This window comes from Demequina silvatica (assembly GCF_000971215.1).
Lineage (GTDB): Bacteria > Actinomycetota > Actinomycetes > Actinomycetales > Demequinaceae > Demequina > Demequina silvatica.
This window is the reverse complement of the sequence record NZ_BBMA01000006.1, coordinates 113,347-171,017: the sequence shown is the minus strand read 5'-3', so window position 1 is coordinate 171,017 and position 57,671 is coordinate 113,347. Positions and strand designations below refer to the sequence as shown.

47 protein-coding genes and 1 pseudogene are annotated in these 57,671 nt (G+C 68.8%); 35 read left to right on the top strand and 13 right to left on the bottom strand.

Going from position 1 to position 57,671, the window contains the following annotated elements; genetic code table 11:
* The first annotated feature begins 74 nt into the window (after positions 1-74).
* From AOM05_RS09960 to AOM05_RS09940, 5 genes are all read left to right on the top strand, one after another.
* Positions 75-2,204: a beta-galactosidase gene (locus tag AOM05_RS09960; RefSeq protein WP_062521783.1), complete on the top strand. Its 2,130-nt coding sequence runs from the start codon at positions 75-77 to the stop codon at positions 2,202-2,204.
* 15 nt (positions 2,205-2,219) lie between these two features.
* Complete coding sequence (locus AOM05_RS09955) at positions 2,220-3,581, top strand: ABC transporter substrate-binding protein (protein ID WP_228373259.1); 1,362 nt, start codon at positions 2,220-2,222, stop codon at positions 3,579-3,581.
* Positions 3,582-3,652: 71 nt separating this feature from the next.
* Entirely contained in the window at positions 3,653-4,594 is a 942-nt protein-coding gene (locus AOM05_RS09950; RefSeq protein ID WP_062521779.1) for a carbohydrate ABC transporter permease, read from the top strand.
* Positions 4,591-5,514 carry a carbohydrate ABC transporter permease gene (locus tag AOM05_RS09945; protein ID WP_062521778.1) on the top strand — a complete coding sequence of 308 codons (924 nt, stop codon included), beginning with the start codon at positions 4,591-4,593 and terminating at the stop codon, positions 5,512-5,514. Before AOM05_RS09950 ends, AOM05_RS09945 begins: the two co-directional genes overlap by 4 nt.
* Positions 5,515-5,566: 52 nt before the next feature.
* Positions 5,567-7,534, top strand: a complete 1,968-nt coding sequence (locus tag AOM05_RS09940) for a beta-galactosidase (RefSeq protein ID WP_062521776.1) — start codon at positions 5,567-5,569, stop codon at positions 7,532-7,534.
* A 195-nt stretch (positions 7,535-7,729) separates the two neighbouring features.
* Here the strand turns inward: AOM05_RS09940 and AOM05_RS09935 are convergent, their stop codons facing one another.
* The gene (locus tag AOM05_RS09935; RefSeq protein ID WP_062521774.1) at positions 7,730-8,398 is read right to left on the bottom strand and encodes an AMIN-like domain-containing (lipo)protein; all 669 of its coding nucleotides are present in this window, start codon (positions 8,396-8,398) and stop codon (positions 7,730-7,732) included.
* Positions 8,399-8,504: 106 nt separating this feature from the next.
* Here AOM05_RS09935 and AOM05_RS09930 point away from each other — a divergent pair, with 106 nt between their 5' ends.
* Complete coding sequence (locus tag AOM05_RS09930) at positions 8,505-9,533, top strand: glycoside hydrolase family 43 protein (protein WP_082097436.1); 1,029 nt, start codon at positions 8,505-8,507, stop codon at positions 9,531-9,533.
* Positions 9,534-9,687: 154 nt separating this feature from the next.
* Here AOM05_RS09930 and AOM05_RS09925 read toward each other — a convergent pair whose 3' ends face one another.
* Both AOM05_RS09925 and AOM05_RS09920 read right to left on the bottom strand, forming a co-directional pair.
* The gene (locus AOM05_RS09925) at positions 9,688-11,109 is read right to left on the bottom strand and encodes a plasmid pRiA4b ORF-3 family protein (protein WP_062521772.1); all 1,422 of its coding nucleotides are present in this window, start codon (positions 11,107-11,109) and stop codon (positions 9,688-9,690) included.
* A 107-nt stretch (positions 11,110-11,216) separates the two neighbouring features.
* Positions 11,217-11,909: pseudogene (locus AOM05_RS09920) on the bottom strand (GntR family transcriptional regulator); the annotation flags it as partial.
* 245 nt (positions 11,910-12,154) lie between these two features.
* Here AOM05_RS09920 and AOM05_RS09915 point away from each other — a divergent pair.
* The 3 genes from AOM05_RS09915 to AOM05_RS09905 all read left to right on the top strand — a co-directional run bounded on the left by AOM05_RS09915 (position 12,155) and on the right by AOM05_RS09905 (position 15,378).
* Positions 12,155-13,174: a glycoside hydrolase family 43 protein gene (locus AOM05_RS09915; RefSeq protein WP_062521769.1), complete on the top strand. Its 1,020-nt coding sequence runs from the start codon at positions 12,155-12,157 to the stop codon at positions 13,172-13,174.
* Positions 13,171-14,487, top strand: coding sequence for an oligosaccharide MFS transporter (locus AOM05_RS09910; protein WP_062521766.1), 1,317 nt, complete (start codon positions 13,171-13,173; stop codon positions 14,485-14,487). The genes AOM05_RS09915 and AOM05_RS09910 overlap by 4 nt, the downstream gene beginning before the upstream one ends.
* A 105-nt stretch (positions 14,488-14,592) precedes the next feature.
* Positions 14,593-15,378: a L,D-transpeptidase gene (locus AOM05_RS09905; RefSeq protein WP_062521765.1), complete on the top strand. Its 786-nt coding sequence runs from the start codon at positions 14,593-14,595 to the stop codon at positions 15,376-15,378.
* Positions 15,379-15,883: 505 nt separating this feature from the next.
* Here the strand turns inward: AOM05_RS09905 and AOM05_RS09900 are convergent.
* Positions 15,884-17,905 carry a hypothetical protein gene (locus AOM05_RS09900; protein WP_156165145.1) on the bottom strand — a complete coding sequence of 674 codons (2,022 nt, stop codon included), beginning with the start codon at positions 17,903-17,905 and terminating at the stop codon, positions 15,884-15,886.
* Between the two features lie 300 nt (positions 17,906-18,205).
* Between AOM05_RS09900 and AOM05_RS09895 the strand changes: the two genes are divergently transcribed.
* Together AOM05_RS09895 and AOM05_RS09890 are read left to right on the top strand one after the other, a co-directional pair.
* Complete coding sequence (locus AOM05_RS09895; RefSeq protein ID WP_228373258.1) at positions 18,206-18,865, top strand: arsenate reductase/protein-tyrosine-phosphatase family protein; 660 nt, start codon at positions 18,206-18,208, stop codon at positions 18,863-18,865.
* A 10-nt stretch (positions 18,866-18,875) separates the two neighbouring features.
* Positions 18,876-19,286, top strand: coding sequence for an arsenate reductase/protein-tyrosine-phosphatase family protein (locus AOM05_RS09890; protein ID WP_062521759.1), 411 nt, complete (start codon positions 18,876-18,878; stop codon positions 19,284-19,286).
* Here AOM05_RS09890 and AOM05_RS14265 read toward each other — a convergent pair.
* Positions 19,283-19,912, bottom strand: a complete 630-nt coding sequence (locus tag AOM05_RS14265; protein WP_062521757.1) for a hypothetical protein — start codon at positions 19,910-19,912, stop codon at positions 19,283-19,285. The genes AOM05_RS09890 and AOM05_RS14265 overlap by 4 nt on opposite strands.
* A 102-nt stretch (positions 19,913-20,014) precedes the next feature.
* Entirely contained in the window at positions 20,015-20,695 is a 681-nt protein-coding gene (locus tag AOM05_RS14260) for a hypothetical protein (RefSeq protein WP_062521755.1), read from the bottom strand.
* 364 nt (positions 20,696-21,059) lie between these two features.
* Between AOM05_RS14260 and AOM05_RS09875 the strand changes: the two genes are divergently transcribed.
* The 10 genes from AOM05_RS09875 (at position 21,060) to AOM05_RS09830 (ending at position 31,752) form a co-directional block, all read left to right on the top strand.
* Positions 21,060-23,927, top strand: coding sequence for an FAD-binding and (Fe-S)-binding domain-containing protein (locus tag AOM05_RS09875; protein WP_082097432.1), 2,868 nt, complete (start codon positions 21,060-21,062; stop codon positions 23,925-23,927).
* Entirely contained in the window at positions 23,924-25,069 is a 1,146-nt protein-coding gene (locus tag AOM05_RS09870) for a Gfo/Idh/MocA family protein (protein WP_062521752.1), read from the top strand. The genes AOM05_RS09875 and AOM05_RS09870 overlap by 4 nt, the downstream gene beginning before the upstream one ends.
* Before the next feature lie 39 nt (positions 25,070-25,108).
* On the top strand, positions 25,109-25,657 hold the full coding sequence (locus AOM05_RS14430) for a YdcF family protein (protein WP_169746748.1): 549 nt from the start codon (positions 25,109-25,111) through the stop codon (positions 25,655-25,657).
* Between the two features lie 65 nt (positions 25,658-25,722).
* Positions 25,723-26,262 (top strand): ElyC/SanA/YdcF family protein, encoded by a 540-nt coding sequence (locus AOM05_RS14425; RefSeq protein WP_062521748.1) that lies wholly within the window; start codon positions 25,723-25,725, stop codon positions 26,260-26,262.
* A 2-nt stretch (positions 26,263-26,264) separates the two neighbouring features.
* A complete protein-coding gene (locus AOM05_RS09855; RefSeq protein ID WP_062521745.1) occupies positions 26,265-26,741 on the top strand; it encodes a CAP domain-containing protein in 477 nt (158 codons plus the stop codon).
* Between the two features lie 174 nt (positions 26,742-26,915).
* Positions 26,916-27,908, top strand: a complete 993-nt coding sequence (locus tag AOM05_RS09850) for a putative endonuclease domain-containing protein (RefSeq protein WP_228373257.1) — start codon at positions 26,916-26,918, stop codon at positions 27,906-27,908.
* Between the two features lie 313 nt (positions 27,909-28,221).
* Positions 28,222-28,644: a hypothetical protein gene (locus tag AOM05_RS09845; RefSeq protein WP_062521741.1), complete on the top strand. Its 423-nt coding sequence runs from the start codon at positions 28,222-28,224 to the stop codon at positions 28,642-28,644.
* Positions 28,645-28,682: 38 nt separating this feature from the next.
* Complete coding sequence (locus tag AOM05_RS09840) at positions 28,683-30,167, top strand: sugar transferase (RefSeq protein ID WP_082097430.1); 1,485 nt, start codon at positions 28,683-28,685, stop codon at positions 30,165-30,167.
* A gap of 61 nt (positions 30,168-30,228) precedes the next feature.
* The gene (locus AOM05_RS09835; RefSeq protein WP_062521737.1) at positions 30,229-31,356 is read left to right on the top strand and encodes a glycosyltransferase; all 1,128 of its coding nucleotides are present in this window, start codon (positions 30,229-30,231) and stop codon (positions 31,354-31,356) included.
* Between the two features lie 129 nt (positions 31,357-31,485).
* On the top strand, positions 31,486-31,752 hold the full coding sequence (locus AOM05_RS09830) for a hypothetical protein (RefSeq protein ID WP_062521735.1): 267 nt from the start codon (positions 31,486-31,488) through the stop codon (positions 31,750-31,752).
* Between the two features lie 130 nt (positions 31,753-31,882).
* Here AOM05_RS09830 and AOM05_RS09825 read toward each other — a convergent pair whose 3' ends face one another.
* Positions 31,883-32,329 (bottom strand): hypothetical protein, encoded by a 447-nt coding sequence (locus tag AOM05_RS09825; RefSeq protein WP_062521733.1) that lies wholly within the window; start codon positions 32,327-32,329, stop codon positions 31,883-31,885.
* Positions 32,330-32,373: 44 nt separating this feature from the next.
* Positions 32,374-32,916 (bottom strand): arsenate reductase/protein-tyrosine-phosphatase family protein, encoded by a 543-nt coding sequence (locus AOM05_RS14420; protein ID WP_062521732.1) that lies wholly within the window; start codon positions 32,914-32,916, stop codon positions 32,374-32,376.
* 356 nt (positions 32,917-33,272) lie between these two features.
* Here AOM05_RS14420 and AOM05_RS09815 point away from each other — a divergent pair, with 356 nt between their 5' ends.
* The gene (locus tag AOM05_RS09815; protein WP_062521729.1) at positions 33,273-34,376 is read left to right on the top strand and encodes a hypothetical protein; all 1,104 of its coding nucleotides are present in this window, start codon (positions 33,273-33,275) and stop codon (positions 34,374-34,376) included.
* 190 nt (positions 34,377-34,566) lie between these two features.
* Here the strand turns inward: AOM05_RS09815 and AOM05_RS09810 are convergent, their stop codons facing one another.
* Positions 34,567-35,766: a lipopolysaccharide biosynthesis protein gene (locus AOM05_RS09810; RefSeq protein ID WP_062521725.1), complete on the bottom strand. Its 1,200-nt coding sequence runs from the start codon at positions 35,764-35,766 to the stop codon at positions 34,567-34,569.
* A 179-nt stretch (positions 35,767-35,945) separates the two neighbouring features.
* Here AOM05_RS09810 and AOM05_RS09805 point away from each other — a divergent pair, with 179 nt between their 5' ends.
* The 6 genes from AOM05_RS09805 (at position 35,946) to AOM05_RS09780 (ending at position 45,451) form a co-directional block, all read left to right on the top strand.
* A complete protein-coding gene (locus tag AOM05_RS09805) occupies positions 35,946-37,589 on the top strand; it encodes a hypothetical protein (protein WP_062521723.1) in 1,644 nt (547 codons plus the stop codon).
* Complete coding sequence (locus AOM05_RS09800) at positions 37,586-39,655, top strand: polysaccharide biosynthesis tyrosine autokinase (RefSeq protein WP_062521720.1); 2,070 nt, start codon at positions 37,586-37,588, stop codon at positions 39,653-39,655. Before AOM05_RS09805 ends, AOM05_RS09800 begins: the two co-directional genes overlap by 4 nt.
* 100 nt (positions 39,656-39,755) lie before the next feature.
* Entirely contained in the window at positions 39,756-41,060 is a 1,305-nt protein-coding gene (locus tag AOM05_RS09795; RefSeq protein WP_228373256.1) for a glycosyltransferase family 4 protein, read from the top strand.
* A 111-nt stretch (positions 41,061-41,171) separates the two neighbouring features.
* On the top strand, positions 41,172-42,932 hold the full coding sequence (locus tag AOM05_RS09790) for a DUF4012 domain-containing protein (protein ID WP_156165144.1): 1,761 nt from the start codon (positions 41,172-41,174) through the stop codon (positions 42,930-42,932).
* A 139-nt stretch (positions 42,933-43,071) separates the two neighbouring features.
* Complete coding sequence (locus AOM05_RS09785; RefSeq protein WP_062521713.1) at positions 43,072-43,557, top strand: hypothetical protein; 486 nt, start codon at positions 43,072-43,074, stop codon at positions 43,555-43,557.
* Between the two features lie 103 nt (positions 43,558-43,660).
* Positions 43,661-45,451 (top strand): DUF4012 domain-containing protein, encoded by a 1,791-nt coding sequence (locus AOM05_RS09780; protein ID WP_062521711.1) that lies wholly within the window; start codon positions 43,661-43,663, stop codon positions 45,449-45,451.
* A gap of 3 nt (positions 45,452-45,454) precedes the next feature.
* Here the strand turns inward: AOM05_RS09780 and AOM05_RS09775 are convergent, their stop codons facing one another.
* The 3 genes from AOM05_RS09775 to AOM05_RS09765 form a co-directional block, all read right to left on the bottom strand.
* Entirely contained in the window at positions 45,455-46,459 is a 1,005-nt protein-coding gene (locus AOM05_RS09775; protein WP_062521709.1) for a GDP-L-fucose synthase family protein, read from the bottom strand.
* Positions 46,444-47,475 (bottom strand): GDP-mannose 4,6-dehydratase, encoded by a 1,032-nt coding sequence (gene gmd / locus AOM05_RS09770; protein WP_062521708.1) that lies wholly within the window; start codon positions 47,473-47,475, stop codon positions 46,444-46,446. The genes AOM05_RS09775 and gmd overlap by 16 nt, the downstream gene beginning before the upstream one ends.
* A 94-nt stretch (positions 47,476-47,569) precedes the next feature.
* Positions 47,570-48,943 (bottom strand): tyrosine-protein kinase domain-containing protein, encoded by a 1,374-nt coding sequence (locus AOM05_RS09765; RefSeq protein ID WP_062521707.1) that lies wholly within the window; start codon positions 48,941-48,943, stop codon positions 47,570-47,572.
* A 126-nt stretch (positions 48,944-49,069) separates the two neighbouring features.
* Here AOM05_RS09765 and AOM05_RS09760 point away from each other — a divergent pair, with 126 nt between their 5' ends.
* The 6 genes from AOM05_RS09760 (at position 49,070) to AOM05_RS13970 (ending at position 56,816) form a co-directional block, all read left to right on the top strand.
* Entirely contained in the window at positions 49,070-50,554 is a 1,485-nt protein-coding gene (locus tag AOM05_RS09760) for a sugar transferase (protein WP_062521705.1), read from the top strand.
* Between the two features lie 813 nt (positions 50,555-51,367).
* On the top strand, positions 51,368-52,492 hold the full coding sequence (locus tag AOM05_RS14255; protein WP_169746747.1) for an O-antigen ligase family protein: 1,125 nt from the start codon (positions 51,368-51,370) through the stop codon (positions 52,490-52,492).
* 184 nt (positions 52,493-52,676) lie between these two features.
* Positions 52,677-53,399 carry a WecB/TagA/CpsF family glycosyltransferase gene (locus tag AOM05_RS14735; protein WP_500778343.1) on the top strand — a complete coding sequence of 241 codons (723 nt, stop codon included), beginning with the start codon at positions 52,677-52,679 and terminating at the stop codon, positions 53,397-53,399.
* Positions 53,360-54,283, top strand: a complete 924-nt coding sequence (locus tag AOM05_RS13975) for a glycosyltransferase family 2 protein (protein ID WP_082097426.1) — start codon at positions 53,360-53,362, stop codon at positions 54,281-54,283. Before AOM05_RS14735 ends, AOM05_RS13975 begins: the two co-directional genes overlap by 40 nt.
* On the top strand, positions 54,280-55,611 hold the full coding sequence (locus tag AOM05_RS14250; protein ID WP_156165142.1) for a polysaccharide biosynthesis protein: 1,332 nt from the start codon (positions 54,280-54,282) through the stop codon (positions 55,609-55,611). Before AOM05_RS13975 ends, AOM05_RS14250 begins: the two co-directional genes overlap by 4 nt.
* Before the next feature lie 368 nt (positions 55,612-55,979).
* Complete coding sequence (locus AOM05_RS13970; protein ID WP_169746744.1) at positions 55,980-56,816, top strand: glycosyltransferase; 837 nt, start codon at positions 55,980-55,982, stop codon at positions 56,814-56,816.
* 22 nt (positions 56,817-56,838) lie between these two features.
* Here the strand turns inward: AOM05_RS13970 and AOM05_RS14615 are convergent, their stop codons facing one another.
* Positions 56,839-57,285, bottom strand: coding sequence for a hypothetical protein (locus tag AOM05_RS14615; protein WP_228373273.1), 447 nt, complete (start codon positions 57,283-57,285; stop codon positions 56,839-56,841).
* Between AOM05_RS14615 and AOM05_RS14610 the strand changes: the two genes are divergently transcribed.
* Positions 57,256-57,501 carry an acyltransferase gene (locus AOM05_RS14610; RefSeq protein ID WP_228373270.1) on the top strand — a complete coding sequence of 82 codons (246 nt, stop codon included), beginning with the start codon at positions 57,256-57,258 and terminating at the stop codon, positions 57,499-57,501. The genes AOM05_RS14615 and AOM05_RS14610 overlap by 30 nt on opposite strands.
* Positions 57,502-57,671 lie beyond the last annotated feature (170 nt).

Below are 57,671 nucleotides of genomic sequence, written 5' to 3'. Positions count from 1 at the left end.
GCCGTTGTCGCCCAATGTGGCCGGTAACACCGGACTTCTCGGGCAGGTGCAGGGATCAACAACGGAGTGGATCTATGAATCTCAGCAGCGACGGCGCTGCCGCCAGGCGCGTCGGACTCGGGGTCGCGTACTACCCGGAGTACCAGCGTCACGACCGCCTTGCGGTGGACCTCGACCTCATGGTTGCGGCCGGCATCACCACCATCCGCGTCGGCGAGTCGGTGTGGTCGACGTGGGAGCCTGTCGACGGCGAGTTCGACCTCGAGTGGCTGCTGCCCGCTCTCGACGAGGCTCACGCGCGTGGCATGTCTGTGATCCTCGGTACCCCGACGTACGCCGCCCCGCCGTGGCTGCAGGTCGCCCACCCCGAGATCGCGGCGGACCGCGCGACGGGAGAGCCCATCCCATGGGGTGCCCGCCAGGAGATGGACTTCACGCACCCCCAGTTCCGCCGTCGCGCCGAGCGCGTCATCCGCGCGATCCTTGGACGGTACGCGCGCCACCCCGCCGTGGTGGGATTCCAGGTCGACAACGAGCCGGGCATCGAGATCCTGCACAACGACGGGGTCTTCGTGAAGTTCGTCGCGCATCTCGAGCGCACCTATGGCGACGTCGACGCCCTCAACCGCGAGTGGGGCCTCACATACTGGTCCCACCGCCTGCTGCACTGGACGGAGCTGTGGCGCCCCGACGGCAACTCGTTCCCCCAGTACGACCTCGCGTGGCGCACCTTCCAAGCCGACCTCGTCGCGGACTTCATCGCGTGGCAGACGCGCATCGTCGACGAGTACCGGTCTGAGGATCAGTTCGTCACCACGTGCTTCCAGTACCCGCGCGCGGCCCTCGACGACCAGCGCACGGCGGAACCTCTCACGGTCACGGCCGGCAACCCCTACTACGGGATGCAGGACCGCCTGGACATGCGGGACCGCAGGCCGAGCCCGCACTACTGGACCACGAGCGGTGTGCCCTCGCTGTTCCGCCAGGGGGACCGCATGTTCTCCTCGAAGCAGGCGCGCTACCTGGTCACGGAGACCAACGCTCAGGCGATCGGCGACAGCGCAACCAACTACCCGCCGTACCCTGGGCAGCTCGCCCAGGCCGCGTTCGCGCTCATCTCCCGCGGCGCGGAGCTCATCGAGTACTGGCAGTGGAACACGCTGCCCTACGGTGCCGAGACCTACTGGGGTGGCGTGCTGCCCCACAGCCTCGAGCCCGGGCGGGTGTACAGGGAGATCGCGGGGATCGGCGAATCGCTCGACGCGATCGGCGGCCTGCTCGACGGCTACGAGCCCGACGCCGACGTGGCCGTGCTCTGGTCGATCCCGAGCAAGCACGCGCTGCAGTTCCAGCCCCCCTTCCGCCTGCCGGACGGCGATCCGGGCGACCCCTACGAGCGGATCGTCGACGCGTTCTACGACGGCGCTTTCGCGGCGCGGGCGCAGGCGCGCATCCTCCACGTGGGGCAGGCGCACGACCTGGGAGCCGTGGAGCTTGCGCGGCGCTTCCCGGTGCTCATCGCGGCCGGCCTCTACATCGCCTCGGACGAGGACATCGCCCTCCTCGACACCTATGTCGCGGCGGGTGGACACCTTGTCCTGGGTCCGCGCACGGCCTACGCCGACAGCGAGGCGCGTGCTCGTCATCAGGTCGCGCCCCCCGGGCTCGCTGGCGCCGCGGGCGTGACATACGACGAGTTCTCGAATCTCGATGCGCCGGTCCCCGTGACGGGCGAGGCGCTGAGCCTGCCTGAGGGTGCGACCGCGGAGCTGTGGATCGACGGCCTGACGCCGATGGACGCGCAGGTGCTCGCCACCTATGACCACCCGCGATTCTCAGACTTCGCCGCGGTCACGCGTGCCGACCGTGGAGCGGGTGCGGTCACCACCGTCGGCTGCGTCCCGTCGCGGCAGCTCGCCGCCGCGGTCGTGAGGAGTGCGTGGGGCGAGGCGCGTGGCGCCCTGCTCGTCGATCCCCCCGAAGCTGTCACCGCATCGTCCGGCACCCTGCCCGACGGCCGCCGTGTGTGGTTCGTCTTCAACTGGGGCTGGAACCCCGCGACCGTCGCGCTGGCGCGACCGGTCGCGGACCCCATCGCCTGCGTCGCATACGCCGCCGGTGATCACCTCGACCTCGCGGCGTGGGCCTCCCTGGTCCTCGTGGCAGAGGCGGACCACCCGGAGACCCCGACCCCGGGTCACTAGAGAGAAGGAACAGGAATGAACAAGGCACGTAGGACAGCAATGGCGCTGGCAGGCACTGCCGCCGCCTTCTCGTTCATCGCCACTGGCTGCAGCGCAGGCGACGACGGCGGCACCGGCGAGGAGAGCGCCGCCCCCGAGGTCTCGACCGACGCGTTCGATGAGGCGATGTCGACCCCCACCAAGCTCACCTTCTGGACGTGGGTGCCTGACATCGAGAACCAGGTCGCGCTGTTCGAGCAGGCGTACCCCGAGATCGACGTCACAGTCGAGAACGTCGGTCAGGGCCTGGAGCACTACCAGAAGCTGCGCTCCGCCATCGAGTCGGGCGAGGGCGCCCCGGACGTGGCCCAGATCGAGTACCAGTACATCCCGAGCTTCACGCTGACGGACTCCCTGCTCGACCTTACGCCCTACGGCGCCGCCGACCTCGGCGGGGACTACGTCGAGTGGGTGTGGAACCAGGTTGCGGTCAATGATGGCGTGTGGGCGATCCCGCAGGACACCGGTCCGATGGGCAACCTCTACCGCACCGACATCCTCAAGGAGGCCGGCTACGACGAGGCTCCCGCCACGTACGACGAGTACGCGGAGGCCGCGAAGCAGGTCAAGGAGAAGACCGGCGCGTACATCTCGAACCTCGCCGCGAACGAGCCCACCCAGCTGGTCGCGCTCCTGTGGCAGGCGGGTCTTGAGCCGTTCGGCTACGACGGTGCCGAGACGGTCACCATCGACGTGAACTCTGATGGCGCGAAGGATGTGGTCCAGTACTGGCAGGACCTCGCCCAGGCGGACCTGGTCTCCACCGACGCCGGTTGGACCGACAACTGGTTCCAGAACATCGCCAACGGCAACTATGCGGGTTGGCTGGTTCCGGCCTGGGGGCCGATCTTCCTTCAGGGAACTGCGGAGTCCACGTCGGGTCTGTGGGCCGCCGCGCCGCTCCCGCAGTGGGACGCCGCGAACCCCGTCTCCGGCAACTGGGGCGGTTCGTCCGACGCGGTGCTTGCGAGCACGGAGAACCCGATCGCGGCGTACGAGCTCGCGCGGTGGATCAACGCCGAGCCGGAGCCGACGATGATGTTCGCACAGGAGCAGTTCCTGTTCCCGGCCGCGCTGTCGGTGCTCGAGGACCCAGCGTTCACCGACGCCGAGGTCGAGTTCTTCGGCGGTCAGCAGGTGAACAAGATCTTCGCCGAGATCTCCGCGACGGTGAACCCCGAGTTCCAGTGGCTGCCGTTCATGGAGTTCGCCTACTCCTCGTACAACGAGACCGTGGGCGTGGCGCTCGAGAAGAAGGGTGACGCCGTGGGCGCGCTGGACGACTGGCAGCAGCAGCTGGTCGACTACGCGACCGAGCAGGGCTTCACGGTCCAGTAGGCCCCCTCGGTGCGGGGGCGCAGCCAGCGCCCCCGCACCGGACTCACAACGAAGTGAAGGAGGCCGCTCCCATGGCCGACACGACCGTCGACGCACCCGTTTCCCAGACGGCGCGCGCGAAGCCCGCGCGGGGCAAGGCAAGGCACTCCGCCGTCGGGTACCTCTTCGTCCTGCCATTCATGATCCTGTTCGTCGCGATGGTGCTGGTGCCGCTCGGCTACTCGGCGTATCTCAGCCTCTTCGAGGAGAAGCTGATCGGTGGCGAGGCGTTCGTAGGTCTCAAGAACTTCACGGAGGCCCTGACCGACCAGGCGTTCCTCGGTGGCGTCGGCCGCATGGCGCTGTTCCTGGTGATCCAGGTGCCGATCATGCTCGGTCTCGCGCTGTTCCTCGCGCTCGCGATCGACAGCGGCCGCGCGCGGGCGTCCCGTTCCGCACGCCTCCTCGCCTTCATGCCGTACGCGGTGCCCGGCGTGGTCGCGACGCTGATGTGGGGGTACCTGTACGGGCCCGACTTCGGTCCGATCGCGCAGGCCTTCGAGGCGCTGGGCCTCACGCCTCCGGACATGCTGGGCGAGTCGGGGATCCTCGGCTCGATGATGAACATCGTCACGTGGGAGTACGTCGGCTACAACATGATCATCATGTACGCGGCTCTGCGGTCGATCCCGACCGAGCTCTACGAGGCGGCGTCCATCGACGGGGCGAGCCAGATCCGCATCGCCTTGAGCATCAAGATCCCTGCGATCCGCCCGGCGATCATTCTGACCGTCATCTTCTCGGTGATCGGCACCTTCCAGCTTTTCAACGAGCCCGCGCTCCTCGATGCGATCGCTCCGGTGGTCATCACCAACGGGTTCACGCCGAACTTCTACGCCTACAACGTCGCGTTCGTGAACCAGGACGTCAACTACGCCGCGGCCATCGCCTTCCTCCTGGGGCTGGTCATCGCGGTCATCTCGTACGTGGTGCAGCTCAGCTCGCAGCGCGCGGAAAGGAAGGTGCGGCGATGACCGCCTCCATCAGCACGGCCGGCCCGACCGGCTCGACCGGCTCGACCGGCTCGACCGCTCGCCGTCCCCGGCGGCGTCGCCAGCGCAGCACCGTGCTCTCGGTGCTGGTGTGGGCGTTGGCGCTGTACTTCCTGCTGCCCCTGGTCTGGCTGGCGATCGCCAGCACCAAGGACACCGGCGACCTGTTCTCGACGTTCGGCCTGTGGTTCGGCGACAGCTTTGCGCTGTGGGACAACATCCAGGGCGTGTTCACCTACAAGGACGGCATCTTCGGACGCTGGGCGCTCAACACGCTCCTCTACGCGGGCGTGAGCGCGGTGGGCGCCTCGTTCCTCGCCACCATGGCGGGCTACGGTTTCGCGAAGTACGGCTTCCGTGGCTCCAACCTGATGTTCAGCATCGTCCTGGGCGCGATCATGATCCCGCTCACGGCGCTTGCGCTCCCCACGTACCTGCTGTTCAGCTCCGCGGGCCTGACCAACACCGTGTGGGCGATCATCGTCCCCTCGCTCGTCAGCCCGTTCGGCGTCTTCCTCATGCGGGTGTACTCGGCCGACGCGGTCCCCGACTCGCTCCTCGAGGCGGCACGGGTCGACGGCGCGGGGGAGTTCCGCACCTTCTTCCAGGTCTCGCTCCGGCTCCTGGTGCCCGGATTCATCACGGTGCTGCTGTTCGCCCTGGTCGCGACCTGGAACAACTACTTCCTGCCGCTCATCATGCTCAACAGCTCCGACCTCTACCCGCTTACCGTGGGCCTGGCGCAGATGCAGTCCGCAAGCACCAGCGGCGGTGGTGGCGAGGTGCTGTTCTCGACTGTGATCACCGGCTCGTTCATCAGCATCGTGCCGCTGATCGTCGCGTTCCTCTTCCTTCAGCGTTACTGGCAGAGTGGTCTCTCGGCGGGCAGCGTCAAGGGCTGACGCCACCAGGGAACCCGGGCCCCTCACACTCGACTGCAAAGGAGCAACCTCGATGTTCGACACCCTCTGGTACGGCGGCGACTACAACCCCGAGCAGTGGGCCCCCGACGTGTGGGACGACGACGTGCGCCTCATGCAGCGCGCCGGCGTCACCGTCGCGACCGTGGGCGTGTTCTCCTGGGCCAAGCTGGAGCCGGCCGACGGCGAGTTCGACTTCGCCTGGCTCGACGACGTGATCGACCGCCTCCACGCCGGAGGCGTCGCCGTGGACCTCGCGACCGCGACCGCGGCCCCGCCGCCGTGGCTGGTGCGCGAGCACCCCGACGTGCTGCCCGTCATGGCCGACGGCACCGTTCTCGGCGTCGGCTCGCGCCAGCACTACAGCCCCAGCTCCGCGACCTACCGCCGCTATGCCGCGCGACTGGCCGAGCGCATCGTCCACCGGTACGCCGACCACCCCGCCGTCATCGCGTGGCACGTCAACAACGAGTACGGCTGCCACGTGCCGCGCTGCTACTCGGACGAGTCCGCGGTCGCCTTCCGCGCCTGGCTCGCCGAGCGCTACGGCGACATCGAGACGCTGAACGATGCCTGGGGTACCGCCTTCTGGTCGCAGCACTACGCGTCGTTCGAAGAGGTCATGCCGCCCCGCGCCGCGCCCGCGTCGATCAACCCGACGCAGCAGCTGGACTTCGACCGGTTCAGCTCGGACGCACTGCTCGCGCTGCACGTGATGGAGTCGGAGATCATCCGCGCGCGCTCGGACAAGCCGATCACCACCAACTTCATGGGCTTCTTCAAGGCCGCCGACTACTGGGCGTGGGCGCAGCACGTCGACTTCGTGACCGACGACGCGTACCCGGACCCCGCGGACCCGCGCGCCATCCCGTACGCCGCGGCGGTGCGCGACATCATGCGCTCGCTCGCCGGCGACAAGCCGTGGATCCTCATGGAGCAGGCGACCTCAGCGGTGAACTGGCGGCCGCGCAACGCCCCCAAGCCCGTGGGCGGCTTCCGGCGCCTGTCGCTGCAGTCGATCGCGCGCGGCGCGGACGGCATCATGCAGTTCCAGTGGCGGCAGTCGGTGCGCGGAAGCGAGAAGTTCCACTCCGCGATGGTGCCCCACGCGGGCGAGGACACCCGGATCTTCCGGGAGGTGTGCGCCCTCGGCGAGGAGCTGGCGCGGCTCACCGACGTCATCGGGACGCGCGTGCCGTCGCGCGTGGCCGTGATGTTCGACTGGGACTCGTGGTGGGCGCTCGAGCAGACCGACACCCCCGCGCGCGTGTCCTACGTGCACGCTGTGCTCGCCTGGCACCACGCGCTGTGGCGCGCGGGCGTGACGGTGGACTTCGCGTCGCGTTCCTCCTCGCTTGACTCGTACGACCTGGTGATCGTGCCGTCGATGCAGGTCGTGACCCCCGAGGTGCAGGAGCGGGTCGCCGCGGCGCGCGAGCGCGGCGCGACCGTGCTGGTGACCTACCAGTCCGCGATCCTGGACCTCGGGCTGGGCGTGCTGCCCGGCGGGTACCTCGGGTCCTGGGCCTCCATGCTGGGCGTGCGCGTAGAGGAGTTCGCGCCGTTCGCGCACCCCGACCAGTACTTCGACGCGCCCTCGACCGTGCCGGGCTCCGCGGTCGAAGGCGCACTCGCCGGCGACATCGAGGGCTGGTCCGAGGTGGTCCACGCCGACGCCGCCGAGGTCCTCGCGACCTTCACCGAGGGCCTCGCGGCGGGTGGTCCCGCCATCACGCGCCGCGCGCCGTCCGAGGGTGCGGGTGCCGCCTGGTACGTCGCGACCCAGCCGTCGGACGCGCTCGCGGACGCGGTGGTCGCGCGCCTGCTCGCCGACTCCGGCGTGACGCCGGTGGCGACCTCCGCCTCGCCTGAGGTGGAGGCCGTGCGCCGCGGCGAGAAGCTGTTCCTCATCAACCACGGCGCGACCGCGGCCGAGGTCGAGTGGGACGGCGGCGCCGCGACGCTCGAGCCGGGCGAGGTGCGGGTGGTCGCTTCCGCGTAGGTGCATCGCGCGCGGGGCCGCGCGGGTCTATCCGCGGTGCTCTCGCTTTTTATGCGCGAACCGACAGGTGTGCGGCTTCGTGCATGAAAAGCGGGAGCACTCCGCATCCCGCCCCGACACGCCCACCTCGCGAGCCTGCGCGTCGCCATGGCACAGGGACGGATGGAAGCCGGCTGTGGACCGCGGCCGCGGCGCTCAGCCGGTGTAGACATCCACCACCAGCCGCGGCGGGTCCTCGAGCCACGTCACCCGGTAGGGCCTCGCCTGATCCAGCCCGAGGCCCACCTGGGTGATGCCCTCGAACGCCCCGACCATCCGCGCTTCGCGGATCGCGCCGCTTCCGGTGAGCGTCCGCGGGCCGTCATAGCCCGGCCGGTCGATCGCCGTGCCGTCCACCCACGCGCCGACCAGGATCTCGAGCGACGCGCTCCCCGCGAGCGGCGGCGCGAGGTCCTCGCCGGACGCGTCCTGCGGGAACGTGCGCGCCTCGCGCGGAGTCACCTGCCACCCCGGCTCTCCTTCGCCCGCGAACTCGAGCACCCACCGGTCGTAGCACTCGTGCACGCCCAGGCGCTGGGTCACGCCCCACAGGCCGCTCGCGAGGTCGGACGCCCAGTCGGGGGACGATGCGCCGGCCACCTCGGTCCCGAACGTCGCGCAGTCCGAGGCGGGGGAGCCGGTGGCGCTCGCGGACGCGCTCGGGGTCGCGGTAGGCGAGGGCGGGGCCGACGGCGTGGCCGTCACGGTGACGGTCGGCGCGGGCGTCACGCTCGGCGTCACCGCAGGTTCGGGGCTGGACGTGCACCCGGCGAGCATCGCCGCGGCCAGGAGGACCGCGTACGGCGACCGCCGCATCGTGCCCATACCTTCACGGTACGCCGGCGCCCGTTCCCATGTGCGCCCGCCGTGCCCTACACTCGTTTACAACGTTGCAAATCAGTCCCTGTCTCAACGACGAGGAGGCCCATCCGTGCCCACGGACATCCCGAACCCGATCGTGCTCCAGCGCGCGGACCCCTGCGTGCTGCGCCACGACGGCCAGTACTACTTCACAGGTTCGTACCCTCTGTACGACCGCATCGTCCTCCGTCGCGCCGAGCGCCTCGAGGACCTCCAGGCCGCCGCCGAGGTCACCATCTGGACCAAGCACGCGGAGGGCCCGCAGTCGAGCCTCATCTGGGCCCCCGAGATCCACCGCGTGAACAACGCCTGGTACATCTACTACGCGGCGGCGCCCGACGGCGCGCCCTCGCCCGACGAGCCCGACGCCGCGGCCACCTTCAACCACCGCGTCTACTGCCTCGAGTGCCTCGACGAGGACCCGCTGACCGGCACCTGGACGGAGAAGGGCCAGGTCGACACGGGCTGGGAGTCCTTCGCGCTCGACGCCACGTCGTTCGTGCTCGGCGGCGAGCAGTACCTGGTGTGGGCGCAGCAGGACCTCGCGATCCGCGGTAACTCCAACCTGTACATCGCGCGCATGGAGAACCCGTGGACGCTCGCGACCCCGGCGGTGATGCTGACCAAGCCGGAGCTCGACTGGGAGATCGTGCGGTTCTGGGTCAACGAGGGCGCGTCCGTGCTCCAGAAGGACGGGCGGCTCTACCTCACGTACTCGGCGTCCGGCACGGGCATCGAGTACGCGATGGGGCTGCTGGTGGCGGACGCGTCCGCGGACCTGCTCGACCCCGCGTCCTGGACCAAGGCGCAGGAGCCGGTCTTCACCTCGGACCCGTCCGTGGGCATCTACGGCCCGGGCCACAACTCGTTCACGGAGACCCCCGACGGCGAGACCGTGCTGGTCTACCACGCCCGCACGTACACGGAGATCGTGGGCGACCCGCTGTGGGAGCCCAACCGGCAGGCGTGCGCGCAGGTGCTGCCGTTCTCTCCGGAGGGCGAGCCCGTCTGGGGCACGCCCGTGCCGTTGTCGCGCCCCGCGCCCACGTCGACGGACGTGCTGCCGCCAGAGGGTCTCGCGCAGGTCGCCCCGGCCTGACACTCCCGCACCGACCGCTCTCACACGGGATCTGGAACTCGCGTCGCGTTCCTCGAGGAACACGACGCGAGTTGCAGCGGTGAAGCGCTTCATCCGCATTCCGCGTGTGGAGCGTGGTCTCTGGGCAGGCTCCTGCGCCGGGACGATGCGCGGGTCACCCCAGCGCGGACCTCGCCAGGGCCTGGGCGACGGGTGAGAGCGGGTGCGGGCCCAGGCCGCGCTTGGCTTCGCGCGGTTCGAGGTTGAGGAGGACCTCCCACCCGCGGACGTACGCAGGGATCTCGTATCCCTCGATCGCCTGACCGTCCGGGTGTCGCCAACCCCACGCCGAGAGGAGCGCGGCGATGTTGTCCCACGGCACCCGTGGCTCGGGGTTGGTCGCGAGGTAGAGCACGACGAGCGTCGAGGCCTGCGCCTCGAACGTGCGCTCGGCCTTGGGCCGGAGTCGCGACGCAAGGTAGCGCCAGAGCTGAACCGGATCGTCACGGCCCTGCGTGCCAGCGGCGGTCGCGCGGATCTGGTCCTTGTACTTGCGCAGCAGCCCGAGGTCACGCAGGGCGAGACGGAAGTGCAGGACGTCGTGCGCATCGACCTCACGCGTGACTGCCCAGGGCCGGTCCCGCTGTGCGGGCAGCATCGCGGCCGCCTCCTTGAGCACGGCGGGCTTGAGGTAGCCGGCAGCGGTGAGCGGGAGGCCATCGCCCGCGCGGCGCAGGAACCACAGGATCGGAGCGAGAGCCGTCTCGGCCTGCTCGCGCGTCGGCTCGGCCGCCGGCAGCGCGCTCTGCCACGCGCGCGAGACAAGGTCGCTGCCCAGCGCAGTGCCCTTGTACGCGAGGACGAGCTCCGCCACGGCGTCGTTCACGCCGGCCATCTTCATCTGTGCGGGCTGAGCGTCGATCATGGAGTTGACCTCGTCGACGTCGAACGCCTCCGGGTTCTCGACCAGCTCCGCGATGTGGTCGAGGGCGGGGACGCCGCCGCAGTCCTCCGGCGGGGCCGCGCGTTCGCCGGCGATGCACGTAGCGACGGGGTCGCCGTCGGCCGCGAGCCTCATCGCGTCCACGCGGATGGTCATCTCCCACGAGTCACCGTAGTCGTAGATGTAGCGGAGCACCTCGCCGGGCTGCCGCAGGACCTCGTCGAGCCGGGTGTCTCCGGCGGGAGTCCCCTCGGTGTCGCCGTCGGCGATGTCGAACGGGCACAGGAACAACTGCGAATGGTGGTCCCACACGCCGCCGCCCAGCGCGAAGCGCCAGAGGTGACCGCCCGCCCACGAGAACAGGTCCATGAGCACCTCGTGCAGGACGGCGAGGGGCGTGTCGGACAGGATCTCGACCTGGCGCCAGATGCGCGGGTGCGCGGCGTCGATGTCGACCGTCAGCGTGAGGATGTGGAGCTCCTCGAGCGGCACGCGACGGAGCTCGGGGCGCTCCTCGTCGAGCGGAACGCCCCGCGGCCCGAAGCTCACGGGGATCTGCGCAAGGAGGTCGTTGAGGTCGCCTCCGGTCTGACCCGCCACGATGGCGTCGAAGCGGCGGCGGAACTCGGCAGCGTCGGGAGTGTCAGGGCTCACGGAGCCACGGTAGCCGGGCGCGCGGCCTCGAACGCTTCGATGGTGCGTTCGAGGTGCTCGCGCGCGACGGCCTCGATGCGCACCGGTAACGCGTCACCCACGATGAGGTCCAGCAGCTCCGTGTGCTCGTCGAAGCTGGCCGCCACCCGCCCGGGCGCGTGGGCGGGTGCGATGCGATCCGCGAGCTCCAGGCGCAGCGCCTCCTCGTCGACCATCTCGGCCAGGCGGGCGTCGGGACAGTGGGACCGCAGCAGCGCACGCAACTCGCGCACGAGCGCCGCGTGACGCGGCGCATCGAAGTCCGCGAGGGCGCGGCGGGCGTCCGCGTTGAGCTCTCGCGCCTGTACGAGGTCGGTCGGCGTGAGGCGGTCTGCTGCGAGCGCGATCGCCAGCGGCTCCAGCCGCGCGAGGATCCGCATGGTGCTGCGGCGCTCGTCCTCGCCCACGGGGCGAACCACCGCGCCCGCGTTCGGGATGACCTCGACCCAGCGCTCCGCCTCGAGGCGTCTGATGGCCTCGCGCCAGGGCACCGAGCTGATGTCGTGCGCGCGGACCAGCTGATCAATCACCAGGCGGTGGCCCGGGAGGAAGTCGCCACGGGAGAGGCCCTCGCGCAGGATGCGATACGCCTGGTCAGCCTTGCTTTCGGCGGGCAACGCTGCCTCCTCAAGTGTCCGAAACCACGTGGCACGGATCGTATCCCGGATCGCATGAGATGTGGAGCAGCAGGCGGTTCTGCATGCGCCGCCCCCATCACCCCTCTCTGTCGCGGGACGCTCACCATGCTTTTCTCGGGGCATCTGCGTCGGGCGGGACCGCAAGGATGCGGCCGGCTGTCCCGCCCGAGACACACGCTCGCCAAAAAGCACGGTGAGTGTCCCGCCCGGCGCGGCCGCCCTGCGGCGCAGGCGCACCCCCACCCCAACACCCCCACCTGTCCGATTTGGGCACCAAGTCCCATAATTGTTGCACAGGGCCAACTATTCTGAATTGGTCACAGAGTGCGACAAAAAGGTACCCTGTTACCGTTCACAGAGGAGTCCCCATGTCGAGTGCGCCTATCCCGAACCCGATCGTCCTGCAGCGCGCGGACCCGTGCGTCCTGCGCCATGACGGCCAGTACTACTTCACGGGTTCGTACCCGCTGTACGACCGCATCGTCCTCCGTCGCGCCGCCTCCCTCGAGGACCTGCAGGCCGCCCGCGAGGTCACCATCTGGACCAAGCATCACGAGGGCCCGCAGTCGCACCTCATCTGGGCGCCCGAGCTTCACCGCGTGAACAACGCCTGGTACCTCTACTACGCGGCCGCCCCCAACGCCGACATCACGTTCGACACCCCCGACTCCGACGACACCTTCAACCACCGCATCTACGTGCTCGAGTGCCTCGACGCCGACCCGATGACGGGGGAGTGGCATGAGAAGGGCCAGGTCGACACCGGCTGGGAGTCCTTCGCCCTCGACGCCACCAGCTTCGAGCACGGCGGCAGCCAGTACCTGGTGTGGGCGCAGCAGGACGTCGAGGTCAAGGGCCACTCGAACCTCTACATCGCGCGCATGGAGAACCCCTGGACGCTGGCGACGGCCGCCACCCTGCTCACCAAGCCCGAGTTCGACTGGGAGACCGTCACCTTCTGGGTTAATGAGGGCCCCTCCGTCCTCCAGCGCGACGGCCGGATCTACCTCACCTACTCGGCCTCCGGCACGGGCGTCGAGTACGCGATGGGCCTCCTCACCGCGGCCGCGGACAGCGACCTCCTCGACCCCGCCAGCTGGACCAAGGAGACCGAGCCGGTCCTCACGTCCGCCCCCGAGCACGGGATCTACGGTCCCGGCCACAACAGCTTCACGGAGACCGAGGGCGGCGACACCGTCCTGGTCTACCACGCCCGCACCTACACCGAGCTGGTGGGCAACCCCCTGTGGGAGCCCAACCGTCAGGCCCGCGCGCAGGTGCTGCCGTTCGACGCCGACGGCAGGCCCGTCTGGGGTACCCCCCAGCCGGACTCACGACCCACCCCCACCTCGATCGAGGTGCTTCCCCCCGAAGGAATGACCGCATGAGCGCCGAGGCTCTCGAGACAACCGCCCCCACCTCCACCCTGCGCTCCTCGCTCCGGCGCGGCGTGTTCTGGAACTACGGCGGCCTGTACTTCTTCTACTTCGCCATCTGGCAGATCTTCTTCTCCTTCCACGGCCTGTGGCTGTCGGAGAAGGGGATGGGCGAGGGCAACATCGGCCTCATCAACACCGTGATGGCCATCACGGCGCTGTGCCTCCAGCCGCTGTACGGCTACCTCCAGGACCGCCTGGGCCTCAAGAAGAACCTCTTCGCCTTCGTAGTCCTCTGCGGCGCGGCCGTGGGCCCGTTCTTCGCGTTCGTGTTCCCGCCGCTGATGGAGTGGAGCATGGTGGGCGCCGCCGTGGTCGGCGGCATGTTCATGGCACTGGTGCTCCTCGCCGGCGTGTCCGTGGTCGAGGCCTTCAACGAGCGCGCCTCCCGCGCCAACGAGTTCGAGTACGGCCACGCGCGCCTGTTCGGCTCGATCGCCGGTGGAACCATCACCCTGGTCGCCGGCTGGATGTGGGCGAACGTCAACCCGGACTCGATCTGGTGGGCGGCGTCGTTCTGCGCGATCGTGCTGGGCGTCCTGCTGTTCGTCGCGAAGGTCCCGGAGCAGGCGAGGGCCAGCGCCCAGGACGGCGACACCTCCACGACCAAGGTGTCCAAGGAGACCATCAAGCGCCTCTTCACCGACCGCAGCTTCGTCGGCTTCGTGGTCCTGATGTTCGGCACCGCCGCGCTCTACGACGTGTTCGACCAGCAGTTCGCCCTGTACTTCGCGCAGCACGTCGACCACGGCGACCCGGTCACCCTGTTCTCGCAGGTGGTCACCATCCAGATCTTCACCGAGGCCGCGGTCATGCTGGTCGCCCCGTGGTTCGTCAACAAGATCGGCGCCAAGCGCGGCCTGCAGCTCTTCGCCGCGATCCTGGTGGTCCGCGTGCTCGGCTCCGCGCTGGTCACCACCACCGAGGCGCTCATCGCATGGCGCCTGCTCGCCGCCATCGAGATGCCGCTCATGCTCGTCTCGGTGATGAAGTACATCACCCGGATGTTCGACGTGAAGATCTCCGCGACGGCCTACATGCTCGGCTTCGGAGTCGCCAAATCAATCGGCGTCGCGGCGTTCTCGCTGCCGTTCGGCGCGGCCTACGAGTCCATCGGCTTCGCGAACGCCTACCTCATCATGTCCGTGGTGATCGTCGCGGTCACCGTCATCGCCAGCTTCCTCATGCGCGACGACAAGGGCCGCGCCGATGCCATCGGCGAGGACCCGGGCGAACCCGTCGCGCGCGAGCTCGCGCGCGCCTGACCTTCCGTATCGAGGGACGATGCGCCGGCCGCCCGCCCTGGGGACCTACCCAGGGCGGGTGGCCGCGTCGTAGTGTGGTGACGCCTAGGGTCTGAGGGAGGTCCGATGCGTCGCGTCGTCGCGCTGTTCACCGTGGTCACCGCGCTGGCTCTCGCCGCGTGCACCCCCGCCTCGGAGCCTGCGGCGACCCCCGCATCGTCCACCCCCGCGCCCGTCGCGAGCGTGAGTGCGAGCCCCACGCCGTCGCCGGAGCCCTCGGCGAGCGAGGAGGTCGAGCCGTCCTACGTCGCGACCGTGCGCGGCACGTCCGTGACGGTGCTGACGGAGCCGGACGGCGCGGAGCAGCAGGTGATCCGCGCGGAGGACGTGCTCACCGTGCCGGACGCGACGCCGCTGGTGTTCCTGGTGAAGCAGATCCAGGGGTCGTGGCTCGAGGTGTACCTGCCGGTGCGGCCCAACGGGTCCACCGGGTGGATCCCCGCGGACCGCGTGACGGTGAGCGCGACCACCATGTCGATCGAGATCAACCTCAAGTACTTCGAGCTCACCGTGTGGGACGGGAACGAGGCGGTGCTCACCACGGAGATCGGGCTCGGCACCGACGAGCTGCCCACCCCCGGCGGCACCTACTACATCCGCGAGCTGCTGCAGCCGCCGGACCCGAGCGGGCCCTACGGGCCGTACGCGTACGGGCTGTCGGGGTACTCGCCCGTGCTCGACGAGTTCGCCGGCGGCGACGCGGTCATCGGGATCCACGGGACGGATGACCCGGACTCGTTCGGAAGAGCGATCTCTCACGGGTGCATCCGGGTGCCGAACAAGATCATCACGAAGATGGTGGAGAAGATCGGCATCCCGCTGGGGGCGCCGGTGTACATCGACGCGGAGTAGGGCGGGGCGGGGCGCTGGTGGGCTCGTGGCGCGTGGCGCGTGGCGCGTGGCGCGTCGACCGTGGGCGATCGCGACGGTTTCGCGCCGCCGCCGCCATCAACCGTGGGCGATGGTGGCGGTCGACCCGGGCGCGCGCTCGGCGGCTGGCGCGGCGGGGACCAGTTGGAGTTGCTTGCCATGGCAAGGAATCTCCACTGACCCCGCTCGACCCTCTGCGGCGTCATACCTGGTAGATGGCGAGTCGGAGTGAACGGGCTCGGGTGGCGCGAATCGGGTGGGGGTTCCGCGCTGCGCCGAGGGTGCCGACCCCACGCTCACGCGCCCCGGTGATAGCCCGGAGCAGAGAAGTCGCAGGACTTCGGCATCGGCTTATCAACCGAGCGGCGCCGGCCCCCACGCACCCCCGCCCCACCCCGGAGCCCGACCCCCCCGGAGCGCATAAGAATGCCCGGCGCGGTGCGGCCCGCTGAGGAAGGCCGCACCGCGCCGGGCGCTACACCGGGGATCAGCCGGTGTAGCTCGCCACTCCCGTCACCGGGGCGGCAGGCGGGGCGTCGAGGACGCTCACCACCGTCTCAGGCGGCTCCGAGTTGCAGACCGGTGTGGCCGGCGGGTAGGAGACCGTCAGGGTCTTGCTCGGGTTCACCTCGATGAGCACCTCGGTGTTCTCCGCGCGGGTCCACCCGTAGTTGGCGTTGCCCACGGACACCCAGGCGTCCTTCGAGGGCACGTACTTCCAACCCGGCCAGTTGTTCGCCGCCCCGTTGGCGTCGAGGCTGGCACCCGGCCACAGGATCCGGCCGGAGCCGATGTCCACGGTGGTGGACCAGTTCTTCGCCGGGTTCTTCGGGTGGACGAACGTGATGGTCGCGGTGCCGTCGTCCGTCGACACGTTGTCCGGGTCGTCGAGCGTGATGTCGTACTCGAGGAACGGTGCGTCCGCGTTGCAGACCGCGCCCACGATGGTGCCGTCGATGTTCGGCTCCTGGGTGTCGGGTGCGCAGCCGTCGGTCAGCTGGTCCTCGACGGTGTAGTCCACCACCAGCGTCGTGTCGCCACCGGGGAACGCGTGGCCCTCGTCGGCGACGAAGGTCGCCTCGTGGTCACCGGGCTCCTGCGAGAGCTCACCAGAGAGGGTCGCATTGGCGGTCTCAGCCACCGCCACGGATCCGGGTGCGTCGCACGTCGCGGGGGTCACCGTGACGGATGCGGAGGCATCCTCGCACGGCACGGCCTCGACGTAGACCTTGCGGAGCAGCTCCTTGTACGTCACCGCCGGCACGAACTCCCACCCATGCTGGTCCTGGACCAGCGTGTATGTGGTTGTCGTCTCGGTTGCGGACTCGAAGTAGAAGTCCACGCCGCACTGGGGCTCGCCGTACCAGTCGCTCACCTCGACCACGGGCGGCATGATGCAGTTGTCGCCGTCCTTGACCAGGCCCTCGGGAACGGTGGCCTGCTTGCCGTCGATGTTGAGGCACTTGTCGACCACCGGCGGGGGCGTGCACTTGCAGCAGTTGCCCTGGCCGTCGGCCTTGTAGCCGGCGGGCACCTCGGTCTGGATGCCGTCGAGGTTCTTGCAGACGTCCACGGGCGGGACGGTGCAGTTGCCGTGACCGTCGGTCTCATAGCCGGCGGGCACCTCGGTCTGAAGGTCGGGCAGGTTGGTGCAGACGTCGACCGGCGGCTCCTCGCAGTTGGCCGCCTTCTCCTGGGCGGTCATGGGCCGGCTCGAGGTCTCGGTCTCGGTCGATTTCGAGGACTTCCACGACCAGGACTCCGCGTCCCACGTGTACGTGGTGGTGGTGACCTCGCGCATCAGGCTGACGGACTCCGAGTCGCACTTGTAGTCGGATACCTCCCACTGGGTGCTCTCGACCTTGGTGTCCGGCTTCGGCGGCTTCACGGGCTCACCGCACACGAGGTTGCCCGACCAGTGGTAGTTGGTTCCGGCCACCTGGGTCCACGTGACCGCGAAGTACGCCCAACCTTCCCAGCTGCTGTGCGACGCGTACGTGAAGGACTGGGTGCCCGACCACGTGCCGTCGTTGTTGTGGAAGTTCAGCGTCTTCTGCTCGCCGGTGGCGAGGTTCTTGACGTGGATGTTGACGTCGTTCGCCTGGCCCGCGGGAAGCGCGGCCGGGTACGTCACGGTGAGCGCGTCGCACGTCGGTGCGGCGTACTCCCAGTCCCAATCGAACGAACGCCCCTCGGGACACACCTTCTCGCCCGTGTAGCGCTCACCCTGCGCGGTGTTCTCGTCCGTGACCTGGTCGAGCACGTACGACTGCCCCTGGCCGTCGTTGAAATACGTGCCCGTGGTCGCGTTGCCGTCCACCGCGATCGGGTTCTTGCCCGGCTTGAGCACCTCGTCGACGTACGGCGTGCCCGAGTACTTGCATACCCAGACCTTGTGGACGCCGTCGTTGCCCGGTTGCGGGTCGCCCTCGCTGGCAAGTGCCGGCGACGCGAACATCATCGTCAGAGCGGCCACGATCGTGGCCACCAGAGTCTTCCTCAGCTTCATGATCCCCTCCATGCTGGGAAGGGTGATCCGGCGTCGTCGGCGACGCCCAGCTCCCCAGCTGGGACCATGGTCCGGCCGGCGAAAACGGTCGTCAAAGGTGTGGCGAACTCCACAACTACGCATGTGACGTCGTTATACGGGCGTGAAGGATGTGACAAAAGGGATTGCGTTATCGGCTCAAGTCTTGCGTCTGAGTGGACGATGCGCCGGGAACGCCACGCCGAACGTCCGACCTCGTAGGGGGCCGGGTTCGGTGCGGGGAGGGTGATCTCTCAACGCCAGTTGAGATATATTCGGGGTGTGACCGACCGTCTCGCCGTGCTCGCCGCGCTCGCCGACCCCCACCGCCTGGCGCTGGTCGACGCGCTCGCGGACGGCGACCGCGCGCCCGGCGAGCTCGCCGCACTCACCTCTCTCAGCTCGAGCCTGCTGGCCCACCACCTGCGCGTGCTCGAGGAGGCCGGCGTGGTGACACGCCGCCGCTCGGACGCGGACGGCCGCCGCTCGTACCTCACGCTGACCTGGTCGCCGCTGCTCGAGGCGGCGCTCGACCAGCCGTCGCGCGAGCTCGCCCGCCCCGCCCGCGTGCTGTTCACCTGCACCGCGAACTCCGCCCGCTCCCAGCTGGCCGCAGCGATGCTGGGTGCCCGGCGCATCGTCCCCGTGGCGTCGGCCGGGACGGCGCCCGCCGCCCGGATCCACCCGCTCGCCCTCGACGAGCTCGACCGGCGCGGCCTCGAGCCCGTCGCCCTCGCGCCCGCCGCGTTGGAGGCCGCGCGCCAGCCCGGCGACCTCACCATCGCCGTGTGCGACCTCGCGTACGAGGACTGCGGCGGCGACCTCCACTGGTCCGTCGCCGATCCTGTCGCCGAGGGCACCAGCCGCGCGTTCGCGGCCGCCTTCGACGCGCTCGAACCCAGGGTTCGGCGCCTTGCCGCAACCCTCGCATCGTCCCTGTAGAAGGAGAGCCATGTCCGACAAGCCCGCCGTCCTGTTCCTCTGCGTGAAGAACGGAGGCAAGTCTCAGATGGCCCTCGGGCTGTTCGCGCACTACGCGGGGGAGCGCGCGACCTCGTGGTCGGGCGGCTCGGAGCCGGGCGAGGCGCTGAGCGCCGGCGCGGTGGCCGCGATGGCCGCGGTCGGGATCGACATCACGCACGAGCACCCCAAGCGCTGGACCGACGCGCAGCTGCAGGAGGCGGACGTGATCGTGACCATGGGCTGCGGCGACGCGTGCCCGTACGTCCCCGGCAAGCGCTACGAGGACTGGGCCATCGAGCCCGGCCCGTCCGAGGCCCAGCGCGACGAGATCGACGGTCGCGTCCGCGCGCTCATGGAGTCGCTCGGGCTGGCGCCGGGGCCGTCGGTGGTGGCTTCCTAGCCCGTGTAGCCGGCCTCGCCGGGCACGGGGGAGGCGCCGCCGGCCGTCTCGTCGAGCACGCCGACCTCGCCGGTGCCGCCGTCGCCGCCGTCGCCTCCGCCGCCTGAGCCGCCGCCCCCGTCTCCGCCGCCCCCATCGGGGTCGGTGCTCGGCTCGGGGCTCGTGGTGACGCCGCCCGTCGGGTCGACGGTCGGGGTGATGACCGTGGGTTCCTCGGACGGCTGCGGCGGCTCGGTTGTGGTGCAGGTGACCGTGCCGGACAACAGGCCGGGGAAGCTCTCCTCGCCGTACATGCCGTCGACGGTGTAGGTGTAGCTGCCGCTGGGGAGCTCGTCGGCGGGGATGACCGGGTGGAATCCCATGAGGTCGCCGTCGGTGTCGGTGAGGAAGATGATGTCGCCCTCAGACGTGGTCACCACGAACTCCCACTCCAGCTCAGGAGCCACCTGGTACGCGATGTCGAGGTTCATCTGCGACCCGCAGGAAACGTTGACGTTGATGTCGCCGAACCCCTCCACGAAGATCGCCGGGCTGTTGAGGGCCGGGAGCGACGTTGCGACCGCCGCGCTGCCCGCGACTCCGGCCGCGACCACGGTCGCGAATGCGAGTGCGCGCAACGGCTGCATGGCCGGCCTCTCCCGGGCTTTCCTCCATCCTGCGTCCCAACTGGGCGGATGGCAACGGGGAGGGCGCCCGGGAGGGTGCCGCGGGACGATGCGCCGGCTGGCTCAGCCTGAATAGTTCGGCTGAGCGGGGACCGGCTGGGCGCCGTCGGGGTTCTCGGGGGTGACGGTGGTGGTCGTGCTCTCGTCGATCACGCCCGTCTCGGGGTCGGTGGTGTCGGGCGTGGTGACGTCGGGGTCCGTGGTGTCGGGGTCGGTCGGGTCCGTGGGGTCGATCGGCTCGACCGGGTCGACGGTGGGCTCGACCGTAGGCTCAACGGTCGGCTCCGTGGTGGGCTCGACGGTCGGCTCCGTGGTGGGTTCCACCGTCGGCTCGGTGGTCGGCTCGACGGTCGGTTCGGTGGTCGGCTCGACCGGCGGCTCGTTGCACGTCACCGTGTCCTCGACCACTCCGGTCCAGGTGGTGTCGCCGTACGTCGCGTCCACCGTGTACGAGTAGGTGCCGTCGGGCAGCTCGTCCGCCGGGATGATCGGGTGGAAGCCCATGAGGTCGCTGTCGTTGTCGACCAGCGTCCACGACGAGCCGTCCGAGGCCGTCACCTCGAACGTCCACTGCGAGCTCGGTGCCTCGTTGTAGGTGATGTCGAGGTTCATCTGCGAGCCGCAGGACACGTTGACGTTGATGTTGCCCCACTCGGGGTTGTAGCCGCCCGCGGCGTAGGCGGTTCCGCCGCCGATCGCGAGCAGGGACGCCGCGGCCGCTGCCGCGAAGTACGGGGTCTTCATGTTGTTCTCCTCAGCGGGCTCCGTGTCCGGGTGGCACGTGTTCATTTGCCCGATCTATAACAATTTTATGAAGCCAAAAGTGCGACGACGAGGGACGCAAGTCCCTCCAAATGCCGCATCCCGCCCCGCCGCTCGGCGTGCCCTTCGACCGCTCCGCCAGCCGCCCTGCACGCTGGATCGCCGTGACACCGTGGTGTACGCACACGCTGGTGTGCGCACTTCAGTGCGTCACCGGGGCGCAGCGGACACTCATGTGTCACCAGGGCGCACCCGTTGACCTGTGCGTCGTGGCTCTGCGGCCCGCGCCCACACACCAACCCCGGGCCCGACGTCCCTGGCAGGGCACCGGACCCGGAGTGGAAGAATGGCGCGCGTGACCACCACGGCGCCGCGCACCCCCTCCGACACCTCCGACACGGCCGCGTTCGCCGCCGAGCTCGACCGCGCCATCGACGGCGAGGTCGACGCGAGCCCTCGCCGCCGCGCCGAATACTCCACGGACGCCTCCAACTACCGCATCCCTCCGCAGGTGGTCGCGTACCCCCGCGACGCCGCGGACCTCGAGGCTGCGCTCGCGACGGCCCGCGACGCCCGCGTCCCCGTGACCATGCGCGGCGGCGGCACCTCGGTCGCCGGCAACGCGATCGGCCCGGGCCTGGTGCTCGACACCAGCCGCCACATGACGCGCATCCTCGACGTCGACCTCGACGCGAAGACCGCGCGCGTCCAGCCCGGCGTCGTCCTGTCCGAGCTCCAGAAGAAGGTGGCGGCACAGGGCCTCCGCTTCGGCCCCGACCCGTCGACCTCCACGCGCGCGACGCTCGGCGGCATGATCGGCAACAACGCCTGCGGCCCGCACGCCGTCGCGTTCGGCCGCACGGTCGACAACGTCCTCGCGCTCGACGCGGTCGACGGCCTCGGCCGCCGCTTCACCGCGGGCCCGCGCGGCCTGGCCACCATCAGCGGCCTCGAGGAGCTCGTCCAGGCGAACCTCGCGCTCATCCGCACGGAGTTCGGCCGCTTCTCGCGCCAGGTCAGCGGCTACTCGCTCGAGCACCTGCTGCCGGAGCTCGGCGGCGACCTCGCCAAGTTCCTGGTCGGCACCGAGGGCACCCTCGCGACCATCCTCGAGGCCACCGTCCGGCTGGTCGACGTCCCGCCGGTCCGGCTCACGGCGGCCTTCGGGTACGCGGACATGCCCGCGGCGGCCGATGCGGTGGTCCCCATGCTCGCCCACAAGCCTCAGGCGGTGGAAGGGTTGGACGCGCGCCTGGTCGCGCGCGTCGCCGGCGCGACCGGCCCCGTGCCGGACCTGCCGCACGGCGCCGGCTGGCTGTTCGTCGAGGTCGGCGGCGACACCGAGGAGGAGGCGCGCGCCACCCTCGCCGCGCTCGCCGCGGACTCGGGCACCGCATCGTGGCGCGAGGTGAGCGACCCCAAGGAGGCCGCCCGCCTCTGGGCCATCCGCGCGGACGGCGCCGGGCTCTCCGGCCGCACTCCCGAGAACCAGGAGGCGTGGCCCGGCTGGGAGGACGCCGCGGTCCCGCCGGAGAAGCTGGGCGCGTATCTGCGCGACTTCGACGCCCTCATGGACCGTCACGGCGTGGTGGGCCAGCCGTTCGGCCACTTCGGGGACGGCTGCATCCACGTCCGGCTCGGCATCCCGATGCAGGAGGACGGCCGCCCGCTGCGCGCCTTCATGGAGGACGCCGCCGCCCTGGTCGCCCAGCACGGCGGCAGCCTCTCCGGCGAGCACGGCGACGGCCGCGCCCGCTCCGAGCTCCTGTCGACCATGTACAGCCCCGAGGCTGTCGACCTCTTCAAGGGCGTCAAGCACCTGTTCGACCCCGAGAACCACCTCAACCCCGGCGTGATCGTCGACCCCGACCCGCTCGACGCCCACCTCCGACGCCCCGCCGCCAAGCACACGCCAAGCCTCGGGATCGCCCTCGCGCACGACCACGGCGACCTCGCCGAGGCCGTCCACCGCTGCACCGGCGTGGGCAAGTGCCGCGCGGACTCGATCGGCTCCGGCTCGGGCTTCATGTGCCCCAGCTACCAGGCCACCGGCGACGAGAAGGACGTCACCCGCGGCCGCGCCCGCGTGCTGCAGGACGCCCTCAACGGCACCCTCATCGGCGGCCTCGCCGCGCCCGAGGTCCGCGAGAGCCTCGACCTCTGCCTCAGCTGCAAGGCCTGCTCCTCCGACTGCCCTTCGGGCGTCGACATGGCCGCCTACAAGTCCGAGGTGCTCCACCGCACCTATAAGAACAAGGTGCGCCCCGTCACGCACTACTCGATCGGGTGGCTGCCGCGCTGGCTCAAGGTGGTGGGCCTCGCGCCCCGCCTCATCACCGCCGTCCTCAAGCCCCGGCCCATCCAGAAGCTCGCGGTCTCGATCGCGGGCATGGACACGCGCCGCAACCTGCCCGAATTCAAGGTCCCGTTCCGCCGCAGCGAGACGGCACGCACCCGCCGCGCGAACCCGGCCAAGGCGACCCGCCTCGACAACCTCGTGGTCCTCTGGGCGGACAGCTTCACCGACGGCCTCGACCCCGAGATCCCCGACGCCGTCGTGAAGGTCCTCGAGGACGCCGGCCTCGACGTGGTGGTGGTCGCCGGCGACGCCTGCTGCGGCGTCACCTGGATCTCCACGGGCCAGCTCGACGGCGCCAAGAAGCACCTCGAGCACCTCCTCACGGTGCTCGGCCCCTGGGCCGTCAACGGCGTCCCCATCGTGGGCGTCGAGCCGTCCTGCATGGGAGTCCTCCGCGGGGACCTGACCGAACTCCTCCCGAAGGATCCAAGGGCCCTGGCCGTCGCATCGTCCACCTTCACGCTCGCCGAGGTCCTCACCGGCCGCGCGCCCGCCAAGCCCCGCGACGGCTGGCGCGTCCCGGACCTGCGCGACGTCACCGCGGTGGTGCAGCCGCACTGCCACCAGTACTCGGTGATGGGGTACGCGGCGGACCGCGAGCTGCTCGCGCGCGCGGGCGCCACGGTCACCGAGACCGCCGGCTGCTGCGGGCTCGCGGGCAACTGGGGCACGGAGAAGGGTCACTACGAGACGTCCGTCAAGGTCGCCGAGAACTCGCTGCTCCCCGCGCTCCGCGAGGCCCCGGAGGGATCGATCTACCTGGCAGATGGCGTCTCTTGCCGCACCCAGGCCGACGACCTCGCGGGCGTCCAGGGCCGCCACCTCGCGCAGCTGCTGCTGGAGCGCCTCGCATGACCGCGGTGCGGTTCGCGGTGGTCGGCACGGGGTGGCGGACGCGATTCTTCCTGCGGCTCGCGGCGATGGCGCCGGAGCGGCTCGAGCCGGTCGCGATCGTGGGCCGGACGCCCTCGCGGGCGCACGATGCGCTGGTCGAGGCACGCCGCGACGCCGCCCCGTTCTCCGCGCACCTTCACGACCACCTGCCGGTCGCGGGCCTCGAGCAGGCGCTGGCGCTGCGCCCGGACTTCGTGATCGCGGCGGTGCCGTGGGAGGCATCGCCGGGGGTCATCCGCTCCGTGGTCGAGGCCGGTGTGCCCGTGCTCGCCGAGACCCCGCCCGCGCCCGACCTTCCGGGGCTGCGCGCGCTGTGGGCCTCGGTAGGGGCCTCGGGCCTGGTCCAGGTCGCTGAGCAGTACACCCGCATGCCCGGCCACGCCGCGCGCCTTTCGCTGCTCGCGACGGGCGTCATCGGCAAGCCGCACCAGGTGCAGCTGTCGTCGACGCACCTCTATCACGCCGTTTCTTTGATGAGGACGATGCTCGGGTCGGGTTCCCCTGTCACCGGCGCCGGGGCGCGGGTCACCGCGCGCACGTTCACGGCGCCCATGGTGGATCCGCTCACGCCCGCCGGGTGGGTCGCGGGGGAGCCGGGATCGGCCGGCGCCGAGGTCCCCGAACCGGAGCCGCGCACCACCACGGTCGCGACGCTCGACTTCGGGGACGCGGGGATGGGGCTGTACGACTTCGTCGACAACCAGTGGTGGAACCCGTACGTGCACCGGCGGATGGTGATCCGGGGAAGCCACGGCGAGATCGCCGACGACTCGGTGCTGCGCTTCACCGCCGAGGGCCCGGTCGAGAGCCGGATCGAGCACCGCCGCACCGGCATGGACCTGAACCTCGAGGGCAACGCGCTGTGGCACTCGAGCTTCGACGGCGAGGTCGTCTACAGGAACGCGTGGCACGGGTCCCGGATGTCGGAGGACGACCTCGCGGTCGCGCAGATCCTCTGGGACATGGGGCTGTGGGCCCGCGGCGAGGGCCCGGCGCCGTACCCGCTCGCCGAGGGGCTGTGGGATCACGCGCTGTCGCTCGCGATCCTCGAGTCCGCGGAGACCGGGCGCGACGTGGTGGTGGCTGAGGAGCCCTGGGGCTGAGCCTTCCCGGCGCCACCGCTCCCGGGTTACCGTCACCCCATGGGGAGGCTGGGGAAGGTGCTGCTCGCGCTGGTCGCGGCCGGGATCGCGTTCGTGCTGGTAGGCCTGCCGCTCTACGTCTACCCCGCGCATGACGAGCCCCGCGAAGTCGACGCCGTCTACGTCCTCGGCTCGCCCATGGACATGCGCATGGACCTCGCCGAGCAGATGGTCGCGGACGGCCTCACCGACACCGTGGTGGTGTCCATCAGCGAGGACCCGGCGGAGCGCCAGTGGGTCCCGCAGGCGGTCGAGGCGTGCGAGACCTCGCAGGAGTACACGATCATCTGCGGCACCCCCGACCCCTTCACCACCCGCGGCGAGGCCCGCTGGCTGCGGGATCTGCAGGAGGAGCACGGCTGGGAGTCGGTGGGCGTCATCACCGTCGCGCCGCACATCTCGCGCACTCGCGTGATCATGGGCCGCTGCTGGGACGGCGACATCGCCTACTTCGAGTCGGGCGAGCCGCTGTGGTTCGAGCTCTGGGTCGAGCAGTACCTGTATCAAACTGCGGCGTTCGTGAAGGTGGCGTTCGAGCGGGGGTGCTAGGCGCATCGTCCGTCTGCGAGGCGCCCGTCACCTCGCCGCAACCTCGCCGCGCTAGGGTGCCGCACGTGAAACGGCTCCTGATCCTGGCGGTGGCGCTCGCGGGCGCGGTCGCGCTGATCGGGCTGCCGCTGTACGTGTTCCCCGCGCACGACGAGCCGCGCGCCGTCGACGCCGTCTACGTCATCGGTCCGCCCACCGCGCCGCGCATCGAGCTCGCCGAGCAGATGATCGCCGACGGCCTCACCGACACCATGGTCGTCTCGCTCGGCGAGTGGGATCAGGAGCGCGACAAGTGGCCCGAGGCTGCCGCCGTCTGCGACTCGGCTCAGACGTATGAGGTGCTCTGCACCGAGCCTGACCCCTTCACCACCCGCGGCGAGGCCCGCTGGCTGCACTCGCTGGTGGAGGACGAGGGCTGGGAGTCCGTCGCGGTCATCACCACCACGCCCCACCTCACGCGCACGCGGGTCATCATGGAGCGATGCTGGGACGGCGACATCGCGTACCTCTCCTCGGGCGAGCACCTCGACCCCTGGTACTGGGCGTATCACTACGCGTATCAGAGCGCCGCTTTCGTGAAGGTGTGGCTGGAGGACGGTTGTTGACGATGCGCGGGCTGGCTCGCGCGCTTCCCTCGCTTGCGATGGGGGTCGCGTTGCTGACCGGGTGCTCCGCGGGCCCCACCCCGCCGGAGGACCTCGCGCGCGAGCTGTTCGACGTGTCCAACGACGCGCGCGTCGAGGCCGGGCTGACTCCGCTCAAGTGGAACGAGTGCCTGGCTTCTAAGGCGGCGGAGCGCGCCGAGCCGTTCGCGACCGATCCCGACCTCGAGCACGACGTCCTGGTCTCCACCTGCCACGAGGGTGCCAAGGCGGGGGAGAACCTCTCGCGCACGGACGTGAGCGCGGAGGAGGTGGTGGAGCTGTGGATGGGCTCGGCCGGGCATCGCGCGAACATCCTGGACGCGGACTTCACCATCGGCGCGGTGGCGTGCGTGGAGGCGGACCCGCTGCCCGACGGCGGCGACTCGGGCATGCGGGCGTGCTCGCAGCTCTTCGAGGGTGCGGCGGTCAGCTCCGAGTAGAGGGGCGCCGCCGGCGCGGCGTCCGGCTGCGCCCCAGTGACACACGAGTGCTCGATGCGTCGCGATGACACATTGGAGCTCGCACATGCGCGTGTGCGAGCTCCAACGTGTCATGCCGGAGCGCCGCCTCGCGCGTTCTCCACAGATTTCGCGCATCGGCCCATCGCGCCCACGGTGAGCGGCACCGTTGACTTCATGCCACGGTCCCTCGAGCTCGATCGCAAGGTGGCGCGAGTGGTGGCCGCGCTGCAGGAGGGCAAGCCGCGAACCATGGCGCGCAAGGCCTTGATCAAGCGGATCGGGCGCCGGGGTCTTGAGGGCGCCGTGCGCGAGGGCACGCTCGTCGCGCTGCTGCCAGCCGTCTACGTGGCCACCGCCCTGGAAAACGATCACTCGGTGCGCTGCGCGGCAGTCCGACGATGGTCAGGTTGGCGTGTCCTCATCTCGGGCGAATCTGCGTTGCACCTGTTCAACGCCGCATATCCGGCTCCGGCCCGGATCCGCTGCGTCGCGGTCCGCACCTGGAACGCGCGGACTCCCTCCTGGGTGCACCTGTCCCGCTCGGTGCTGCCGGAGGACAAGGAGGAGGCGCGCGACGACTGGTGCGTCGGGCGAGGCGAGGCCGTGGTGGATGCGTGGGCGTGCGCGCCACGCAAGCGTCGCAAGGACGTGCTCTACCGCGCACTGTGGCTCGAGATCGCAACGCCCGACAAGGTCATCGAGGCCGGAGCTCGGCGCAGTCGGCTCCCGGATCGGAGCATATTCAACGGGATCATGGGCGAGTTCGTCGCGGGAGCCACGTCGCCGACCGAGGTGATGGCGAAGCGTGAGGTCTTCACCGGACCCGAGTTCGCGGACCTCGAGTGGCAGGTCCTGATGGTCGTCCAAGGGCGGGACCGCACGCCCGACGCGATCCACCGCGCCGCAAGGATCGACCTCGAGTGCGACGGCGACGCCGACCACACCAGCCCCGAGGACGTTGCGCGTGACCGCGAGCGGAACACCGAGTTCGCCTCCATCGGCTGGCTGCCAGTGCGTTTCTCCTTCAAGGAGCTTCGGGACCGGCCCGAGTGGTGTCGCCGCATGCTCGCGGAGACCATCGCGGCCCGCCTTGCGGCCCCGGCGATACCTTCCCCTGACACACCGGTGCTCGATGCCTCGAGGTGACACATTGAAGCTCGCACAGGCGTGTGTGCGTACTCCAATGTGTCACGTCCGCGCACCCCTGATGGAAGGAACCGGACCAACGGAAAAACTGCGGACAAACCGGACATGCGGTGCTACTGTCGAAACCGAGCCAGCCGGGGGGCCGTGCTCGCTGAGGGCATGAGGGGGAAGTGACGTGAACGTTCGTCGCACCATCGCAATCGCAGTTCTGGCAGGGGGCATCACATGCGCCCCGGCCGCCGCATTCGCATACGTCGCTCCGTCGCCGGAGCCTCCGGAGGACCAGTCGAGGATCACCTGCAGCGCCACCAGCGTGGCGGCCGGGGACTCGTTCACCTGCACCGTCACCAGCACGCTCGGCGACAAGGCGGCGCTCCAGACCAGCGCCTCCACCTTCGACGCCGCGATCGCCGGCACCGTCACCTCGGGCACCAAGGCCCTGCGCAGCGGCGCCGCCAGCTTCACCGTCAGCACCCCGAGCGACGCCTCGGGCACCGTCACCGCCACCGGGATCGTGGACGGCGGCGCGGTCGGCTCGGTCGCGGTGGACGTCACCAACACTGCGGTCCTGAGCGAGGACACCGGCACCACCGCCACGGAAACCACCAGCGCCGTGCTCTCCGCCACCGGCTTCGCCGGCACCACCATGGCTCTCGGGGCGGGCGTGCTGCTCGTCGCGGGCGCCACCACCGTGATCGTCGCGGCTCGACGCAACGGGCCCGAGGACGCGCAGTAGCCACCAGACCGCACAAGGGCTGACCGGGGGGACAACCTATGGTGCTAGCGGCAACCGCGCCGGTGGGGCAGCGCTCCAGGCAATGGCAGCGCAGCGTCCAACGCCGCATCGCGCTCACGGACGCGTTCGTGGTCGCGATGACCATGGTGATCGCGCACGGACTCCGCTTCGGGTGGGAGCCGTTCATCCCGCTCATGGGCCCCGCGGCACCCGCGTACATCTGGGCGACTGTGGGCATCTCCGCGCTGTGGATCCTCGAGCTCGGCTGGACGCGCTCGCGCGACATTCGCATCATCGGCTCCGGCCCCGATGAGTACCAGCGGGTTCTCGCCGCCGGCCTGCGCACGTTCGCCATCGTCGCCGTCGTGGGCTTCTTCGGCGGCTGGGCCCTCAGCCGCGGCTACCTGCTGTTCGCGCTGCCCGTCGGCACGCTCGTGCTCTTCGGCTACCGCCGCGCCTGGCGCGCCTGGCTCCACACGCAGCGCAAGTCCGGCCGCCTGCGCCAGCCCGTGGTGATCGCCGGCCCGCGCCGCACGGTCGCGCAGATGGTCCGCCGCCTCAACGGCGACTACGACCACGCGTACAGCATCGTCGGCGTCTGCCTCTCGGGCGCGCGCGGCACCGGCACGGGCTCCAACCCGACGGTCGGCCCGCTGGCGGAGGACCTCACCGAGATCCCCGTCCTGGGTTCGGTGGACGATGCGGCGGTCGCCGCCCAGCGCGTCGGCGCCGAATACATCGTGCTGGCGGGCAACGACGACGTCTCGCTCGCGGAGGCGCGCCGCCTCGAGTGGGCGGTGGAGGACACGGGCATCGGGCTGATCGTGGTGCCGACCGTGGTGGACGTGGCCGCCCCCCGGGTGCTCGTCAGCCAGGTCGCGGGCCTTCCGCTCATGCACGTCGAGCCCCCGCATTTCTCGGGACCCAGCCGCGCGCTCAAGTACGCCGCCGACAAGGTAGGTGCGGCGTGCATCGTCCTCCTGCTCGCCCTGCCCATGCTCGCCATCGCCGTCGCGGTGAAGGTGACCAGCAAGGGCCCTGTCCTCTACAAGCAGCAGCGCGTGGGCCTCGACCACGAGCCGTTCCAGATGCTCAAGTTCCGCTCCATGTACATGGACGCGGACGCGCGCCGCACCGAGGCCCTGGCACAAGATGACGGCAACGGCGTCCTCGCCAAGCGCCACGACGACCCGCGCATCACGCCGGTCGGACGGTTCATCCGTCGCTACTCGCTCGACGAGCTCCCGCAGCTGTTCAACGTCCTCAAGGGCGACATGTCGCTGGTGGGCCCGCGCCCGCCGCTGCCCTCCGAGACCGAGCTGTGGGACGCGGACGTGTTCCGCCGCCAGCTGGTCCGGCCCGGCATCACCGGCCTGTGGCAGGTGAGCGGCCGCTCCGACCTCTCCTGGGAGGAGAGCGTCCGCCTGGACCTGCACTACACGCACAACTGGACGCTCGGCCTGGACGCCGTGATCCTGCTCAGGACCGTCTGGGCTGTGGTCGCGGGCAAGGGCGCCTACTAGCAGGCACAACACGGAGAGCCTCGCCGGCTGAGGGGTGGGCGAGGGCTGAGGAGGGGAACGCATGAGGATCCTGCACATCGCGCCGGGCACCAGCCGTCGGCTGGGCGGACCGACCACGCTCCTGCGCGGGCTGGTCCCGGTTCAGCAGGCCAGGGGGCACCAGGTGAGCATCGTGGCGACGGACCTGCTGGTCGAGTCCGAGGAGGACCGCCGCGTCCCCGGCGCGGACGTCACGCTCATCCCGCTGCTCGGGCCGGGTCAGTGGGCGTACGGGCGGGGCCTCCACCAGGCCATCAAGAAGGCGGTGGGCGACGCGGACCTGGTCCACATCCACGGGGTCTACAGCTTCGCCTCGGTGTTCGGGATGCGCGAGGCGCGCCGCCAGGGCGTGCCGTTCCTCGCGGCGCCGCACGGCGTGTGGACCCCCGATCACCACCCGCGCCACCCTGCGATGAACGCCGTGTGGGACAAGGTGATGCTGGGCCCCACGCTCAAGCACGCGCACGTGGTGGTCTCCGACTCCAAGCGCGACGAGGGCTACCTGCGCGAGCGCGGCTACACCCGCACCGACACCATGGTGCTGGGAGTGGACCCGGCGCTCCACCTCATCGACACCCCGTGGAAGGACCGCCGCGGCGTGCTGTTCCTGTCCCGCGTCGCGCCCAAGAAGCGGCTCGACCTCGCGCTCAAGGCGTACGCCGCGTCGGGCCTCAAGGACCGCGGGCACGACATGACGGTCGGCGGCCCCATCGAGCAGGGCCTCGGATTCGACCCGCAGGCGCTCGCGGCCGAGCTCGGCATCGCCGACCACGTCACCTTCGTCGGCACCGTCGAGGAGGACCAGCGCCGCGAGCTGCTGCGCACTCACCGCGTCTTCATCCTCGCCTCCGACGACGAGTCCTTCGGCATCGCCGTCGCGGAGGCCGCCTCCGCGGGCCTCGGCGTGGTGACCTCGGATCGGGTGGTCGCGATGCTCGAGGCCGAGCACGACGGCGTCGCCCGCACCTTCCCGCAGGACGTCGACAAGCTCGCCGAGGGCCTCAGCAGCGCCGCGAGGGACGATGCGGGGGGCGCCGCCGCGTCCCTGTGCGAGTACGCGCGGGAACGGTGGACATGGGAGCACGCCGCGCAGCAGGTGGAGGACATGGTCGCGACGCCGCAGACGGGCGCGCCGCAGCCGGCTGCATAGGCCGGGCCGCTCCGGGTGAGGCTCCCCGCAATTGACCTGCCGAAGCGCCCGTGCCTAGAGTCGCGGGTACCGAAGTACCGGAAGGTACCGCGAGTTGCGCGGTGACTTCCCGCATAGGAGGCACTCCCGATGTCTACCGCTACCGCGCCCATCAAGGTTTCCGCTGAGTCCGACACGCGCATCTCGCACGCCGCGCACTTCCTCGGCATGCCTAAGAAGGATCTGGTCGAGCGCGCGGTGGTCGAGTACATCGAGAACCACCGTGACGAGATCGACGCCGCCGTCGCCCGCGCGCTCCGCGAGCTCGACGGCACGCGAGCCGACCGTGTCGCTCTGCTCGCAGGCATCTCGCGCGAGGAGCTCGATGCGGTGGGCGGCTTAGCCGAGCGCGACTGAGCTCGACGCTTCGCCGCGCCCCGTAATCGCGCTACTTCGTCGCGTTCGGGTGGTGCGTGTGCACGCGCTCCAGGTAGACCGCTCCCTCGAAGACGTAGAACCAGATGCGCGCGTCGCCCTGCGCGATTGCCTAAGGGCGCTCGACCTGTCGGGGCTCGTCGAGCCACTCGATGGGGTCGCTCCCCAGTCCTGCGGCGGTCGCGGTCGCGGTCTCGCGCCACGCGAGCATCTCGGCCAGTGCCAGGTGCGGCTGTCCGGTTGAGAACGAGGCTCGCGCCGCGTCGATCAGATCCTGCGCGCAGACGGCTCGATCGGCGGCACTGAGCGCGAGCATCCAGGGGTAGATCTGCGAGAGCCGCGTGGCCAGATCGCCCTCGTGGCCGAGCATTGCGGTGATGAGCTGGCCGGCGATCTGCAGCAGGGCGTCGCGAGCGTCGGCCTCGCGTCGTGACATCAGGACCAGAGGCGCCGCGTCCCGACGGGTGATCTCGACCGCGTGAAGATCCGCCGCCTCGAAGACGACCTTCGAGTTCCGGCTGAGCTCAGACGACTGGTAGCGGGCGATCGCGGCGGACATACCCCCAGCGTACTTCCGAACGTGTTCTGAATTCAGGGGGAGGGCTATCCCTCGTAGACCCATTCCGCGAACTCGATCACGCCGCCGCGGATGAGGCCGTAGACCTCGTGATAGGTCTGCTGCGAGCGGCGGTAGGGGTCGGGGACGTCGTCGAGCTCGTAGCCCGCGAGCACGTGGCGGTGCGCCGCGATCGAGCGCGGGATGTCCGCCAGCCGCTCCTCGGGGGTGTCGCCCTCGAGCACCGCGCCGGTGCCGGCGGCGGCCGCCAGCTCCGCGAGCGTGAACGTCCGCTTGAGCGCCGCCGGGCCGGTGCGCACGGCCAGCTGCCGGTGCTCCGCGGTCATCGTGATGATGAGGTCCGAGGAGTTCATGATCCGCTCGGTCAGCAGCCGCCCCGCGTGGAGCGAGCCGTCGATGCCGTCCGTGGACAGCTCGTGCAGCATCTCGCCCGGCACGCCGTGACCCACCAGCGCGTGCGTGCCCGCGCTCGACACGGTCGCCAGGTCGCCCAGCGCGCGCGCGAGCAGCAGCTCGGCGGCGGGCGAGCGGCAGATGTTGCCGGTGCACACGGTGAGGACGGTGGCCATGGCCCGAGGATAGCGGCGTGCGCTCTGCTTCACACAGGCCACCGAGCCGCGCTCCTGCACACAGGATCCGCGACCGGGCCGCATGCGCATGCCACTCACGCCGCATCGCCCGACCAGACCGGGCGCAGTTGCAGAATCCGTGTGGAGCCGGGTCGAGGCCCGCGCCTCTCTCCGCGACCCGCTTGAGGCGGCTGTCCCGCAGTGCGCATAGAAGCCTGAAAAAGCACGGTGAGCGTCCCGCAGGGCGCGCGGCATCTGGTCGCCGGCGCACTCGAAAATCCCTGCTAGACCCTTGACGCGCGCCTGGATGCCGATAAGTTGCATCCATGGGCTTCGTACAATTTCGTTCTCGGCTGGTGGCCGCACTCGTCGGATCGGTGGTCGCGGTCGGGATGGCGACCTCCGCGGAGGCCGTCGCAACCACGAGCGTGGCCACTCTCACCGCCACGAGCAAGCCCACGATGACCGTCTCGAAGCTGCAGACCACGGTGACGACCAAGCCGTACACGATGAAGACGACGTACAAGCTCCCGGTCCTTCACGGTTCAACGGCGGCTAATCGCGCAACGGTGAAGCAGCGCGCGCTGGCGATCATCGCGAACAAGAAGGCTTCGGTGAAGAGGGCTTGGGCCGACTGCGAGCGACGCGGGACCTGCGACGACCTTCCGCCGGTGGACGCCGGCGTCCGTGTGACGAAGGTTGCAGTTGGCGTCTACCAGGGGCGGTATGCGTCCTTCACGCTCGAGGGGCTGGTGGACGATATTGATGTGGACAAGGGGTCTGCGGGCACCGAGGCGTTCGCGACCTCCTTCACCCTCGACCTCAAGACCGGCAAGAAGGTGCCGCTCAGCAAGTTCGTTGACATCTCGGACTATGCGGCGCGCATTGCGATCGTGTCCACGCTGTTCCGGGAGCGCCCGGGTTGTGTGCGCTACGACCTCACCCCCGAGCGCAATTCGACTACACAGATGTCTCTCGTGGGCCAGCCGGCCGCGTGGACAGTCTCCTCGAGCGGGCTACGGGTGGCATACCCGAGATACGTCGTCGGGCTAGAAAGCTGCAACATCATGTCGGTGACCGTGCCGTGGACGGACATCGCGACGGTGAACCGGATGGACGGGCCCGTGTACACGCGCGTGTACGTGAATGGCCTTACCAGGGCCGACGGCCAGTACTGGGGCGCGGTCGCGTACCTGACCGTGCAGGACCGGCGCGCTGCGCTCGTCGCCGGCTACATCGATAGCGACTCCGAGTGCTACGCGGGCGCCCGCACGTCGACGCAGGCCCGCCTGTTCGAGCGATGGTCCTTTGAGCGCTGGACGCCGAAGCTCGGCGGAACCTACAAGCAGCCGACCATCGCTCTTGGGACGGGATGGCGCAAGGCGACGGCGACGGAGCGCTCGCGACTCGCGGAGCAGTTCGGCCAGAGCTTCAACGCAATCCGCACCTGCCGCTTCTAGCGTTTCCGCCGATGCGGCGCCCACGGGTGTCGCAGCACAGGGAGACGACACGCTCTCCGCGTCGCGGCGTGAGCCGCGCTCCACCCAGGATCCGCGACCGGGCCGCATTCGCCTGCAACTCGCACCGCATCGCCCAACTAGAACGGTCGCAGCTGCAGAATCCGTGTGGAGCGCGGTCAGGGGGGTGGGGTCAACTGGAGACAGTCTCCGGCGCCCGCGTCGCCAGCAGCGACCTCACCCCCAGCACCACCACATACAGCGCGGACGATGCGCACAGCCCCAGAGCTGCCCCCGCGGCACCCCCCAGGGACGCACCGAGGGCGACGGCTCCCAGCAGGACCGGCGCGTTGACCCCCGCGGCGACCGCCACGAACCCCGACCGGCCCAGCGCCTGCAGATACCCCGCGAACGCCGTCGACATCCCCACGAAGAAGATCGCCGGCAGCGCCCACGCGAACACCTGCTGCGACTCCTCGTACCCGGACCCCAGCAACCACGGCAGCAACGGCGAGATCAGCCACGCCACCGGGATCACCACGGCCCCCAGCACCACGGTCGCCAGCGCCAGCCGCCGCGCGATCTTCCGCGACGCCGCGTGATCCGCCAGGGACACATGAGGCATCAGCACGTTCGACAGCGTCCCGGCCACGATGACGAACGGGTTGGCGAGCCGCGTGCCCGCCGCGTAGGCACCAGCCGCCGCACCTCCCGCGACAAACCCGACAACCGCCGTGTCCAGCGTCCGCGCCCCGCCGGCCGCGAGCTCCACCATGATCCGCAGCGAGTGCCGCAGCACCGCCCACGTCCCCTCGAGCTCGCCCGCGGGGATGGACCGGTGGACCGGGCGGCGCGCGTGGACCTGCGCGACGGCGCACGCGATCGCGTACCCGAGCGCGTAAGCGAGCGCGGCGGGCACCCCGAACACGAAGTACAGCAACGGCGTCAGCGCCAGGTTCCCCAAACGCCGCAGCAGGATCGACACCGCCGGTATCACCTTGTCGCCCTGCGCGATGCGCACATAGGTCAAGGTCTCGGTGTTCTTCTCGAGGAACGCCGCGACCGCGAGCACCGCAAAGGCGGCAACCATCCCGGCGGGCGCAATAAGAACGCCCACCACGGCGAACACCAAGCCCCCCAACAGAGAGGTCACGGTGTTGAGCCGCAGCGCCCGCCGCACCGTGTCGAGCCGCCCCTTGGGCAGCTGCACCAGCACGTACCCGCTCACGCCCAGGTCCGCGACGGTGGCCGCGACCAGCAGCGCCCCCGCCCAGCTCATGAGCGCGCCGTAGTCGGCCACGTGCATCCACCGGGCGACCAGCACGAGTACCGCGGCCTGAGCCAGGCCCGCCGTCCCGCGCGCCCCCAGGAGTGTGACGAACTGTCGTCTCATCCGCGCATCCGTCCGGTTGCTAGAACGTCCCGTTCATCCGAATCGCGACGCATTGCGAGCATACCTGCGACATTGATGCGCGTCACGGGTGATTTGCCCCAGAAATCCACCCCTACCCGCAACACTCGTGCGCGGCTACCCTGACCCTGAGAAGGCCCACACCGAGAAGGGGGAGATCGGTGGCGGCGGTACGGAACGAACAGGCGCACAGCAAGGCGCAGCTGGGTCCCACCCAGACGCGGCTCACGCGCGCCTTCGCCCGCGCCCGCACCCTGGGCGGCGCCGCCTTCGACGCGATCCCGCTGTGCTTCGCGATCCTCGCGATCGCCCTCCCGGTGCTGCTCCTGCCCGTCACCGAGGAGCAGGAGTCCATCTCCCCGGGCCTCTACCCGATCGCGCTCATCATCACGTGCGCCTCGGCCATCCGCCTCGCGATCCTCATCGCGCAACCCCGCCCCCACATAGTCGCCGGCACGTTCTGGATGTTCCTCTACATCTCCGCGGGCGTGGTGCCCCTCGCTCAGCTGCACACGCAGAGCTTCGGGTTCTTCCTGGTCGCGGTTGAGGACATGGCCGAGGCCGGCCTCCTGTTCCTGGGCGCCGCCATCGCGTTCGAGGTGGGCCACCACCTCGCCAAGCGCACCGGCACGCGGGAGAACGGCACGCAGCAGGGGGACGATGCGCCGGCCAAGGGCCGCGTCATGACGCGCCCGCGCCTGGTGGGGCTGAGCATCTTCGCCACCGTCTCCACCGCGGTCTACGTCAGCTCGCTGGGCGGCCCGGCCGTCTTCTTCCAATCCCGAGCGGCCATCACCCAGGCCTACCTCGACGCGGGCCTGCGCTCCGACGGCAACCAGGCGATGGCGACCATCATCCTCGCGGCGAGCGTGGGGCCGGCGCTGGTGGCGCTGATCGGCTGGATCATCGTGCTGCTGGACAAGGGCCGGCGCGAGGCGACGGACTTCCTGTGGTTCGCGCTGGTGCTGGGCCTCAACGTCATCGTGAACAACCCCCTGGTGACGGCCCGCTACTGGGCGCTCACGGTCCTGGTGGGCATCGCCTACGCGATCCCGGGCCTCAGCCGCCGCAGATTCACGGCCGCCGTTGTCCTCGGCATCCTGGGCGCGCTCGTGATCTTCCCCTACACGGACGTCACCCGCTACGACGCGGTGGGCCAGGGCGCCCAGGTCGAGGTCACCTCCGTCGCGGAGAAGATCTCCACCAAGGACTACGACCAGGTGGTGATGACCGCCAACGGCGTCGACTACGTCCAGGACCAGGGCTTCACCAAGGGCCTGCAGACGGGCTCCGCGCTCCTCTTCTTCATCCCCCGCTCCCTGTGGGCCGCCAAAGGGGAGGACACGGGCGTGCTCCTGGGCGAGCACTTCGACCTCGCGATCACCAACCTCAGCTCGCCGCTGCCGCTCGAGGTGTGGATCGACTTCGGGTGGATCGGCATGGGCGCCGCCTTCGTGTTCTTCGGGTGGGGCGCGCGGCGCATGGAGGACCGCCTGGACCTCACGCGCGACAACGTCGGGTTCGGCAAGACCACCTTCGTCGCGTTGCTGCTCCCGCTGCTGGCCGGCTACGGCTTCATCCTCATGCGCGGCCCCCTGCTGCAATCCATGAGCAAGGGCATGGCGCTGGTGGTGGCCTGCTACCTCGTCACGGGACCCGCGGCCGGACTGCTGGACGGGGCCCGCAAGGGTGCCCGGCGCATCGTCCGCCCGCACCTGGGAAATCCGGGAGAAACCGGATCTTCCACGCGGGGGATGCGCGGTCCTACACTGGCGCGAGGCGCTCGGGACCGGGGGGACTCATGACGCTGACGGAGTACATGCGGATCTTCCGCTCGCACTGGCTGGCGATCGCCGCCATGACGCTGGTGGGCGGCGCGCTCGCATTCGGCTGGACCATGCTCCAGGAGAAGGTGTGGACGGCGGCGAGCTCCGCGGTCATCACCACGGACTCCTCGGCGGGAGACGGCTCCGCCATCGTGGGAAACGACGCGGAGTCGAACGTCAAGAGCTACGTCGACATCGCGAAGTCGCGCACCGTCGCGGCGCGGGCGGGGGAGATGGTGGGGTCCACGGACACCGCCGACGAGCTCCTCGACCAGGTCACCATCGCGAACTCCACGGACACCGCGGTGATCCGCATCTACGCGCACGGGCCCACGCCGGAGGCCGCGCGCGACCTCGCGAACGCGTGGGTGGTCGCGACCACGTCGGTGGTGGCGGAGATCGAGAACGCGCAGGCGACCGCGACGGGCGGCTCCCCGGCGGCGGTGGGCCTCATGGCGCTCGACACGGCGTCCCTGCCGGACGTCCCCACCTCCCCGAACGTGAAGCTGACGGTGGCGTTGGGCCTGATCATCGGGCTGGTGGTGGGGATCGTGGTCGCGGTGGTGCGGTCCACGCAGGACCGCCGCCTGCGCAAGCCCGCGGACATCGAGAGCCTGTTCGAGATCCCCGTGGTGGGCGCGCTTCCGTTCAACCAGCAGATCGCGAAGGTGGGCGTCACCGCCGCCGACGACTTCGCGATGAAGGAGTCCATCCGCCAGCTGCGCACCAACCTGCAGTTCGTGGACATCGACCACCCGCCGCGGGTGATCGTGGTGACCTCTGCGCTGCCGGGCGACGGCAAGTCCACCACCATCGCCAAGCTCGCGGAGGCCATCGCGGAGGCGGGCCGCGACGTGGTGCTGGTGGACGCGGACCTGCGCCGCCCCGCGGTCGCGACCACCCTGGGCCTGCCCGACGCGATCGGGCTCACGGACGTGCTGGTGGGGCGCATCACGCTCGAGAAGGCGCTGCACACCTACGGCACCACGGGGCACTTCCAGGTGCTCGCGTCGGGGTCCATCCCGCCCAACCCGTCGGAGCTGCTCGCCTCGGACGCGATGCACGAGCTCCTGTACTCGTTCCCGCCGGACACCATGGTGCTGGTGGACACGCCGCCGCTGCTGCCCGTCACGGACGCCGCGGTGCTGACGGCGCGCACCGACGGCGCGCTGGTGGTGGCGCGGGCCGGGCGGACCACCATCGACGAGCTCGAGCAGGCGATCGGCGACCTGGAGAAGGTCAAGGGCCGTGCGATCGGCGTGATCCTCGACGGCGTGCCGGTGCGCGGGGCGTACCGGTCGCCGTACCGCTCGGGCGCGTACGTGTACGCGTCGGGGGAGAAGAAGGCCATCGAGGAGAAGCCGGCCGAGCCGGAGCCCGAGTCCGCGCTCGCTGACGACGCGGGCGAGGTGGTGGTCGCGGCCGCCGCCGCGGACGCCGTGACGGGGGACGATGCGCCGGCTGAGGACGCGGCCACGGTGGACGATGCGGTGGCCGGGTCGGGCGAGGAGGTCGCCGAGGCTGTTGTCGACGCGGCCGACGGTGGCGAGGGTGCTGCGGTGTCCGGTGAGGCGGAGGACGAGCCGTCGGACAGTCCCGGCGCCGTCGCGTCCGACGGCGATCAGCTCGCGCAGAAGAAGCCGCCGCGCCCACGCGGCAAGTCGCGGGCGAGCGTGCCGCCCGTCGCGCAGGACGCGCTGGACCTCGAGCTCGACGCCACCGAGACCGCGGAGGAGGAGCCGCCGGCAGACGCATCCGACGCCGCCGCCGACGGTGAGGACGTCGAGGGGGCTCCGCAGGGTCCGGAGGGTCTCGAGGAGGCCGCCGACGAGGACTCTATCCCCGTGCCCGAGGTCGACGAGTCCGAGTTTGCGGAGGACCTCGGGGAGGTCGAGCGCGAGCTGGCGGAGGCCACCGAGAAGGAGCGCATCGAGGCCGACGACGCCTCGCTCCCGACCCCCGAGGTCGAGGACGAGGAGGAGGCCGAGCCGGTGTCGGCGGGCGTCCGCGTCGCGGGCGCGATCGATCCGTCGGAAGCGGGATAGCGGCGAATGTCCCTTTTCGCCTTTTCATCCCGAACAATCCCCTTTACGCTCGGTTCCAGCGGGGGGAAGTGATCACGGCCCCTGCATGAGGGGGGAAACCGTGACTGTTCCGGCTCAGGCGCACGCCATCAGCATCGTCGGCATCAACTATCCGCCGGAGCGCACCGGCATCGCACCGTACACCGGGGCGCTGGCGCGCGCGCTGGTGAACCGCGGCTGCCAGGTCGACGTCACCACGGCGCATCCGCACTACCCGGAGTGGCGCATCTACGACGGCTTCGGGGAGTGGAGCCGCGACGAGGAGGACCGCGGCGTGACGGTCCACCGCCGCCTCCACTACGTCCCCAAGAAGACGCAGGGCCTGCAGCGGCTGCTCTCCGAGATCACGTTCGGGCTGCGCTCGAGCTTCGGCGGCGGGATCGGCAAGCCGGACGTCATCCTCATGATCTCGCCCGCGCTGTTCTCCACCGCCATCACCGGCCTGTGGGCGCGCATCCGCCACCCGCGCACGCCGCGCGTGGTCTGGGTCCAGGACCTGTACGGCCAAGGCGTCGCGGAGACCGCCGGCAGCGGCTTCGTGGAGAAGGTGATGCGCGCCGTCGAGGGCTACATCCTGCGCAAGGCCAACCGCGTGGTGGTGATCCACGACCGCTTCAAGAAGGACGTGTGCGAGGACTACGGCGTGGACCCCGAGCACGTCTCGGTGGTCCGGAACTGGACGCACATCCCCGCGCACGGCGCCGTCGACCGGGCAAGCGCCCGCGAGGACCGCGGCTGGGCCGAGGAGTCCGTGGTGCTCCACGCGGGCAACATGGGCGTGAAGCAGGGGCTCGACCACGTGATCTACGCGGCCCGTCGCGCGCAGGAGCGCGGTGAGGCGTTGAGGTTCGTGCTCCTGGGCGGCGGCGCCGAGCGCGCCCGCCTCGAGGAGCTCGCGGAGGGCCTCGACAACGTCGACTTCCTCGACTGCCTCGACGACGAGCACTACTGCAGCGCCCTGGGCGCCGCAGACGTGCTGCTGGTGCACGAGGCCCCCGGCGTCATGGAGATGGCGGTGCCGTCCAAGCTCACCTCCTACTTCGACGCGGCGCGGCCGGTGCTCGCTGCCACGAGCCTCACCGGCATCACCGCCGAGGAGGTGGAGACGGCGGGCGCGGGTGCCGTGGTCGCCTCCGGTGACCCCGACGCGCTGGTCGACGCGGCGCTCGCGCTCGCCGCCGACCAGGACAAGGCTCGCGAGTACGGCGAGAACGGCCGCGCGTACCGCGAGGCGGTGCTGACGGAGAGCGCCGCGATCGACGCGTTCTGCGCCGTGCTCGGCGTCCCGCTGCCCGACACCATCGCGGAGCCCGTCCCGCTGCAGCCCGAGAGAGCCCGCAAGGGGAAGGTCCGTCCCGCCGCTTGAAACGGCGCCCGGGTGGGCCGCGACCTGGCTCTCTGCCGTGCATCCTCCCTAGAATGTCACTGAATGTCCTGTCCGTCCGCGTAGGTGCGGGCTCGCTGGGGGTGGGGGCGCATGGCTGACGAGAGCGCGCATCCGCGCAGGCGGCGACGCCGCTGGCCGTGGATGGTCGTGGGTGCGGTGCTGCTCCTGCTCGGCGTCATGCTCGCGTTCCTCACCTACGACGCGGCGCGGCTCACCGCCGCGGCCACGGCCGTCGACCAGCACGCGGAGGCAGCGCAGGAGGCGCTCGCCGCCGCGGACGCCGAGGCGCTGACGCGCGAGGTCGCGCAGGTCAAGGAGGCCGCGGAGGAGTTCGAGGCCGCGACCTCCGGGCCGCACTGGTGGATCGCGTCCCACCTGCCGTGGCTGCGGCTGCAGGCGGCGCCCCTGGTGGCCGCCGGCGAGGCGGTGGGCGCCGTGGCGGACCGTGCGCTGGCGCCGCTCGCGGGCCAGGACAGCCTCGCGGCGTTCGAGGTCCCCAGGTTCGAGGGCGGCCGCGTGGACCCGTACGTGCTCGAGGAGTACCGCGGACCGCTGGCGGTCGCCTCGGAGACGCTGGCCGCAGAGGCGGAGACGCTTGCGGGGGTGGACACGTCGCGGTCGTGGCTGCCGGTGAACGACCTGGTGCGGGGGCTCGAGGGGCAGATCGAGACGCTCGGCGGGCTGGTCGCGGGCGCGCACGCGACCGCGGAGCTGCTGCCCGGGATGCTGGGCGGCGAGGGGGAGCGTCACTACCTGGTGGTGGTGCAGAACAACGCCGAGCCGCGCACCACGGGCGGGCTGCCCGGAGCGTTCTTCGAACTCACGGTCGAGGACGGCCGGATGGAGCTGGGGCGCTACGCGGCGGCGCGCGACCTCATCGACGACGCGGGCCGGGTGGCGATCACGGAGGACGAGGAGCGGATCTTCTCCGACCGCATGAGCACGTATCCGCATGACGCGAACTTCACCCCCGAGTTCCCCCGCACCGCCGAGATCCTGGTCGACTTCTGGGAGCTGAGGTACGGCGAGCGGCCGGACGCGGTGGTGTCGATCGACCCCGTGGCGCTCGGGTGGATGCTCGAGGGATCGGCGCCGCTGGAGGCCGGCGGGATCGAGATCACGGGGGAGAACCTCGCGATGGTGATGCTCAACCAGGCGTATTTCCTGTACGAGGACCCGCTCGAGCAGGACGAGTTCTTCGCACGCACCGCCGCCGCGCTGTTCGCGCAGGTGGTCGGCGGTCAGGTCGCCTCGGTGTCGGGGGTGGAGCAGGCGATCGAGGCCCACCGGTTCCTGCTGTGGTCCGCCGACGCTGAGGAGCAGGCCCTGCTCGCGTCGACGGGCGTGGGAGGCGCGTTCCTCGAGAGCCCCGACACGTTGGGGGTCTTCCTCAACGACGGTTCGGGCTCGAAGATCGGCTACTACATCGGCTCCGACGTGCTGGTGACGGATTACCAGTGCAACGACGGCTCGATCGACTCGATGACCGTGGAGGTGGAACTGCGCCACGGGTATGAAGGCGACGTCGCGGACCTGCCGGACTACATCACCGGGATCCCGCGGTTCGTGCCGCGCGGAGAGTTCCACGCGAACGTGCTGGTGTACCCGCCGGCGGGCTTCGCGCTGACCGGCACCACGCGGGACGGCGAGGCCATGGAGGTGGTCGAGGACGTCCACGAGGGGCGCGCGATGTCGCAGAAGCGGATCGAGCTGAAGCCCGGCGGGCAGGTGAACCTGGTCTACGAGCTCCAGGCCACGGAGGCGGAGCTGGGGCTACCCGGACTGCAGATGACGCCAGGGCCGCGCCCCAACCAGCCGCAGCTGCTGCTCGAGCAGTCCCCGTCCTGCTGAGAAGAGGACGTAACGGGATGTTTACCTCGGGACCCGAATTGCCTGTTGAACACTTGTTATGATGCATGGGTTGTTCAACGGCGCTGCTGAGGGCGCCGTCTGCTGGGAGGCATCACATATGTTCGTACGTACCCTTGCTGTGACCGCGCTGGCAGGCGCGGCCATTCTCGCCCCGACCGCCGCTTTCGCTGAGGATTACACCAGCGGAGAGGACGTCATCGGCTGCGACGTCTCCACCAGCGAGGTGGGGCAGCCGTTCAACTGCGACGTCGCCGGCCCCGACGGCTCCGACGCCGCGCTCCAGGCCACCACCTCCGGTGAGGACGCCACCATCGCGGGCACCGTCACCTCCGCGACCAAGACCATCTCCGGGGGCGTCGCGACCTTCACCGTGACCGCGCCGAGCACCGCCGGCACGCTGGGTCTCACGGCGATCGTCGACGGCGAGGCCGTCGACACCGCGTCGATCGAGGTCGTCGCGGCGGGCACCGCCGGTTCCACCGACGAGCTCTCGGGCACCGGCTTCGAAAACGTCGGTCTCGCCGCGGGCGCCGCGGGCCTGCTGGTCGCGGGCGCCGCGACCGTGTTCATCGGTGCGCGCCGCCGCGCCGCGCAGAACGCGTAACGCTTCACACGGCCTCGGGTCCGCTGCATGGCGGACCCGAGGCCGTTGCCGTACCCGGTCACGGGTAACCTGGGCGCCGCAGCCCCCCACCTGAAGGACATCGATGAGCGACGCCACCCCCGAGCCGGCCGCGAGCCAGCCCGAGCCGCAGCCCACCCGCAAGCGCCGCCGCGTGTGGCCGTGGGTGGCGGGCGGATGCGGGATCGTGGTGGTGGGCGTGGGTGCGCTGTTCGCGTGGAACGCGAAGACCATGCTCGACTCCTCGGAGGCGCTCACTGCGCACGCGACGGCCGCCAAGCAGGCGGTGTCGAATCGCGACGCCGCGGCGCTCGCCGCCGAGGTCGACAGCCTCGAGGAGTCCGCGCGCGCATTCGCAGGTGCGACCTCCGGGCCCCACTGGTGGCTCGCGGCGCACACGCCGTGGGTCGCGGACCAGGTGCGGCCGCTCATGGCCGCGGGAGACGCCGTCGACGCCATGGCGACACAGGCGCTTGCGCCGCTCGCGGAGATGGACAGCCTCGACGCGCTCGCGGTTCCCGGCTTCGAGGACGGCCGCATCGACCCGTACGTACTGGAGCCCTACCGCGAGCCGCTCGCGCAGGCTGCCGACGCCCTCGATGCGCAGTCCGCGGTGCTCGGGAACGTGAGCCTCGCGAACACCATCGACCGCGTCGCGACGCCCTTCCTGGACCTCCGCGAGCAGGTCGACTCTCTCGCCGGGCTGGTGGGCTCCGCGCATGTCGCGGCGGAGCTGCTGCCGTCCATGCTGGGCGGCGAGGGCGAGCGCACCTACCTGGTGATGGTGCAGAACAACGCCGAGCCGCGCGCCACGGGAGGCATCTCGGGCGCGATCATCGAGATCACCGTCGATGACGGTGGCGTCTCGATGGGCGACTACCGCTCGGCGGGAAGCCTCGAGCAGCCCTCCGGCGTGGGCGGCCTTACCAAGGACGAGAAGCGCATCTTCGGAGACCAGATGGAGATCTTCCCTCAGGACGTCAACTTCACTCCCGAGTTCCCGCGCTCAGCCGAGCTGATGACGCGTTTCTGGGCCGCCGGCGGCGGGGACGAGGTCGACGGCGTCATCTCGGTCGACTCGGTCGCGCTCGGCTGGATGCTCGAGGGCTCCGATCCCGTCGCGGTCGGTCCTTTCGAGATCACGGGTGCGAACCTCGCCGACACCATGCTGCGGGACTCGTACCTCGAGTACCCCGACCCGCGGGACCAGGACGCATTCTTCGGGCGCGCCTCCGCCGAGCTGTTCGGACGGATCGTCTCGGGCGACGGTGCGGTGCTCGATGGCGTCGAGCGTGCCATCGATGCCGGGCGCTTCATGGTGTGGTCCGCCGATGAGGCCGAGCAGGACCTGTTGGTCTCCACCCCCATCTCGGGCGGTTACCTCGAGCGGGACGATGCGGTGGGAGTGTTCGTGAACGACGGCACCGGATCCAAGATCGGGTACTACGTCGACACCGCCGCGACAGTGACGGACCTCATGTGCCCCGACGGCTCGATCGCGGGTCAGGAGGTCGAGGTCGCCTTCACGCACGCCTTTGACGGCGATCTCGAGGCCCTGCCCGAGTACGTCAGCGGCGGCGGCATCTACGTTTCGCTGGGCGAGTTCCATGCCAACGTGCTCATCTACCCGGCGGTGGGCACCGGCGTCACCGGCGTGACGCTGGACGGCAAGAAGGCCAAGGTGCGTCCCGAGCATGAGGAGGGGCGCGCGATGGCGACGGCACGTATCGAGATCGCGCCCGGCGAGACCGCGACGCTGCGATACACAATCGCGGCGAACGAGCGGGGCGTGCTGCCGCCGGCATACGTGCAGACGCCGGGCGCGCAGGAGACCGTGGTCAAACGGGACACCGCGGCCGCGAGCGAGGGCTGCTGACGCTCAGCCGCGCAGCTCGGCGATGTTCTCCTGGTACCAGGAGTAGGTGCGGCGCAGGCCCTCCTCAAGAGAGATCTGCGCGGTCCATCCGAGCGCGCTGAGCGTCGAGACGTCGAGGAGCTTCTGCGGCGTCCCGTCGGGCTTGCTGGTGTCCCATTCCGTGCGGCCGGTGAAGCCGGTGACCTGGGCGATGGTCGCGGCGATCTCGCGGATGGTGACGTCGGTGCCCGTGCCGACGTTGACCTGGGCGGGGCCGTCGTAGTGCTCCATCAAGTACAGGCAGGCGTCAGCCATGTCGTCGGCGTGCAGGAACTCGCGCCGCGGGGCCCCGGTGCCCCAGTTGGTGACCGATGGCGCGCCGGAGCGTGCGGCGTCGTCGTACCGGCGGATGAGCGCCGGAAGCACGTGGGAACCTTGCGGCGAGAAGTTGTCGTTCGGGCCGTAGAGGTTGGTGGGCATCGCCGAGATCCACGGCTTGCCGTACTGGCGTCGGGCGGCCTGGATGTGGAGGATGCCCGCGATCTTCGCGATCGCATAGGCATCGTTGGTGGGCTCGAGGTGGCCGGTGAGCAGGCTGTCCTCGCGGATCGGCTGTGGCGCGTACTTGGGGTAGATGCAGCTCGACCCCAAGAAGAGCAGCCGGTCGACATCGTGGGCGAGCGCGGCGTCGATCACGTTGGTCTCAATGCGGATGTTGTCGCTGAGAAAGTCGACAGGGTAGGTGCTGTTGGCGAGGATGCCGCCAACCTTGGCAGCGGCGAGCACCACGTACCTAGGCTTCGCCTCAGCGAAGTACGCGAAGGTCGCGTCGCGGTCCTTGAGATCCAGGTCCGCTGAGGGGCGACCCACTACGTGGGTGAAGCCTGCCGATTCGAGCCGGCGCACGATCGCGCTTCCGACCAGTCCGCGGTGGCCGGCGACGTAGAAGGTCGCCTCGCGATCGAGCGGCGCCGGGGTGTACCCGACGCCGTCCGACTCGGCGGGCGCGAGGGTCAGGCCGCTCGCCATGACTGGAGGTTGACCACGTCGTGCCACGGCTTGGCCTCGTAGCCGATCGCGTCGAGGTCCGCGTCGACCATCAGGCGCGCGAGCGCGAGCCCGTCGACGGTGGCCTCCCAGCCGAGCTTCTCCTTGGCCTTCGACGCGTCGCCGATGAGGGCGTCGACCTCGGTGGGGCGCAGGTAGCGCTCATCGAACTTCACGTAGTCGTGCCAGTCGAGGCCCACGTGCGAGAAGGAAGCCTCGAGGAAGTCGCGGACGGTGTAGCCGACGCCGGTCGCGAGGACGTAGTCGTCAGGCTCGTCGACCTGCAGCATCCGCCACATGCCTTCGACGTACTCGGCGGCGTAGCCCCAGTCGCGGATGGAGTCGAGGTTGCCCAGCCATAGGTCGTCCTGCAGGCCGGCCTTGATGTGCGCGGCGGCGCGGGTGATCTTGCGGGTGACGAATGTCTCGCCGCGGCGGGGCGACTCGTGATTGAACAGGATCCCGTTGACGGCGAACATGCCGTACGCCTCGCGGTAGTTCTTGGTCACCCAGTACGAGTAGACCTTCGCGGCGCCGTACGGGCTGCGCGGGTAGAACGGCGTCGACTCGTCCTGCGGCGGCGGCGAAGCGCCGAACATCTCGGAGGACGAGGCCTGGTAGAACCGAGTGTTGATTCCTGCCATGCGCACGGCTTCGAGCAGGCGAACCGACCCGATTCCGGTGGTGTCTCCCGTGTGCTCGGGCTCGTCGAAGCTCACGCGCACGTGCGACTGTGCTGCGAGGTTGTAGACCTCGTCAGGGTTGATCCCCGCGAGCAGCGACACGAGACGTGCGCCGTCGGAGAGGTCGCCGTAGTGCAGGAACAGCCGAGCGTCGGGCTCGTGCGGATCCACGTACAAGTGGTCGATGCGCTGCGTGTTGAAGGACGAGGATCGGCGGATCAGGCCATGAACCTCGTACCCCTTGCTCAGCAGCAGCTCTGCCAGATATGAGCCGTCCTGGCCGGTGATGCCCGTGATGAAGGCCTTCTTCGGCATGATCCCCCCTCAAGCCTCAGCGTCGGCGCGCAACTACGCACCTATTGCGGACTATAGCCAGAATGTCCGAAATGAGGGAAGGGGGTGGGTGGCCCTACTTGCCGGCGGGCTCTTCCTCGTAGGTGTAGCCGTAGCGCCCGTAGCCGTAAGCGTCGGGACCGCGCGACGGCAGCATCGAGAGCACCAGGCCGGAAACGTGGGCGCCTACGGTCTCGAGCGATTGGAGGGCACTGTCGAGCTGGGGCGCGTGAGTCTTGCCAGCGGCGACGATGACGACCGCGCCGCCCACGAGCTTGGCCAGTACGGCCGCGTCGGTGACGGGCAGGAGCGGAGGCGCGTCGTAGAGGACCACGTCGAACTTCGAGTCGAGCTGCTTGATGAGCTCATCCATGCGGGACGAGCCGAGGAGCTCCGAAGGGTTCGGGGGGATCGATCCGGCGGGGAGCAGGTAGAGCTCGCTGCGGCCCCAGCGCTGGATTGCGCTGTCGATGTCGAGGCGGCCGATGAGGACGTCGGTGAGCCCCACTCCCGCCTCGATGCCCATGTACTGCGCCATCTTGGGACGGCGAAGGTCAGCGCCCACAAGCAGCACACGGGCGCCGGCGTCTGCCAGGGTGATCGCGAGGTTCGCCGACGTCGTCGACTTGCCTTCCGAAGGGATCGACGACGTCACCACGAAGCTTCGCGACGAGCGCTCGGTGTCGAGGAACTGCAGGTTGGTGCGCAGCGTGCGGAAGGACTCTGCGCGTGGGCTGCGTGCATCCTCGTGAACGAGGAGGGGGCGCTGCTTGGCCTTCGGGTCGAACACTATGCCGCCGAGCACCGGGACGTCGGTGATGCGCTCGAGATCTCGCTCGCCACGGATGCGGGTGTCAAGAGTGGTGCGAAGCAAGGCGATGCCCACACCCAGGGCTAGCCCAAGCAGCAGGCCAAGCGCGACGTTTAGCGTCTTCTTGGGGCTGACGGGTTGCACCGGGACCTCGGCCTCCTGCACCACCGTGAGACTCACCGGCGACCCCTCCGCCGCATCGGTGGTTTCGATTCCTTCTACGACGTGGATGAGCTGGTTGGCGGATTCCGTCGCAAGAGATGCTGCGAAGACTGGATCAGAATCGGTGACGGCGATGTCGATCACGGAAGTGTTGAGCGGGGAGGTTGCAGCAACTTTGGCGCGCAGGTCGGCGACGCTCAGGTCAAGATGTAGGTCGTCGATGGTGGGCTGCAGGACCGCCGCCGTGTTGATGAGGTCCGCGTAGGTCTTGACACGCTGCTGGGTGAAGCTGTTGCCCTGCGCGAGGTCCGCGACGGTCGAGCCGGCCGAGGTCGAGACAAACACCTTGGCCGAGGCGGCGTACGTCGGAGTCGCCAACATCGAGTACGTCAGGCCGGCACCCGCGCCGACGAGCATGAGGAGGACGATCATGATCCAGTTCTTGCGGAGAATCCGGAGATAGTCTTGTAGCTCCACCTGTGTCCCCGGTTTCTCCCGTGCGAGCGAGGGCGCGCCCCCCGCGACCCACAATCTTGCCATGGCGCTGAGTAGGCGCCGAACATTTGTGCAGGCGCAAGCCGCGGTCCAAGTACCCTTGGGTCCATGGTCGCCACGGGGGGCGAGACCCTTGCGCCGGTCTCGCAGCAGCGGATGTTTGGGATGCGCGGATGGGCACGCAAGTACGAGTTCCGCCTCTTCGTCACGGACGTCATCGTCGTGGCGCTCGTCATGGTGGGAGCACACGCCGCTCGATTCGGCTGGGATCCGTTTGTTGGTGTCGCAGGCGCCGCGTCACCGGCCTATTGGCAGGTCACGGTGGCGGTAGCAGCGCTTTGGATCCTTGCTCTGGGATGGACACGTTCCCGCGATGCGCTCGTCCTCGGGCATGGGCTGCAAGAGTTCCAGCGGGTGCTCGCCGCGTCCTGGCATACGTTCACAGCGGTCGCGATCGTCGGCTTTCTTACTCAGTGGCAGGTGAGCCGTGGCTACCTTCTCTTTGCGATTCCACTCGGCACGGTCGCGCTCGCGGTGTACCGCGCAGCGTGGCGCGCGTGGATGCACGCGCAGCGCGACCGAGGTGAGCTCCTCGCTCACGTGATCGTGGTCGGACCGATGCTCACATCGCAACAGATGATCCGACGCATTCGACGTTCGCGGCGCGCTGGCTACAGCGTCATTGGCGCATGCCTGCCAGAAGGCCATCGTTTCGTTGACGCGGATATGCAGGACGTGCCGGTGCTCGGCGCCGTCTCGGATGCAGCGGAAGTAGCGAAGCGCGAGAACGCGGAGTACGTCCTCTTGTCTGGCACGGACGCGATGTCGCTGCGGGAGTCCCGCCAGTTGGGGTGGGAACTCGAGGGCACGGAAGTTGGACTCATCGTCGCGCCTGCAATGGTGGACGTGGCTGGGCCGCGCGTTTCCATGAGTCCAGTTGAAGGACTGCCGCTCCTTCACGTCGACATCCCCCGATTCGATGGCGGCAAGTACTACCTCAAGCAAGCTGCCGATCGTATGACGGCTTTCCTCCTGCTATTGCTCGGGTCGGTTCCGATGTTGGTGGTGGCTGTACTTATCAAGACGACTAGTCACGGCCCAGTCTTCTTCAGACAGGAACGTGTCGGTCGCGACTACGAGCCGTTCGCGATGCTGAAGTTCCGATCTATGTATGTCGACGCAGGTGAGCGGCTAGACGAGCTCCGCGAGCGCCAGCGCGCCGAAGGCAACGAAGTATTGTTCAAGATGAAGGACGATCCTCGCGTCACCACGGTTGGCAAGTTGTTGCGCCGTTTCAGCATTGACGAAGTGCCGCAGCTCCTCAATGTCCTTAGAGGCGACATGTCGATCGTGGGGCCGCGTCCGCCTCTGCAGTCTGAAGTTGACCTGTGGGATGACCCGCGGGTTGCCCGACGGCAGCTCGTCAAACCGGGCATTACTGGACTTTGGCAAGTGAGTGGTCGTAGCGACTTGAATTGGGACGAGAGCGTTCGGCTTGACCTCTACTACACGGAGAACTGGAGTCTCGCGGGCGACCTGATCATTGTCCTACGGACGGTGGGCGCCGTGTTATTCGGTCGCGGTGCGTACTAAGTTGGAGGCTGCTCGTCGCAGCCGAGACGAGCATGCCTGCTCGAGTCGCCGCGGGGCGTGGACACGCGGGCGTGGGAATGACCGGAAGGGCGCGTCTACCCCGTTTCGCGCGAGGGCGCTACGGATATCGGTCTTGCCTTGTCGACCGCGGCGAAGCTCGACCGCGACTTCCGAGCACGTGGGACAAGGTGCGCGGGCGCCACGTGCGACGCCTGTCACAAAGCTCGGCACACGGTACGCGGGCACCGTACCCTGCACTGGGCGCAACGAACGATGCCTGTCCATGCTGAACAATCCCACGGATACGCTGGCTGCAACACGTCTCAGTGAAATACCCGTCACGAGGCCAAGTCCATTCCGCACGCTCGCGGTCGTTCCTCCGATGGACGCCGTCAAGAAGCTGAGGGTGAGCCGAAGCAGGGAATCGAGGCGAGTGGTCATGACAGCGCTAACTGGCGTGCTCCCAGAGGCCCGCGGTGAGCGCGCTGCGGCACTGGGTTGTACGGGCTGGGAAATGCGGGCATCGACAAGTCAACCATCGCCGTCCGTCACAATGAGACCTACGGTGCGTGGGTGGGCATGATCCGCACAGCGCGCCGTCCGACGAGTCGACGAGCACCGGTTCGAAGTGACGCCCTTCGCTCGGCAATCGTAGGCGCCTCACTTGTTGCGGCGACTCAGCCCATCTTCCTCGGCAATGGGCTGGTATTCGCGATTGTTCTCGCAATGCTCGCACTGGGCGCGCTTGTAGTGAAGGGCAATCAACCCGTCGCGATTCCCGTCGCACTCTGCGCTTTTGTAGGCTGGGCAGTCGTGAGCATCGGGTGGAGTCGTGACCCCCGCGGAACCGTCTACGCCCTAGTAGCTTTGATCACGACTGTTGTGATGGGAATTGCATTCTCGAGGTACGGCCTACGTGCGGTCACCCGAGGCCTCCTAGGCGGGGCTATTTTCGTGCTGGTGACGTCAGTAGTGCTTGCGTGGGTGGTTCCAAGCGTAGGCAGGGTCAGCGACGCGTACGGTTTCGGAGCAATACAGGGAATCTACGATCACCGAAATACATTCGCGACCGTCATGGTCCTTGGCGCCACAATGGCGATCGCCAGACTGATGGCGGGCGAGGGCCGGGCGTTAGTGTCGCTCGTGATGATCGCTGCTTTTGCCGCCGCGACGATATCTGCGCAGTCCAGTACGGCCCTCGCAATTACCTTCGCCGTATTGGTCGTCGCACTTGGGCTCGCGGGAGCGAGCAGGATTGATGTCCGTATTTTGCGCGCGGTCTTACCGATAACCTTGATCGCCCTTCTTGGCTTTGCGGTGCCATGGGCCGTGCGCTCGCTGGACTCAATCATCGTATTTCTCGGACGCGACGAGACGCTGACCGGTCGGACGGAGATCTGGGATCTGGTCCTCGAAGCAAGTGCCGAGAGCCCCGCCGCAGGCTATGGATGGGGAGGCGTGTGGACATCTCAGGTTGGGCGATCCATTCAAGAGGCATTCGGGTATGAGGCGGCGAACTCTGCTCACAACGGATATCTCGAAGTCCTGCTTGAGGTCGGGATTGTTGGGCTGACTCTTTACGTGCTCACGGCCGCGCCCGCACTTTACCGCTCCGTGGAACTCGCCGTTTCGGATCGGCGCTTTGTCTCGTTGGCGCTGGTATTGAGCGTATTGCTCGCATACAACGTGACCGAGGCACGGGCAGTGCGACCGGTCGGCACGCTCATCCTGGCCCTTGTCGCTGCCTCAAGCCTCGGCCTCTGGCGTGTTCCGCGCCATCGAGCGCGAGCGCGCCCACACGACACTTCCCCACGACAACGCGCTGCCCCAAGCCTTCAACAGGAGACCGAGCCGTCGTCGCGACGAGGACACCTGAACGGTCGGAGGAGCGTCCGGTCTTCCGCGATGCGGAGCACAAGCTCATCGAGGCGGTTGTGAGCGCGGCGCGCGAGGTGCCGGACGGCGGCCGAAATCATCGTCCTCGGGTGGGGGGAGCAGTGCGCGCCCAGCACGAGTCAGGTCGCTCGCGGCGCGTGCGACCGTCTCTAAGAGATCTCGAGTAACTCACAGATGGGGAAGAAGTTTGAAGAAGACTGACCTTCGGGCCAGCTCCACGGAAGCAGTGCGGGTTCGGATCCTTGGCTTCCGAACGACGCCATTGCCGGCCGCTGATGTTGCGTCAATGATCTTGGCGCATGCAAGCGACTCGGCAGGTTTGACGATCGCAAACATGAACCTTCATGGAGCGTACCTATTCGAGCATGATCAGGCTTTCCGAACGTACACAGAGTCAGCCGACCTGTGCCTGATTGATGGGTGGCCGATCCTGAAACTGCTTCGCAGTCGAAGGCATCGCGCGGCGAGGTTCCGCACAGGGTCGACCGACTGGCTACAGGAGCTGCTGGACAGTGGGGTGCCCCTCACGATCGCGGCAATTGGGGGCACCGCGGAAGCAAGTGCGCTGGCAGCTGCGGCGATCAGTCGTGACTATCCTTCGATTACCTGGGTAGGTGTACCCGGATACCAGCTAGAACGGAGCGCAGAATCCATCGCGAGGGCAGTTGCCGCAGCCTCGCTCGTGCTTGTCGGAATGGGCATGCCACGGCAAGAGAGGTGGATTCTCGACAACCGGCCGCTGCTAGCAAACAAGGTCGTTGCGAACGTGGGCGGCTGTATTGACTACTTCGCGGGAACCCAAGATCTTGCTCCGCGATGGCTCGGCGCGGTCGGTCTTGAGTGGCTTTACCGACTGTCCCGCGATCCTGCGCGGCTCGCCTCTCGATACTTGCTCGAGCCTGTGAAGCTATGCGTGGCACTGATTCGCCGCCGGCTGGGCACGCGTTGACCGCCGGGAGAGAGCCTCGAGTTACCGCGGTGATACCAACGTCCGGACGCGAGACGCTTGCGCGGGCACTTGCCTCGGTGGCCAGTCAATCCGTGCCAGTCGAGGCGGTCGTAGTGTGTGACAAGCTCGACGAGAGCAGTTCGGTCGAGCAAGTCGCTCACAGGTTCGGCTTCCGCGCGATAAGCACCGCCGGGCATCAAGGCGGTGCGGAGGCAAGGAACGTTGGGGTCGCGGCTTCGACTACCGAATACGTTGCATTTCTAGACGACGATGACGCATGGCACCCGGACAAGACTCGACGACAACTCGCCTTGCTTGACGCGTCAGATGGCGCCCGTTCCGTAGCGGCTTGTCGCGCGCGGCTGATCGATCCATCGACTTCAGCCTTTCGCGTCGTTCCCGAGACCCCGTACGACAATGAACGGGACATGGCAAGTTACCTACTCGCTCGGCGTCACCTACGGCTGCGCGACAACTTCATGCAGACCAGTATGTTGATCGCGCCGAGGTCACTGCTTAGCGAACTGCCGTGGAACCAGTCCCTGCGCCGTCACCAGGACTGGGATCTCGTCATACGATGGCATCGATCAGGCGTGGTCTTTCATACTGCGCCGGAACCACTGGTTGATGTCTACCAGGCCTCCGCAGGATCGATCTCGAAGTCCGCTGATTGGCGCGCGAGCCTAGATTGGCTCGCGTCGATGGAAGCCCCGGACTCGAGGCGCGCGAGTGCGGACTTCGTGCTGAGCATAGGGCTACGTGCGGCCTTGCGCGGCAAGGACCCGCGCGGCGCAATCCAGGCTATTCGCGCGAGCGCGGTGGGTGTCCCGCACCTAGCCGCCGCTGCAATCGGACTCAGCCCCTTGTTGGAGAAAAAGAAGTGAGTCTCTGGCGCAGTCGAAGTGGTGACACGATCCGTCGCGACCTGGTTGCGACGGCCGGTAGTCGTCTCGCAGTGCTGCCAGTTTCGGCCATATCCGCATTGCTTACCGCGCGCCTTGTAGTTGAGGCCACCGGCGCTGAGCAATATGGCCTCATTAGCCTGATTGGGCAGCTGTTTCTGATGTTGCCCTTTGCGGATTTGGGCCTCGGTGTTGCCGTGGCAAGATCTCTCGCGCGACGTGGACTTACGGGCCACGACGCGCGAATTGCCATTGTAACGTTGATCCGAACCTATCGAATTCTCGTTGTGGCAGCGATGGTTGCCTGCGCAGCTTTCTTCGTCCTGGCGCGTGCTGGAACTTGGGCTGGGCTGCTGGGAGTTGAGGATGCCTACTCGGCAGAAGTAAATAAGGCAACCGCGGTATCGCTCAGCATTTTTGTGATTGCAGTTCCTCTTGGGCTCGCGCAACGAGTATTGATTGGTGCTGGAAGGACCCAGATTGTCTCGCTCGGAACGGGCATCGCCCCTGTGGCGTCGCTTCTACTGACCGTACTTTCAGTGGCGCTAGGCGTCGATAGCCTTTCTATATACGCGGTCATCCCCGCAATTGGCGTGCTAGTTCAGAATGCGTACTACTTTGTCGCAAGTTGGCGCGTTTCGATAAATCGCTACAGTGTCACGAAATTGTTGGAGAGAATCGACTATTCGCGACTTCCGCACACTCAGTTGTGGGCCTCAGCAGTCGCCGCGCTCATCCTGAGTGGCGCATACGCTGTCCAAGTTCAAAGTGGCAAGATTGTCGTCGCACACGTTGGGACTGCACTCGACCTGTCGGAGTATGCGATGGCTTCGCAGTTGTATCAACCGCTCGCCTCGGTCGTTTTTCTCACCGGAATGGCCCTCGTGAAGCCGTTTTCTGCGCGGATCCCGGCGGCAAAGGACTACTGGAGATCCGCTACGGTGCTTGGCTGCGTGGCGATCTCAGCAGGTATCGCACTGGTCCTGGCCGGGCCCTGGCTTGTGTCACTAATGAGCGGAGGGCAGGTCCCGAGCTCACTGGCGGTGCTGGGAGCGTTCGGATTTCTGCTCATGGCCCAGGCGCTCACCGGACCCGCCGCAGCAACACTCACTGACCCGCGTGGGATTAGGCAGCAGGCGTTCGCCCGCATCATTGGCCTTGCGATCTCGATCCCTGCAGCAATTGCCTTGGCCAAGACGATCGGCCCAGCAGGCCCGCCGTTGGCCGCCGGACTGGCGATCATTGTCACTGAGGTGTTGGGGCTGGCAGCCGTTGTCGCGCGCCGGCGCCGTGCGGCTTTAGTTGGTTGATTGGGAGTTCATAATAGCTCCACCCCCTGCGCGGACGCGTTGTCCGTATTCGGATTGGCATTGGCTAAATGGTGAAGGAACGGGACCACGTGAGGAAACTTCTCGTAGACAGCCGCGCGAAAGCGTTGAACTATCACTTGGCGCACAATTGCGGGGCGCCTGGCTGGGCGGTCGTACCTGCACCCGGCGTTCCTTTCTCAAGGCTTCCGAGTCGGCGTCTGCGCCACTATCATGCGGCCTACGCGCCGCTCCGGCCGCAGAACGGTGAGTTGTTGCACCTCTGGAATCGCATTCGAATTGGCGGTCGAGGACCATGGGGTGTCACGTTCGAGAGTAGATTGCCAAGGGTTGCAGATGACAATCCAGGTTTGCGCAAGAGGTTGTTGGAGATTCTCGTCAGCGACACCGACCTAAAATTCCTTGTTCCGCTCTCGTCCTATGCCCATATGCGGTTTCGACGGGCGCTCGTTGACTTGGAGTTGGAGCTATCGCGTGACGTGCAGGTGGGTATCATCCCTCCGGCTGTGCGTCCAGCATCTCCGGCGGGTCCGGCACGGCGCCACAATAAAGATCGGCGCATCCGCTTGGTCTTCGTTGGCAATGATTTCTTCAGGAAGGGAGGCGAGGCGGTGTTACGTACATACCGTGAACTTTCCCCGGAACTTCCTCTGGACCTGACCGTGGTGAGCCCAGTCCAAGTCGGTGACTACGCCGCGCCTCATCGTAATGCAACGGATGTAGCCCGCTTGCGTGAGTTGTTGACATCGACCGGCGGAATTTCTTACTTCCCATCGGCCCCACACCCAAAGGTTCTTCAGTTGCTGCAAGCAGCAGACATGGCGGTTCTGCCTTCGCTCGCCGACACGTATGGCTATTTCGCGGCGGAAGCCGCAGTCCATGGTGTCCCGGTGGTGCACACGAATATTCAGGCTTTGCCGGAGATAGTTGGCGGCCACGGGTGGCAACTGGAGCTGCCACTCGACGGAAATTCCGAGTGGGCTGGCATTGGGCAGGGCCCCGACCACTATGAGGATGCGATCGTCGGGCTCTCGGTACAACTGGCTGACGCGATCCGGCGCTATGCTGCAGACCCGGACTATTGGTGGGAAAGAAGGACCGAAGTGGCAAGCATACAGGCGGTGCGTTTCGGTGCGAATCGCTTTCAGAAACTCAGTGAGTTCTACGCCTTGGCGTCAGGCAAGTGACCGGGGATCCACCCTGGACCTCCTACGCCAGGCTGCGCGGCGTGGCGAGCGCGAGGCTCGTGGCGGGTTCGGCCGGCGCGTCCAAGCCGTCCGCGAGTTTGATTGGCCGCTTACTACGCTGCATGCCTTTGGGGGGCACTGGCGCACTGGGGCGGCTTGGATGAATCGCGTCGGTCACAGGCGACGGCTCGCGGCGTTCTTTGAGAACATTGGCCGAGACTTTGTCCTCAATATCCTCGTGAGTTCGCCATTGCTGCCGAGGCCCATGCGGCCGCGTGCGTTGCGGCTGCTTGGCATGGAAGTAGGTGACTGCAAGATCTCGCCTCGTTGTTGGTTTTCCGGTCGCGATGTCTCTATCGGTCGTGAAACGTTCATTAACTACAATGTTCGCTTTGACGCTACAGCTCGCGTTGGCATAGGCGATAAGGTTCTCGTCGGAATGGGTGTGAGCTTCATTACGGCTACGCACGAAATCGCTGATTCGTCTTGCCGCGGGGGTCGGGTAGTTAGTGCGCCCGTGACCATCGAGGATGGTTGTTGGATCGGGGCAAATGTGACAATTCTGCCTGGTGTGACAGTTGGCGCGGGTTCGGTAATAGCGGCTGGTGCCGTCGTGGTCTCGACTCTTGCACCTAATGGATTGTACGGGGGAGTGCCCGCAAGGCTAATTAGGGAACTGCCCTGACGCGGTTGCGGGTTCCTGGGGTCCCGTTGAAAGTCGAGATACTAGTTCCCCACTTCCAGGGCCTTCTCGTAGAAGCGTGCGTGAGCCGCCGCCACGGACTGCCAGTTCCGTGCTCGAGACGTTGCTCCGACCTGACTTGGCTCACGCGCCGGCCGTCGGCGATGGCGCAT

Bases quoted from the DNA above. Each gene is read 5' to 3' on its own strand.
- AOM05_RS09760 (WP_062521705.1), top strand. From the start codon at position 49,070: ATGGTCGCCACGGGGGGCGAGACCCTTGCGCCGGTCTCGCAGCAGCGG.
- AOM05_RS09870 (WP_062521752.1), top strand. From the start codon at position 23,924: ATGACCGCGGTGCGGTTCGCGGTGGTCGGCACGGGGTGGCGGACGCGA.
- AOM05_RS09825 (WP_062521733.1), bottom strand. From the start codon at position 32,329: ATGTCCGCCGCGATCGCCCGCTACCAGTCGTCTGAGCTCAGCCGGAAC.
- AOM05_RS14260 (WP_062521755.1), bottom strand. From the start codon at position 20,695: ATGAAGACCCCGTACTTCGCGGCAGCGGCCGCGGCGTCCCTGCTCGCG.
- AOM05_RS14430 (WP_169746748.1), top strand. From the start codon at position 25,109: ATGGGGAGGCTGGGGAAGGTGCTGCTCGCGCTGGTCGCGGCCGGGATC.
- AOM05_RS09835 (WP_062521737.1), top strand. From the start codon at position 30,229: ATGAGGATCCTGCACATCGCGCCGGGCACCAGCCGTCGGCTGGGCGGA.
- AOM05_RS14610 (WP_228373270.1), top strand. From the start codon at position 57,256: ATGGGTGTGAGCTTCATTACGGCTACGCACGAAATCGCTGATTCGTCT.
- AOM05_RS09890 (WP_062521759.1), top strand. From the start codon at position 18,876: ATGTCCGACAAGCCCGCCGTCCTGTTCCTCTGCGTGAAGAACGGAGGC.
- AOM05_RS09790 (WP_156165144.1), top strand. From the start codon at position 41,172: ATGGCTGACGAGAGCGCGCATCCGCGCAGGCGGCGACGCCGCTGGCCG.
- AOM05_RS09910 (WP_062521766.1), top strand. From the start codon at position 13,171: ATGAGCGCCGAGGCTCTCGAGACAACCGCCCCCACCTCCACCCTGCGC.
- AOM05_RS09810 (WP_062521725.1), bottom strand. From the start codon at position 35,766: ATGAGACGACAGTTCGTCACACTCCTGGGGGCGCGCGGGACGGCGGGC.
- AOM05_RS09875 (WP_082097432.1), top strand. From the start codon at position 21,060: ATGGCGCGCGTGACCACCACGGCGCCGCGCACCCCCTCCGACACCTCC.
- AOM05_RS13975 (WP_082097426.1), top strand. From the start codon at position 53,360: ATGCGTGGCACTGATTCGCCGCCGGCTGGGCACGCGTTGACCGCCGGG.
- AOM05_RS09775 (WP_062521709.1), bottom strand. From the start codon at position 46,459: ATGGCGAGCGGCCTGACCCTCGCGCCCGCCGAGTCGGACGGCGTCGGG.
- AOM05_RS09915 (WP_062521769.1), top strand. From the start codon at position 12,155: ATGTCGAGTGCGCCTATCCCGAACCCGATCGTCCTGCAGCGCGCGGAC.
- AOM05_RS14420 (WP_062521732.1), bottom strand. From the start codon at position 32,916: ATGGCCACCGTCCTCACCGTGTGCACCGGCAACATCTGCCGCTCGCCC.
- AOM05_RS09960 (WP_062521783.1), top strand. From the start codon at position 75: ATGAATCTCAGCAGCGACGGCGCTGCCGCCAGGCGCGTCGGACTCGGG.
- AOM05_RS09855 (WP_062521745.1), top strand. From the start codon at position 26,265: ATGCGCGGGCTGGCTCGCGCGCTTCCCTCGCTTGCGATGGGGGTCGCG.
- AOM05_RS09900 (WP_156165145.1), bottom strand. From the start codon at position 17,905: ATGAAGCTGAGGAAGACTCTGGTGGCCACGATCGTGGCCGCTCTGACG.
- AOM05_RS09830 (WP_062521735.1), top strand. From the start codon at position 31,486: ATGTCTACCGCTACCGCGCCCATCAAGGTTTCCGCTGAGTCCGACACG.
- AOM05_RS09780 (WP_062521711.1), top strand. From the start codon at position 43,661: ATGAGCGACGCCACCCCCGAGCCGGCCGCGAGCCAGCCCGAGCCGCAG.
- AOM05_RS09935 (WP_062521774.1), bottom strand. From the start codon at position 8,398: ATGGGCACGATGCGGCGGTCGCCGTACGCGGTCCTCCTGGCCGCGGCG.
- AOM05_RS09800 (WP_062521720.1), top strand. From the start codon at position 37,586: ATGACGCTGACGGAGTACATGCGGATCTTCCGCTCGCACTGGCTGGCG.
- AOM05_RS09955 (WP_228373259.1), top strand. From the start codon at position 2,220: ATGAACAAGGCACGTAGGACAGCAATGGCGCTGGCAGGCACTGCCGCC.
- AOM05_RS09905 (WP_062521765.1), top strand. From the start codon at position 14,593: ATGCGTCGCGTCGTCGCGCTGTTCACCGTGGTCACCGCGCTGGCTCTC.
- AOM05_RS09945 (WP_062521778.1), top strand. From the start codon at position 4,591: ATGACCGCCTCCATCAGCACGGCCGGCCCGACCGGCTCGACCGGCTCG.
- gmd (WP_062521708.1), bottom strand. From the start codon at position 47,475: ATGCCGAAGAAGGCCTTCATCACGGGCATCACCGGCCAGGACGGCTCA.
- AOM05_RS09940 (WP_062521776.1), top strand. From the start codon at position 5,567: ATGTTCGACACCCTCTGGTACGGCGGCGACTACAACCCCGAGCAGTGG.
- AOM05_RS09840 (WP_082097430.1), top strand. From the start codon at position 28,683: ATGGTGCTAGCGGCAACCGCGCCGGTGGGGCAGCGCTCCAGGCAATGG.
- AOM05_RS14265 (WP_062521757.1), bottom strand. From the start codon at position 19,912: ATGCAGCCGTTGCGCGCACTCGCATTCGCGACCGTGGTCGCGGCCGGA.
- AOM05_RS09950 (WP_062521779.1), top strand. From the start codon at position 3,653: ATGGCCGACACGACCGTCGACGCACCCGTTTCCCAGACGGCGCGCGCG.